51 protein-coding genes and 8 pseudogenes (1 of these 59 running past the window's edge) are annotated in these 56,282 nt (G+C 59.3%); 30 read left to right on the top strand and 29 right to left on the bottom strand.

Annotated elements, in window-relative coordinates:
* Positions 1 to 341 precede the first annotated feature (341 nt).
* The 12 genes and pseudogenes from ACFXS9_RS08570 (at position 342) to ACFXS9_RS08625 (ending at position 12,080) form a co-directional block, all read left to right on the top strand.
* Positions 342 to 2,334: pseudogene (locus ACFXS9_RS08570) on the top strand (conjugal transfer protein TraG).
* Positions 2,335 to 2,343: 9 nt separating this feature from the next.
* The gene (locus ACFXS9_RS08575; protein ID WP_392687458.1) at positions 2,344 to 2,778 is read left to right on the top strand and encodes a CopG family transcriptional regulator; all 435 of its coding nucleotides are present in this window, start codon (positions 2,344 to 2,346) and stop codon (positions 2,776 to 2,778) included.
* 178 nt (positions 2,779 to 2,956) lie between these two features.
* A complete protein-coding gene (trbB, locus tag ACFXS9_RS08580) occupies positions 2,957 to 3,877 on the top strand; it encodes a P-type conjugative transfer ATPase TrbB (RefSeq protein ID WP_392687489.1) in 921 nt (306 codons plus the stop codon).
* A 23-nt stretch (positions 3,878 to 3,900) separates the two neighbouring features.
* Positions 3,901 to 4,197, top strand: coding sequence for a TrbC/VirB2 family protein (locus ACFXS9_RS08585; RefSeq protein WP_247786674.1), 297 nt, complete (start codon positions 3,901 to 3,903; stop codon positions 4,195 to 4,197).
* Positions 4,197 to 4,460, top strand: coding sequence for a VirB3 family type IV secretion system protein (locus ACFXS9_RS08590; RefSeq protein ID WP_392687141.1), 264 nt, complete (start codon positions 4,197 to 4,199; stop codon positions 4,458 to 4,460). Before ACFXS9_RS08585 ends, ACFXS9_RS08590 begins: the two co-directional genes overlap by 1 nt.
* Before the next feature lie 7 nt (positions 4,461 to 4,467).
* Positions 4,468 to 6,910 (top strand): annotated as a pseudogene (trbE, locus tag ACFXS9_RS08595) (conjugal transfer protein TrbE).
* On the top strand, positions 6,907 to 7,644 hold the full coding sequence (trbJ, locus tag ACFXS9_RS08600; protein WP_392687466.1) for a P-type conjugative transfer protein TrbJ: 738 nt from the start codon (positions 6,907 to 6,909) through the stop codon (positions 7,642 to 7,644). Before trbE ends, trbJ begins: the two are co-directional and overlap by 4 nt.
* A gap of 26 nt (positions 7,645 to 7,670) precedes the next feature.
* Entirely contained in the window at positions 7,671 to 8,024 is a 354-nt protein-coding gene (gene trbK-alt, locus ACFXS9_RS08605; protein WP_392699681.1) for a putative entry exclusion protein TrbK-alt, read from the top strand.
* A gap of 3 nt (positions 8,025 to 8,027) precedes the next feature.
* Positions 8,028 to 9,236, top strand: a complete 1,209-nt coding sequence (gene trbL / locus ACFXS9_RS08610) for a P-type conjugative transfer protein TrbL (protein ID WP_392687492.1) — start codon at positions 8,028 to 8,030, stop codon at positions 9,234 to 9,236.
* Positions 9,236 to 9,919, top strand: coding sequence for a conjugal transfer protein TrbF (gene trbF / locus ACFXS9_RS08615; RefSeq protein WP_392687495.1), 684 nt, complete (start codon positions 9,236 to 9,238; stop codon positions 9,917 to 9,919). Before trbL ends, trbF begins: the two co-directional genes overlap by 1 nt.
* Positions 9,920 to 9,951: 32 nt before the next feature.
* Entirely contained in the window at positions 9,952 to 10,896 is a 945-nt protein-coding gene (gene trbG / locus ACFXS9_RS08620) for a P-type conjugative transfer protein TrbG (RefSeq protein ID WP_392699683.1), read from the top strand.
* Positions 10,896 to 12,080 (top strand): TrbI/VirB10 family protein, encoded by a 1,185-nt coding sequence (locus tag ACFXS9_RS08625; RefSeq protein WP_392687498.1) that lies wholly within the window; start codon positions 10,896 to 10,898, stop codon positions 12,078 to 12,080. The genes trbG and ACFXS9_RS08625 overlap by 1 nt, the downstream gene beginning before the upstream one ends.
* A gap of 254 nt (positions 12,081 to 12,334) precedes the next feature.
* Here the strand turns inward: ACFXS9_RS08625 and ACFXS9_RS08630 are convergent, their stop codons facing one another.
* Positions 12,335 to 12,472 carry a hypothetical protein gene (locus ACFXS9_RS08630; RefSeq protein WP_392687501.1) on the bottom strand — a complete coding sequence of 46 codons (138 nt, stop codon included), beginning with the start codon at positions 12,470 to 12,472 and terminating at the stop codon, positions 12,335 to 12,337.
* 1,123 nt (positions 12,473 to 13,595) lie between these two features.
* Here ACFXS9_RS08630 and ACFXS9_RS08635 point away from each other — a divergent pair.
* On the top strand, positions 13,596 to 13,799 hold the full coding sequence (locus tag ACFXS9_RS08635) for a cold-shock protein (RefSeq protein WP_392687504.1): 204 nt from the start codon (positions 13,596 to 13,598) through the stop codon (positions 13,797 to 13,799).
* A 2,164-nt stretch (positions 13,800 to 15,963) separates the two neighbouring features.
* Positions 15,964 to 16,116: a hypothetical protein gene (locus ACFXS9_RS08640; RefSeq protein ID WP_392687507.1), complete on the top strand. Its 153-nt coding sequence runs from the start codon at positions 15,964 to 15,966 to the stop codon at positions 16,114 to 16,116.
* Between the two features lie 69 nt (positions 16,117 to 16,185).
* Here the strand turns inward: ACFXS9_RS08640 and ACFXS9_RS08645 are convergent.
* A pseudogene (locus tag ACFXS9_RS08645) lies at positions 16,186 to 16,583 on the bottom strand (hypothetical protein).
* A 148-nt stretch (positions 16,584 to 16,731) separates the two neighbouring features.
* On the opposite strand from ACFXS9_RS08645, the gene ACFXS9_RS08650 reads away from it, so the two are divergent.
* On the top strand, positions 16,732 to 17,040 hold the full coding sequence (locus ACFXS9_RS08650; RefSeq protein WP_392687510.1) for a hypothetical protein: 309 nt from the start codon (positions 16,732 to 16,734) through the stop codon (positions 17,038 to 17,040).
* Positions 17,041 to 17,776: 736 nt separating this feature from the next.
* Here the strand turns inward: ACFXS9_RS08650 and ACFXS9_RS08655 are convergent.
* Entirely contained in the window at positions 17,777 to 17,998 is a 222-nt protein-coding gene (locus ACFXS9_RS08655; protein WP_392687513.1) for a hypothetical protein, read from the bottom strand.
* A gap of 1,029 nt (positions 17,999 to 19,027) precedes the next feature.
* Between ACFXS9_RS08655 and ACFXS9_RS08660 the strand changes: the two genes are divergently transcribed.
* Entirely contained in the window at positions 19,028 to 19,228 is a 201-nt protein-coding gene (locus ACFXS9_RS08660) for a hypothetical protein (protein WP_392687516.1), read from the top strand.
* Positions 19,229 to 19,652: 424 nt separating this feature from the next.
* On the opposite strand, the gene ACFXS9_RS08665 is transcribed toward ACFXS9_RS08660, so the two are convergent.
* The gene (locus tag ACFXS9_RS08665; RefSeq protein WP_392687518.1) at positions 19,653 to 19,943 is read right to left on the bottom strand and encodes a hypothetical protein; all 291 of its coding nucleotides are present in this window, start codon (positions 19,941 to 19,943) and stop codon (positions 19,653 to 19,655) included.
* Positions 19,944 to 20,352: 409 nt separating this feature from the next.
* Between ACFXS9_RS08665 and ACFXS9_RS08670 the strand changes: the two genes are divergently transcribed.
* Positions 20,353 to 21,045, top strand: a complete 693-nt coding sequence (locus ACFXS9_RS08670) for a Crp/Fnr family transcriptional regulator (protein WP_392687521.1) — start codon at positions 20,353 to 20,355, stop codon at positions 21,043 to 21,045.
* Positions 21,046 to 21,823: 778 nt separating this feature from the next.
* The gene (locus ACFXS9_RS08675) at positions 21,824 to 22,027 is read left to right on the top strand and encodes a hypothetical protein (RefSeq protein ID WP_392687524.1); all 204 of its coding nucleotides are present in this window, start codon (positions 21,824 to 21,826) and stop codon (positions 22,025 to 22,027) included.
* Positions 22,028 to 22,161: 134 nt separating this feature from the next.
* On the opposite strand, the gene ACFXS9_RS08680 is transcribed toward ACFXS9_RS08675, so the two are convergent.
* Together ACFXS9_RS08680 and ACFXS9_RS08685 are read right to left on the bottom strand one after the other, a co-directional pair.
* Positions 22,162 to 22,713 carry a hypothetical protein gene (locus ACFXS9_RS08680; protein ID WP_392687527.1) on the bottom strand — a complete coding sequence of 184 codons (552 nt, stop codon included), beginning with the start codon at positions 22,711 to 22,713 and terminating at the stop codon, positions 22,162 to 22,164.
* A gap of 198 nt (positions 22,714 to 22,911) precedes the next feature.
* A complete protein-coding gene (locus ACFXS9_RS08685) occupies positions 22,912 to 23,160 on the bottom strand; it encodes a hypothetical protein (RefSeq protein WP_392687530.1) in 249 nt (82 codons plus the stop codon).
* Here ACFXS9_RS08685 and ACFXS9_RS08690 point away from each other — a divergent pair.
* The 4 genes from ACFXS9_RS08690 to ACFXS9_RS08705 all read left to right on the top strand — a co-directional run bounded on the left by ACFXS9_RS08690 (position 23,159) and on the right by ACFXS9_RS08705 (position 25,818).
* The gene (locus ACFXS9_RS08690) at positions 23,159 to 23,797 is read left to right on the top strand and encodes a class I SAM-dependent methyltransferase (protein WP_392687533.1); all 639 of its coding nucleotides are present in this window, start codon (positions 23,159 to 23,161) and stop codon (positions 23,795 to 23,797) included. The genes ACFXS9_RS08685 and ACFXS9_RS08690 overlap by 2 nt on opposite strands.
* A 28-nt stretch (positions 23,798 to 23,825) precedes the next feature.
* Positions 23,826 to 23,990 (top strand): hypothetical protein, encoded by a 165-nt coding sequence (locus ACFXS9_RS08695; RefSeq protein ID WP_392687536.1) that lies wholly within the window; start codon positions 23,826 to 23,828, stop codon positions 23,988 to 23,990.
* Between the two features lie 399 nt (positions 23,991 to 24,389).
* A complete protein-coding gene (locus ACFXS9_RS08700) occupies positions 24,390 to 24,875 on the top strand; it encodes a recombinase family protein (protein ID WP_392687539.1) in 486 nt (161 codons plus the stop codon).
* A 715-nt stretch (positions 24,876 to 25,590) separates the two neighbouring features.
* Complete coding sequence (locus ACFXS9_RS08705) at positions 25,591 to 25,818, top strand: hypothetical protein (RefSeq protein WP_392687541.1); 228 nt, start codon at positions 25,591 to 25,593, stop codon at positions 25,816 to 25,818.
* Positions 25,819 to 26,766: 948 nt separating this feature from the next.
* Here the strand turns inward: ACFXS9_RS08705 and ACFXS9_RS08710 are convergent.
* The 4 genes and pseudogenes from ACFXS9_RS08710 to ACFXS9_RS08725 all read right to left on the bottom strand — a co-directional run bounded on the left by ACFXS9_RS08710 (position 26,767) and on the right by ACFXS9_RS08725 (position 28,850).
* The gene (locus ACFXS9_RS08710) at positions 26,767 to 27,051 is read right to left on the bottom strand and encodes a hypothetical protein (RefSeq protein WP_392687544.1); all 285 of its coding nucleotides are present in this window, start codon (positions 27,049 to 27,051) and stop codon (positions 26,767 to 26,769) included.
* Positions 27,052 to 27,456: 405 nt separating this feature from the next.
* Entirely contained in the window at positions 27,457 to 27,630 is a 174-nt protein-coding gene (locus tag ACFXS9_RS08715) for a hypothetical protein (RefSeq protein ID WP_392687547.1), read from the bottom strand.
* 240 nt (positions 27,631 to 27,870) lie between these two features.
* A pseudogene (locus ACFXS9_RS08720) lies at positions 27,871 to 28,068 on the bottom strand (SOS response-associated peptidase); the annotation flags it as partial.
* A gap of 83 nt (positions 28,069 to 28,151) precedes the next feature.
* A complete protein-coding gene (locus ACFXS9_RS08725; RefSeq protein ID WP_392687550.1) occupies positions 28,152 to 28,850 on the bottom strand; it encodes a BA14K family protein in 699 nt (232 codons plus the stop codon).
* Between the two features lie 684 nt (positions 28,851 to 29,534).
* Between ACFXS9_RS08725 and ACFXS9_RS08730 the strand changes: the two genes are divergently transcribed.
* A complete protein-coding gene (locus ACFXS9_RS08730) occupies positions 29,535 to 29,975 on the top strand; it encodes a YybH family protein (protein ID WP_392687553.1) in 441 nt (146 codons plus the stop codon).
* Between the two features lie 433 nt (positions 29,976 to 30,408).
* Positions 30,409 to 30,783, top strand: coding sequence for a hypothetical protein (locus ACFXS9_RS08735; protein ID WP_392687556.1), 375 nt, complete (start codon positions 30,409 to 30,411; stop codon positions 30,781 to 30,783).
* An 874-nt stretch (positions 30,784 to 31,657) separates the two neighbouring features.
* Here the strand turns inward: ACFXS9_RS08735 and ACFXS9_RS08740 are convergent.
* Positions 31,658 to 31,858 carry a hypothetical protein gene (locus ACFXS9_RS08740; RefSeq protein WP_392687559.1) on the bottom strand — a complete coding sequence of 67 codons (201 nt, stop codon included), beginning with the start codon at positions 31,856 to 31,858 and terminating at the stop codon, positions 31,658 to 31,660.
* Positions 31,859 to 31,899: 41 nt separating this feature from the next.
* Here ACFXS9_RS08740 and ACFXS9_RS08745 point away from each other — a divergent pair, with 41 nt between their 5' ends.
* The gene (locus ACFXS9_RS08745) at positions 31,900 to 32,457 is read left to right on the top strand and encodes a GGDEF domain-containing protein (protein ID WP_392687562.1); all 558 of its coding nucleotides are present in this window, start codon (positions 31,900 to 31,902) and stop codon (positions 32,455 to 32,457) included.
* 92 nt (positions 32,458 to 32,549) lie between these two features.
* Here ACFXS9_RS08745 and ACFXS9_RS08750 read toward each other — a convergent pair.
* The 3 genes and pseudogenes from ACFXS9_RS08750 to ACFXS9_RS08760 all read right to left on the bottom strand — a co-directional run.
* Positions 32,550 to 32,926: pseudogene (locus tag ACFXS9_RS08750) on the bottom strand (NYN domain-containing protein); the annotation flags it as partial.
* 833 nt (positions 32,927 to 33,759) lie between these two features.
* Positions 33,760 to 33,909: a hypothetical protein gene (locus ACFXS9_RS08755; RefSeq protein WP_392687566.1), complete on the bottom strand. Its 150-nt coding sequence runs from the start codon at positions 33,907 to 33,909 to the stop codon at positions 33,760 to 33,762.
* 1,235 nt (positions 33,910 to 35,144) lie between these two features.
* A pseudogene (locus tag ACFXS9_RS08760) lies at positions 35,145 to 35,570 on the bottom strand (hypothetical protein).
* A gap of 47 nt (positions 35,571 to 35,617) precedes the next feature.
* On the opposite strand from ACFXS9_RS08760, the pseudogene ACFXS9_RS08765 reads away from it, so the two are divergent.
* Positions 35,618 to 35,689: pseudogene (locus ACFXS9_RS08765) on the top strand (conjugal transfer protein TrbC); the annotation flags it as partial.
* Between the two features lie 335 nt (positions 35,690 to 36,024).
* On the opposite strand, the gene ACFXS9_RS08770 reads toward ACFXS9_RS08765, so the two are convergent.
* The 5 genes and pseudogenes from ACFXS9_RS08770 to ACFXS9_RS08790 all read right to left on the bottom strand — a co-directional run bounded on the left by ACFXS9_RS08770 (position 36,025) and on the right by ACFXS9_RS08790 (position 39,095).
* Complete coding sequence (locus ACFXS9_RS08770) at positions 36,025 to 36,369, bottom strand: hypothetical protein (protein WP_392687569.1); 345 nt, start codon at positions 36,367 to 36,369, stop codon at positions 36,025 to 36,027.
* A 59-nt stretch (positions 36,370 to 36,428) separates the two neighbouring features.
* Positions 36,429 to 36,728 (bottom strand): PilZ domain-containing protein, encoded by a 300-nt coding sequence (locus tag ACFXS9_RS08775; RefSeq protein ID WP_392687572.1) that lies wholly within the window; start codon positions 36,726 to 36,728, stop codon positions 36,429 to 36,431.
* A gap of 247 nt (positions 36,729 to 36,975) precedes the next feature.
* Positions 36,976 to 37,380, bottom strand: a pseudogene (locus tag ACFXS9_RS08780) (SOS response-associated peptidase family protein); the annotation flags it as partial.
* A gap of 770 nt (positions 37,381 to 38,150) precedes the next feature.
* Complete coding sequence (locus ACFXS9_RS08785; RefSeq protein ID WP_392687574.1) at positions 38,151 to 38,420, bottom strand: cupin domain-containing protein; 270 nt, start codon at positions 38,418 to 38,420, stop codon at positions 38,151 to 38,153.
* Positions 38,421 to 38,882: 462 nt separating this feature from the next.
* Positions 38,883 to 39,095, bottom strand: coding sequence for a hypothetical protein (locus ACFXS9_RS08790; RefSeq protein WP_392687577.1), 213 nt, complete (start codon positions 39,093 to 39,095; stop codon positions 38,883 to 38,885).
* A gap of 267 nt (positions 39,096 to 39,362) precedes the next feature.
* Between ACFXS9_RS08790 and ACFXS9_RS08795 the strand changes: the two genes are divergently transcribed.
* Positions 39,363 to 39,800: a putative zinc-binding metallopeptidase gene (locus ACFXS9_RS08795; RefSeq protein ID WP_392687580.1), complete on the top strand. Its 438-nt coding sequence runs from the start codon at positions 39,363 to 39,365 to the stop codon at positions 39,798 to 39,800.
* Positions 39,801 to 40,374: 574 nt separating this feature from the next.
* A complete protein-coding gene (gene glgX, locus ACFXS9_RS08800; protein ID WP_392687583.1) occupies positions 40,375 to 42,606 on the top strand; it encodes a glycogen debranching protein GlgX in 2,232 nt (743 codons plus the stop codon).
* Here the strand turns inward: glgX and ACFXS9_RS08805 are convergent.
* Together ACFXS9_RS08805 and ACFXS9_RS08810 are read right to left on the bottom strand one after the other, a co-directional pair.
* On the bottom strand, positions 42,603 to 44,168 hold the full coding sequence (locus tag ACFXS9_RS08805) for a putative maltokinase (protein ID WP_392687586.1): 1,566 nt from the start codon (positions 44,166 to 44,168) through the stop codon (positions 42,603 to 42,605). The two genes, glgX and ACFXS9_RS08805, sit on opposite strands and share 4 nt — an antisense overlap.
* A 5-nt stretch (positions 44,169 to 44,173) precedes the next feature.
* The gene (locus ACFXS9_RS08810) at positions 44,174 to 46,108 is read right to left on the bottom strand and encodes an alpha-1,4-glucan--maltose-1-phosphate maltosyltransferase (protein ID WP_392687589.1); all 1,935 of its coding nucleotides are present in this window, start codon (positions 46,106 to 46,108) and stop codon (positions 44,174 to 44,176) included.
* A 365-nt stretch (positions 46,109 to 46,473) separates the two neighbouring features.
* On the opposite strand from ACFXS9_RS08810, the gene ACFXS9_RS08815 reads away from it, so the two are divergent.
* Entirely contained in the window at positions 46,474 to 46,620 is a 147-nt protein-coding gene (locus ACFXS9_RS08815; protein ID WP_392699685.1) for a hypothetical protein, read from the top strand.
* Between the two features lie 16 nt (positions 46,621 to 46,636).
* On the opposite strand, the gene ACFXS9_RS08820 is transcribed toward ACFXS9_RS08815, so the two are convergent.
* Positions 46,637 to 46,993 carry a hypothetical protein gene (locus tag ACFXS9_RS08820; RefSeq protein WP_392687592.1) on the bottom strand — a complete coding sequence of 119 codons (357 nt, stop codon included), beginning with the start codon at positions 46,991 to 46,993 and terminating at the stop codon, positions 46,637 to 46,639.
* A gap of 298 nt (positions 46,994 to 47,291) precedes the next feature.
* On the opposite strand from ACFXS9_RS08820, the gene ACFXS9_RS08825 reads away from it, so the two are divergent.
* On the top strand, positions 47,292 to 48,956 hold the full coding sequence (locus ACFXS9_RS08825; RefSeq protein ID WP_392687595.1) for a recombinase family protein: 1,665 nt from the start codon (positions 47,292 to 47,294) through the stop codon (positions 48,954 to 48,956).
* A gap of 391 nt (positions 48,957 to 49,347) precedes the next feature.
* Here ACFXS9_RS08825 and ACFXS9_RS08830 read toward each other — a convergent pair whose 3' ends face one another.
* The 7 genes in view from ACFXS9_RS08830 to ACFXS9_RS08860 are tightly spaced (at most 28 nt apart) and all read right to left on the bottom strand, a layout consistent with a single transcriptional unit that may run on beyond the window.
* Complete coding sequence (locus ACFXS9_RS08830) at positions 49,348 to 50,310, bottom strand: formylglycine-generating enzyme family protein (RefSeq protein WP_392687598.1); 963 nt, start codon at positions 50,308 to 50,310, stop codon at positions 49,348 to 49,350.
* Positions 50,311 to 50,332: 22 nt separating this feature from the next.
* Complete coding sequence (locus tag ACFXS9_RS08835) at positions 50,333 to 51,976, bottom strand: arylsulfatase (RefSeq protein ID WP_392687601.1); 1,644 nt, start codon at positions 51,974 to 51,976, stop codon at positions 50,333 to 50,335.
* A gap of 28 nt (positions 51,977 to 52,004) precedes the next feature.
* The gene (locus ACFXS9_RS08840) at positions 52,005 to 52,784 is read right to left on the bottom strand and encodes a GntR family transcriptional regulator (protein ID WP_392687604.1); all 780 of its coding nucleotides are present in this window, start codon (positions 52,782 to 52,784) and stop codon (positions 52,005 to 52,007) included.
* Between the two features lie 4 nt (positions 52,785 to 52,788).
* Positions 52,789 to 53,841 carry an ABC transporter ATP-binding protein gene (locus tag ACFXS9_RS08845; protein WP_392687607.1) on the bottom strand — a complete coding sequence of 351 codons (1,053 nt, stop codon included), beginning with the start codon at positions 53,839 to 53,841 and terminating at the stop codon, positions 52,789 to 52,791.
* Positions 53,838 to 54,677 carry a carbohydrate ABC transporter permease gene (locus ACFXS9_RS08850; protein ID WP_392687611.1) on the bottom strand — a complete coding sequence of 280 codons (840 nt, stop codon included), beginning with the start codon at positions 54,675 to 54,677 and terminating at the stop codon, positions 53,838 to 53,840. Before ACFXS9_RS08850 ends, ACFXS9_RS08845 begins: the two co-directional genes overlap by 4 nt.
* Positions 54,674 to 55,609, bottom strand: coding sequence for a carbohydrate ABC transporter permease (locus tag ACFXS9_RS08855; protein ID WP_392687614.1), 936 nt, complete (start codon positions 55,607 to 55,609; stop codon positions 54,674 to 54,676). The genes ACFXS9_RS08850 and ACFXS9_RS08855 overlap by 4 nt, the downstream gene beginning before the upstream one ends.
* 3 nt (positions 55,610 to 55,612) lie before the next feature.
* Positions 55,613 to 56,282 carry the final stretch of an ABC transporter substrate-binding protein gene (locus ACFXS9_RS08860; RefSeq protein WP_392687617.1) on the bottom strand. It continues 725 nt past the right edge of the window, so only the last 670 of its 1,395 coding nucleotides appear in the window; its start codon lies beyond the right edge, outside the window — the gene reads right to left on this strand; the stop codon is at positions 55,613 to 55,615.

Here is a 56,282-nt window from a genome sequence, read left to right on the forward strand (position 1 = left end):
GATTGTCCGCTACTGGAAGTGAAGCCGACATCAGCTCTTCGATTATCGGCGAGCTTTTCTTCAGGCCGCCAGTCTGTTGGAGTTGCCCGATCAACCTGCCGACCGCAAGGAAGCTAAGCGCTGCGTCCCAGGCCACCGGCAGGCGATAGGGGGACAACTATCTCGTCCGATGCCAGGGCTAAGTCCGCTTCCACACTTTTCGCGATACGTGCGGGCAGCGATTTAATTTCTACGACGCTCGGCGACTGACGCACCAATCTGCTCGCCTGGATATCCGAAAATACTCGCAACCAGCAGGATGGCTTGTCTGAGGATTACGGACTCATTTGATATTCCATCCCATGTCCGCAACCAGAATACTTTGGGGCCAGGTCGCCCTGCTCTTGACTATCGTGCTGATCACGATGTGGGCCGCGACGCAGTGGACAGCATGGCGGCTCGGCTTTCAACTCCAACTCGGACAGCCCTGGTTTGAGCTCGCGCCGGGCGTTCCCATCTATCTGCCTCCGGCCTTCTTCTGGTGGTGGTACGCCTATGATGCCTATGCACCTGGAGTGTTCGTCGAAGGGGCGTGTGTCGCTGCGTCCGGCGGGATCATCTCGATCATAGTCGCGTTCGCGATGTCGGTGTGGCGGGCGCGGGAGGCGGAGACGGCGGCGACATACGGTTCCGCGCGCTGGGCCAGCCAACTTGAGATTCGAAGTGCCGGCCTTGCCGGGGCAGACGGCGTGATCCTCGGGCGGTTCGAGGGACTTTATCTGCGGCACGATGGACCTGAGCATGTGCTGTGCTTCGCCCCCACCAGATCCGGAAAGGGCGTCGGACTTGTTGTCCCGACCCTTCTAACCTGGCCGGGAAGTTGCATCGTCCATGACATCAAGGGTGAAAACTGGACCCTGACGTCCAGCTTTCGTGCCCAACACGGCCGGGTGCTGTTGTTTGATCCAACCAACTCAAGGAGTGCAGCCTACAACCCTCTGTTGGAAGTGAGGCGAGGGAGTGGGAAGTTCGTGACGTGCAAAATGTGGCCGACGTGTTGGTCGATCCCGAGGGCTCGCTGGAACGGCGCAATCACTGGGAGAAGACCAGCCACGCGCTACTGGTCGGAGCCATCCTTCACGTCCTCTATGCGGAGCAGGACAAGACGCTCGCCGGTGTTGCGAGTTTCCTGTCCGATCCGAAACGGCCAATCGAAACCACGCTCCGCGCCATGATGACCACGCCGCACCTCGGCGAAGCCGGGACCCATCCAGTGATCGCGTCCGCAGCGAGAGAGTTATTGAACAAGAGCGAGAACGAACGGTCCGGCGTGCTTTCGACCGCGATGTCTTTCCTCGGCCTCTACCGCGACCCTGTTGTTGCCGAGGTGACGCGCCGCTGCGACTGGCGCATCCGGGATCTTATTGAGGACGAACGGCCAACGACGCTCTATCTCGTCGTACCTCCATCGGACATCAGCCGTACCAAGCCGCTGGTGCGGTTGATCCTCAACCAGATCGGTCGCCGCCTCACCGAGGAACTCCAGGCCAAGGGCCGCCGGCATCGATTGCTGCTCATGCTCGACGAGTTTCCGGCGCTGGGAAGGCTTGATTTCTTCGAGTCGGCGCTCGCCTTCATGGCGGGCTATGGGCTTAAGAGTTTCCTTATTGCGCAGTCGCTCAATCAGATCGAAAGAGCATACGGGCCGAATAACGCGATCCTCGATAATTGTCATGTGCGCGTTTCCTTTGCGACCAACGACGAGCGTACCGCCAGGCGGGTTTCGGATGCGCTTGGGACTGCCACGGAATTAAGGGCGATGAAGAACTATGCCGGTCACAGGCTTAGCCCGTGGCTCGGCCATCTCATGGTTTCGCGACAGGAGACCGCGCGGCCATTGCTAACGCCCGGCGAGGTGATGCAGCTTCCGCCCGAGGACGAGCTGGTGCTGGTTTCCGGCGTGCCACCGATCCGCGCCAAGAAGGCGAGGTATTTTGAGGATCCACGTTTGACCGAGCGCGTGCTACCACCGCCAAACTCAAGCTCCCTCGACCGCGACGGTAGGGCAGCGACAGACGATTGAGCCGGCAGCCAGCTCCGCCAAATTCAAATGTTGCCGAGCCGGTAAGCTTGTCGGGTGCTCGGCAATCTACCGCAAATTCCGGCATTCGCCGCGAGCCGGAGTTTCCCGAGCATGAAAATATCGCGCCAGAGGCCTTGAAGCCTCCACCGGAGTTCGACTTCACGGAAGACGAGGGCGACGGTGACGCCGTACGGGCGCGTGTGCTGCGCATGAACGTTCCCGGTCTGGCGCGTCAGGCCGCGATGGATCCAGACGACGGCCTCGACCTCTAGGATGAGATAATGCGAACCAAGCACACGTTTCGTCTGCCTCCTGACCTAGCGGGCAAGCTCGCTGACCACGCCAGCCGCAAGCGGGTGCCGCAGGCGCTCATTGTCGAAACTGCGCTGGCCTCATTCCTGTCGCCGGATAATTCGGAGCGGATGGAAGCGGCGCTCGGCCGTCGCCTTGACCGGCTGACCCGGCACGTCGAGCGGCTGGAGCGTCACATCACCATTTCAAATGAGGCACTGGCCTTGTTCGTGCGGTTCTGGCTGACGGCAACGCCGCCGCTGCCTGATACGGCGCAGCCCGCTGCGCAGGCCAAGGGCCGGGAGCGGTATGAGGGGTTTGTCGAGGCCCTCGGGCGCCGGCTGGCCAGGGGCCAGACCCTGGCCCAGGAGATCTCGCTCGACATCGATCCGGCACAACCGTCGCCAACCGTTCCTCGTGAGTGATCCCGCCATCTTTTCTTTTGCTACGCCACGGCACGCCGCCTGATTTGAGCTTGTTGCACGAGCGCGTAACCTGCCTTTTCTACTGATCCCCACCGCCGAGCTCATATCTCTCGGCGACCTTGGGGACAAGCGTGGCAGTTCATTCCTTTCAGTCGAGGCGGCCTCGCGTGGTGCACGCATGTTGCGCACCGCGCTCGGACCGACGATAGCGGCCTGGCTCGAAGACGCTGGGATCGTCGAGGTCATGCTCAATCCCGATGGCCGGCTCTGGGTCGATCGGTTGTCGGGGGGCATGACAGATACCGGCGAGCGTCTCGCCGCAGCCGACGGCGAGCGCATCGTGCGGCTCGTTGCCCATCACGTCGGCGCGGAGGTTCATCCGGCAAGTCCCCGCGTCTCGGCCGAGTTGCCCGAGACGGGAGAGCGTTTTGAGGGGTTGCTGCCGCCCGTGGTGACCGCTCCGGCCTTTGCCATTCGCAAGCCGGCGGTGGCCGTCTTCACGCTCGACGACTATGTCGCCGCCGGCATCCTGACAGTCGCTCAGGCTGAAGGGCTGCGGAACGCTGTCCGGGACCGTCAAAACATCCTCGTGGCCGGCGGTACCTCGACCGGCAAGACCACGCTGACCAATGCCCTGCTGGCCGAGATTGCAAGAACAGCTGATCGCGTCGTGCTGATCGAGGATACGCGCGAACTCCAATGCAAGTCGGCTAATCTCGTGGCGCTGCGCACCAAGGACGGTGTCGCCTCGCTGTCCGACCTCGTGCGCTCCTCGCTCCGGCTACGCCCGGACCGAATCCCAATCGGTGAGGTGCGAGGGGCCGAGGCGCTCGACCTACTCAAGGCCTGGGGCACTGGCCACCCCGGGGGCGTCGGTACCATTCATGCCGGTACGGCGTTAGGTGCGCTTCGCCGCCTCGAACAGCTTATCCAGGAAGCCGTCATCACTGTGCCGCGGGCGCTGATCGCGGAGACCATCGACGTGATTGCCGTTCTCTCCGGCCGCGGCGCAGACCGTCGGCTGACAGAACTCGCGCGTGTCGATGGCCTGACGACCGAGGGCGACTACCTCATTTCACCCGCAGGAGACCAATCATGAACGGCGTCACATTGAGAAGCGGGATGATAGCTGTTGCGGTAGCTCTCAGCTCCGTGGCGATCTCGCCTACTGCAGAGGCCGCTGGCTCCAACATGCCGTGGGAGCAGCCGCTTAACCAGATCCTACAGTCGGTCGAGGGGCCCGTCGCCAAGATTCTGGCCGTCATCATCATCATCGTCACGGGCCTTACGCTCGCCTTCGGCGACACTTCGGGCGGTTTTCGGCGCCTGATCCAGATCGTTTTCGGTCTGTCGATTGCGTTCGCAGCCTCGAGCTTCTTCCTGGCATTTTTCTCATTCGGCGGCGGAGTGCTGATCTGATGGACGGGCCGGTCGAGGGTTTTGCAATTCCGGTGCACCGCGCGCTGACCGAACCGATCCTGCTCGGCGGCGCGCCGCGTGCGATCGCCATCGTCAACGGCACCGTCGCCGCTGCGCTCGGCCTCGGCCTGCGGTTGTGGATCGCGGGCCTCCTGATGTGGGCAATCGGTCATGCCGCTGCCGTCTGGGCCGCGAAGCGCGATCCGCTCTTTGTCGAAACTGCAAGACGCCATCTGCGCATCCCAACCCATCTGAATGTGTGAGCAACCAATGATGAACCTTGCCGAATACCGCCGCTCCACTACATGTCTTGCGGATTTCCTGCCATGGGCCGCACTGGTCGACGAAGGCGTCGTCCTCAACAAGGACGGATCGTTTCAGAGGACCGCGCGTTTTCGCGGCCCCGATCTTGATTCTTCCGTTCCGGCGGAGCTCGTTGCGGTTGCCGGCCGCCTCAGTAACGCCTTAAGGCGCCTCGGATCCGGCTGGGCGGTGTTTATGGAGGCGCAGAGGTATTCATCGAACGCCTATCCGCCGAGCAGTTGCCCGGATGTGGCATCGGCCCTGGTCGATGCCGAGCGCCGGGCGCAATTCGAGGAAGAGGGAGCTCACTACGAGTCAGCCTATTTCCTCACCTTCCTGTATCTGCCGCCGGCTGAGGATGAGGCGCGCGCCGAGCGTCTCCTTTATGAGGGACCTGAGCGCGGGGAGGCTGCCGGCGCCCACCAGGTATTGCGCGGCTTTGTCGATCGGACCGACCGCGTGCTGCAACTGGTCGAAGGGTTTATGCCGGAGTGCCGATGGCTCGATGACGGCGAGACCCTGACGTACCTGCATGCTTGCGTCTCGACCAAGATACATCGCGTCCGCGTTCCCGAGATTCCCATGTATCTCGATGCGCTGTTGGCGGACGAGCCCCTGACGGGTGGGCTCGAGCCGATGCTGGGCGACCAACACCTGCGGGTGCTCACGATTGTCGGGTTTCCGACGGCAACCACGCCGGGGATCCTGGACGATCTCAATCGGCTTGCCTTCCCTTATCGTTGGTCGACCCGGGCGATCATGCTCGACAAGGCAGACGCAACGAAGCTCCTGACCAGGATCCGGCGGCAATGGTTCGCCAAACGGAAATCGGTTGCCGCGATCCTGAAGGAGGTGATGACGAACGAGACTTCGTTGCTGATCGACACTGACGCAGCCAACAAGGCCATCGACGCCGACGCCGCGTTGCAGGAGCTCGGCTCCGATCTGATCGGAGAGGCGTTTGTTACCGCCACGATCTCGGTCTGGGACGAGAATCCGCGCATCGCGGACGAACGGTTGCGCTTGGTCGAGAAGGTCATTCAGGGACGCGACTTCACGTGCATGGTGGAGTCCATCAATGCCGTCGATGCCTGGCTGGGCTCGTTGCCCGGCCACGTTTATGCCAACGTCCGCCAGCCCCCCGGTTTCGACCCTGAACATCGCCCATATGATCCCGTTGTCCGCGGTTTGGGCAGGGCCGGCGAGGGACGCGCATCTCGGTGCGCCGCCGCTGTTCTTTGCACGCACGGAAGGATCCAGCCCGTTTCGTTTTTCCCTCCACGTCGGCGACGTCGGGCACACGCTGGTGGTCGGTCCGACCGGTGCCGGCAAGTCCGTGCTGCTTGCGCTGATGGCGCTGCAGTTCCGCCGCTATCCAAGCTCCCAGATCTTTGCCTTCGATTTCGGCGGGTCGATCAGGGCCGCGGCGCTCGCCATGAAGGGCGATTGGCACGATCTTGGCGGTGCGCTGTCCGATAGCGCCTCCGAACCGGTCGCCCTGCAGCCGCTAGCCATGATTGACGATGCGGCCGAGCGCGGCTGGGCGGCGGAATGGATCGCAGCCATTCTCGCCCGCGAAAAGATCGACATGACGCCCGAAGCCAAGGAGCATCTTTGGTCGGCGCTGTCTTCGCTGGCTTCGGCGCCTATTGGCGAACGGACGTTGACCGGTTTGTCCGTGCTGCTGCAGTCCCAGGGCCTGAAAAGGGCGCTTCAACCCTATTGCCTCGGTGGCCCTTTTGGACGGTTGCTCGATGCTGAAGCCGAGCGGTTAGGCTCCGCTCCGGTCCAGGTGTTCGAAACCGAGGGGCTGATCGGCACCGGTGCCGCACCTGCGGTCCTGTCCTATCTCTATCACCGAATTGAGGGGCAGCTCGACGGAAGGCCCACGCTACTCATTGTCGACGAAGGTTGGCTCGCACTCGATGATGAAGGGTTTGCCGGCCAGGTCCGCGAATGGCTGAAGACGCTGCGGAAGAAGAATGCCTCCGTCATCTTTGCCACCCAGTCGCTCTCGGATATCGACGGCTCCGCGATTGCGCCTGCCATCATCGAGAGTTGCCCAACGCGGCTGTTCCTTCCGAACGAACGGGCGATCGAGCCGCAGATCTCGGCCATCTATCGACGCTTCGGCCTCAACGACCGGCAGATCGAGATCCTCGCGCGCGCCACGCCAAAGCGCGACTACTACTGCCAGTCCCGGCGCGGCAATCGCCTGTTCGAACTCGGTCTTGAAGAATTCGCACTCGCCTTTACGGCCGCTTCATCAAAGTCCGATCAGGCAATGATCGAGCGCGTGCTGGCCGAACATGGCCGTGAGGAGTTTGTCACCGGCTGGCTCGCCGCACGTGGGCTGGGTTGGGCCGCCGATCTCATACCCCGTCTCATCAAGCAGGAAGGCTTGTCATGAAGCGCCGCCGTCACCTCTCAGCGGTGGGTGCGCTCGCAATTGCGATTGTATGTACCGCTTCGCCAACATCCGGCCAGTTGATCGTGTTCGATCCTAATAACTATGCGCAGAACGTGCTCACGGCTGCACGTGAGCTGCAGCAGATCAATAACCAGATCACCTCGCTGCAGAACCAGGCGCAGATGCTGATCAATCAGGCCAAAAATCTCGCCAGCCTGCCGTATTCCTCCTTGCAGCAGCTCGAGCAGTCAATCCAGCGAACCCAACAGCTTCTCGCTCAGGCGCAGCGCATTGCCTACGACATCAATCAGATCGATCGGGCGTTCTCGACGACCTATGCGCCCGTTTCGGCGAACAGATCAGATCAAGCGCTGATCGCGAATGCGCAAACACGCTGGCAGAATTCTGTGGCGGGATTGCAGGATGCCCTGCGGGTTCAGGCGACCGTGGTCGGCAATCTCGACACCCACCGCAAGGAGATGTCGGCCCTCGTTGGCGCAAGCCAGGGCGCGACCGGCGCGCTGCAGGCCAGTCAGGCCGGCAATCAGCTCCTTGGTCTGCAGGCGCAGCAGCTCGCCGACCTTACGGCCGCCGTTGCCGCGCAGGGGCGGGCGCAAAATCTCGAAATGGCTCAGCGTACCACCGCGCAGGATCAGGGCAGGGAGCAGCTTCGTCGCTTTCTCGCACCCGGTCGAGGCTATCAGCCTTCGATAGTTCGGATGTTTCACCAATGAGCGGACGTGGTGGACTTAAGCGGGTGATGCTTGTGACGACAGCGGCTGCCGTCCCCATCCTTGTCGCAGCGTGCACAATCCAGCTCCGCGGCGACAGCGAAGGTCCACCGGCTAGATCGTCGGCATCCCGGGCAACCAGTCCGCTTGGCGGCGAACTCGAACGCTGCTGGAAGGTCACCTCCGAGCAGGTTGCAGAACTCCAGGATTGCCGTCCGATTTGGGCGGAGAACCGCCGTCGCTTCCTTGGATCAAAGAAAACTCCGGGCGTTACTTCCCCCGATGCTCAACCAGGCAGCCCGACACCCTCGTTGGCGCAGCCCAAGCATCCCGATCGTCTTCCCCAGGGCTGGCCGCCCGTTGCAACACCCGAACGCGAGTGATCCATGGGTGGCACCGGCGTCATCGACCGATTCCTGGAAACGTTTACCCGCTATATCGACTCTGGCTTTGGGCTGCTTGGCAACGAAGTCGCCTTCCTCGCAACCACGCTTGCCGCGATCGATGTCACGCTGGCCGCTCTGTTCTGGGCCTGGGGTACCGACGAGGACATCATCGCTCGCCTCGTGAGAAAGACGCTGTTCGTCGGCGTCTTCGCTTACCTGATCGGCAACTGGAACAACCTCGCCCGCATCGTTTTCGAGAGCTTTGCCGGTCTCGGCCTGGAAGCCTCAGGAACTGGACTATCATCGGCTGATTTCCTGCGCCCGGGGCGGATCGCACAGGTCGGTATCGATGCGGGGAGGCCAATCCTGGACTCAATCTCGGGCTTGATGGGCTATGTCAGCTTCTTCGAAAATTTCATCCAGATCGTGGTGTTGCTGTTCGCCTGGGTGACCGTGCTGCTCGCCTTCTTCATCCTGGCAATCCAGCTCTTTGTCACTCTGATTGAATTTAAGCTGACGACGCTCGCCGGCTTCATCCTGATCCCCTTTGGTTTGTTCGGCAAGACGGCTTTTGCCGCCGAACGCGTGCTCGGCAACGTCATCTCATCGGGCGTCAAGGTCATGGTGCTCGCGGTCATCGTCGGCATCGGCTCGTCGTTGTTCTCACAGTTTACCGTTAGCTCGGCCGGCGCACAGGTCGGCATTGAAGATGCCATGGCCCTGGTGCTCGCGGCATTAGCGCTGCTGGGCTTAGGGATCTTTGGGCCCGGCATCGCCAATGGCATCGTGTCCGGCGGTCCGCAACTTGGCGCCGGAGCCGCCGCGGGCACGGGGTTAGCTGCCGGCGGGGTCGTGGTGGCCGGAGCGGGCCTCGCTGCCGGAAGCGCGGGTGCACTCGCCGGCGCGGCTCGCGGGACTGCGGCGCTAGCGGGTAGCGCGAGCGGTGCGTTCCGCGCGGCTGGTTTGTCCGGCGTCGCGGGTGCCGCCGCGTCCGCGATGACGAGCCCGCTTCGCACTGCAGCCGGTGAAACCGGCGCAGCTCAGCCGCCGGCAAGTTCCTCACCTCCGGACAGTCAGTCCAGCTCGGCCAGACGCATGAAGCGGATGCAGACCATGAGTCAGGGGGCGTCGGCCGCTACCAACGTCGTTCGCACTGCCGACCATGGTGGTGGAGGCGCCTCCGTCGATCTCTCCGAAGGAGGGAAGTGATGTTCAAACGACCATCCGTTCATTATGGCCGCACGCCCGCGCCCGTAACGCCCTATCAGAAAGCGGCGCAACTGTGGGACGAGCGCATCGGCTCGGCGCGGGTGCAGGCCAAAAACTGGCGACTTATAGCCTTCGGTTCTCTGATCCTGTCGGCAGGACTCGCTTCAGGTCTCGTCTGGCAATCCACACAGGGAAGCGTCACGCCCTGGGTCATTGAGGTCGATCGTCTCGGCCAGGTACAGGCGGTCGGCCCAGCCAATCCCTTCTATCAGCCGACCGATCCGCAGATCGCGTTCCATCTGGCACGCTTTATCGAAGACGTACGCGGGCTTCCGGCCGACGCCGTCGTACTGCGTCAGGACTGGCTGCGTGCCTATGATTTTACCACGGACCGCGGCGCCGCGGCCCTCAATAACCATGCCCGGGTCAACGATCCCTTTGCCAATCTCGGCAAGGTGCAGATTGCGGTGGAAATATCCAGTGTGATCCGCGCCTCGCCAGAGAGTTTTCGCGTCGCCTGGATTGAGCGACGTTATGATAACGGTCAGCTTGCCGCCACCGAGCGTTGGACCGCCATCCTCACCATCGTGATCGAAACCCCGCGCGATGCCGATCGTCTGCGCAAGAATCCGCTGGGGGTCTATGTCAATGCCATCAACTGGTCGAAGGAGGTCGGGCAGTGAACGAGCCGATCAGCAAAATTGCCGGCCCGCGTATGAGCAAGATCGCGCGACCTGTGCTGTTTGCTTGCATGGCTGTGCTCGGCGGTTGCAACACTTTCAAAGCTCCGCAGATCAGCTACGACGCCGATATCCCGCCGCTTCCCAATCCACCATCATTGCCGGAGGATCGTCCGCGGTCACTGCACGTTCCGCCGTCCTGGACGCCAGCCAAGGGAGGCAGGAAGGGAGTGAAGGAGGCCGAAGAGCCGGTTGCCCGGATTGAGACCGCGAATGATGCGGCGCGCGTCGAACCTCGGAAGGAAGGTTACTTCAACGCCGTGCAGGTGTTTCCGTTCAGTCCCGGTGCCCTCTATCAGATTTACGCTGCCCCCGGACAGATTACCGATATCGCGCTCGAACCCGGTGAGCAGCTTACGGGTTCAGGTCCGGTATCAGCCGGCGACACCGTACGCTGGATTGTCGGCGATACCGAAAGTGGAAGTGGCGACACCAGACGCGTCCATATCATGGTCAAGCCGACGCGGCCTTCGATCGAGACCAATCTCGTGGTCAATACTGACCGGCGCACCTATCTGATCGAGCTGCGATCGCGTGAGAAGCCCTATATGCCCTCGGTGGCCTGGTTCTATCCGGAGGACCGGACGACGCGTGCTCAGGCCGTTCCGCCAACGCCAGTTGTTCCAGAGCTTTCTCAGCGAAGCTATCGCTACGCCATCGAGGGTGATGATCCACCCTGGCGGCCGGTCGGCGCCTATGATGACGGTCGCAAGGTCTATGTGGAATTCTCTCCCGGCATTGTTCAGGGCGAGATGCCGCCGCTGTTTGTCATCGGCCCAGATGGCAAGCCTGAAATCGTCAACTACCGAACTTTTCGAAATGTGCTGATTGTCGATCGGCTATTTGCCGCGGCTGAGCTGCGGCTTGGTGGCGATGCCCAGCAAAAGGTTCGGATCATTAGAAGCGACCGGAGGTCTTGATGACCGGCAACGAAACGAATGATGCCGGCAGCCCTCATTCGAACACGCCAAAGACATCTGAGGAAATTGCTCGCTCTTTGCGGCTCCGCCCGGAACGGCCGCCTGTTACGCGCCTGTCGCGTAAGGTCTTGGCTAGCGGGACGGCATTGGCGCTCCTACTGGTCTCCGCAGCGCTCCTCTGGGCCCTGCAGAGCAATCGCACGCGGGTGTCTGCATCAGAAGAACTCTACAGTACAGATCATCACAACGTAGCTGATGGCTTGGCCGGGCTGCCGCGCGACTATACGGGTACTCCGCGCGACGTGCCTCGCCTCGGACCGCCATTGCCCGGCGATCTCGGTCGTCCCATCGTTGCGGCTCAAGCTCAGTCAGGACCGCTAGCGGTCGATGCCGAGCAACAGCGAATGAACCAGGAAAATGAGGCCGCTCGCATCAGCAAGGTCTTTGCGTCAACGAATGTTCGACCATCCGCGGCTGCTACTCCCGCCGAGACCACCACGACTGCTGTGTCATCGTCCGATGAGGCCTATGCCCAGAACGGACAAGATCGCAAGCTCGCCTTCGTTAATGCCTCCATAGATCGCCGGACCACGAGCTCCGATCGCGTGACAAAGCCGGCCTCGCCTTATGTCGTGCAATCCGGTTCTGTGATTGCGGCAGCTCTCATCACGGGCATCCGGTCCGATCTGCCGGGGCAGGTCACCGCGCAGGTGACCGAGAACATCTTTGATTCGCCGACGGGTCGGGCGCTGTTAATCCCGCAGGGAACGCGGTTGATAGGAATCTACGATAGCCAGGTCGCATTTGGGCAGTCCCGCGTTCTCCTGGTCTGGACGCGGCTCATTCTACCGAACGGGCGCTCCATCGTGCTCGAACGCCAGCCAGGCGCCGATACCGCCGGCAATGCTGGTCTTGAAGACGAGATCGATAATCACTGGCGTGAACTCTTCAAAGCTGCGGCGCTTTCGACATTGCTTGGCGCAGCCACGGAGATCGGCTCAGGCGGAAATGACAATGACATCATTCGTGCATTGCGTCGCGGCGTAGGGGATACCCTCAATCAAACTGGTCAGCAGGTCGTGCGTCGCAATCTGAACATTCAGCCAACGCTAACGATAAGGCCGGGATTTCCAGTCAGGGTGATCGTGAATCGTGATCTTATACTCGAACCATACCGAAGATGAGAGATTGCCACGCTCAACCTCGTTGGTCCCAGCGGTGGCTGGCAAGCCTTGTTTGCGCACGAACCACCGGTAATCGCTTCTTCGTTACTCTGCCCGGTTATTAGTGTTGTCAATCTACTAGTTAGTGACATTGCGAATGAAGCCCGCAGACGGGCGTTGGCCGCGGCTGGTGGCCTGACTGCTCTCGCGCTGGCGACGCCCCCTGTTCGCGTAGGGCCGCCCGCAAGTAAGGGGGCCGCGCAGCAGGCGGCCGGTCAGATAAACAGGTTGGCAAAAGCCAAAGCAACAAACCCGGCGAGCCCGACGTAGACAAAGCGGAGAACCCGCTTGTCCTCCGCTGCGTGGCGTTCCGAGAGTTGCCCGGTCATGAACTCGGTGAAAGGGTCTGACACGGCTATTCTCCGTGCGAAAAGCGGCATCGAATCTGAGTTGCGATTCCCGGTCAAGCAAGTACTGGTGTGATATCAGTGTCGTAGTAACGAGAGGTAGAGCCTAGCCAAAACTGAGAGTTCCTTGAGGACGCGGGCAGAATGTTTCGCTGTGAGAAGCAATCGGCTAAGGAAACCGACTGGGAGCATGGTGCTTACGCTGACGGACTTCCGCGCTAATTCAGTCTTAGATCGTCTGGATTGACTGGCGTTAATTTGGTTCGCTTTGGCTTTGATATCGCGCAGCGTCCAGCGGAGGCGGATCGCCGTGTCTAGATCTATACCGGCCAGTGGAGACAGCGGTTGATTTGTAGCCGCTTCGTGTTCGCGCTTAGCCTCAGTAGTGGGTGAGCCACGGCAGATTCAAGCTTTACCGCGGGATCATCGGCGGTAGTGTCCTCCGTGGCAATTGGATTGGTCTGTGAAGGTTCGGCCACGGTGGAATCAGCCTGCGAGCGGGTTCGAGACGAGGCCACGGCTAACATTTCTGCGAATTGGTGAAGTTCGTCCGCTGCGCTCATTTCCCTATGCCTCAACCCAGCCTTACTAGCCGGCAGATGGCGTCGCCGTGGCCTGCCAGTCCGTGCTTAACGTTCCGAACCGTCGTTGCTATAGCTAACGAACTGCAGGTCGTTTGGCGTGCTCGTGACATGAGAGAGTCGGCCATTGTCTTCATATCTCGCTGCGAGATCAAGGAGCCGCCTTTTGATGAATGGGTCGGCTTTCTCTGCAAGACACGCACAGTTTGAGCGCGCTGTTTCTTAAATTTGTCGTCCAACATGATGGACCCCCAACAAACAAAGTGCAATGGAAGTAGTATACTGTTTAGGCTAGTGGCGATAAGCCTCGTTTCGCGATAGGCCGTAACCTGCAAGCTTACCGCGGCTGCAGTCGCACCTTGTTGGGCTCAACGGCACGATCAATTGCCGCCTTCGCGGCGGTGATAGCATCATCCCGGACGCGCGCCTCGCCGTGCCAGCGCCCTTCCTGAAGCCGGAAAGCCCGCCGGTTCACGCCGGCGGTTTCTCTTGCGGTGTACTGCCCAGGAGACCTAAGCTGTCGCCCATTGTTCAAAAGGGAGCGGACAGTGGCGACAGGTATCGTAAAGTGGTTCAACGCAACTAAGGGATATGGATTTATCCAGCCCGACGGCGGCGGCAAGGATGTTTTCGTGCACATTTCAGCTGTTGAGAAAGCCGGCCTGAGCAGCCTCAATGAAGGTGCCAAGGTGAGCTATGAAGAAATGAGCAACCGGGGCAAAACGTCCGCGGAAAATCTAAGAGTCGGGTGAATTCAAGCCAGCTGGCTCACGCCGGTATGGCTTATCCCTACGGACCCACGACGTCGGCTAAACAGGATCACCAGCGAGCTTCAACGTGGGTTTGGAGCAGGGACCACAAATGCAAACCCCTGCCGGTGAAGTCGGCAGGGGTAAGCAAACGAGGTGGATGACAAGCGCGCGAGCCTAAAGGCCCGGTGGCCCGTCAAGGACCCTTGCGGCACCATAAAACCGATCACGCCCGGCCCTTCAATGATACTGATGTATAAGTGACCGCTTTTGACTCGCTTATCCAGCAACCCGCGGTCTGCAGGCTCCTGTTGACATAATCGAGGTGAGGGCGGCGGTGCTCATGCGACTGCTTGGATGACGCCCACATGGTGGTGTCGCATTCTCGAAATGAGCCGCGCGCATGATCTGGGAAATGGTCTATTTCCGGGCTCGATAGAAATACGGGATGGCTAAATTCACGGAGGAACGGAACGCGCTCGCTGCGTGAACCTTTGTCGTCCACCTTACCGGGTGCAATTGACCGAACTTGTACATCAGGCCGCCAACCACCAAGCAGGCTGGCACGGTTCGGTCCCAGGCCTTACGGCCCTCGAGGGCCAAGGGCGGTTGGAAGATGGCCCAGCCTGGGCCAGGCAAGCTCGACTGGAGCCGTCCGCGTGCGTGCCGCTACTTCCACGGACACGCGATCGGGCCAATGCGCCGCGCCCGCGATGGTCCCCGGTAAATTATTCTGCTCGTCCGTAGTCATACAGGGAGTGGCGAAGCGAAATTTGAAACAGAGTTGAGGTAGGTTACCCGCAGCACCGGGGGCGACGATTTCAGCACGGCAGAATTATTTTAGTCGGTGGGCCGCAGAGCAATCTGCACCGGGGTGCGAAAGCCGTTGCTATCGGGTCAGGTGCTCCAACATGGCCTCGCAGGCCTTCTCAGCTTCCGCGAACGTCTTGAAGGGTGAACCGCCCACCCTGATAGCAGGCTGGTTGATATTGATGGGGCGCCAAGAAGCTACAAAGCCAGGCTTCCCATGAAGTCCAGGACCACTGCTACTCTCGTTACTGATTACAAATGAGAAGCCGCGCTCGCTCGCGCTCCATATCTCTAGCTCTTTTGTCGCGGGAGCAACGCGGCTGAAGTGCATGGCCATTCAACCCTCAAGCGAGCCAAAACGGCGCCAGAGAATTCCGGCTAATAGGCCGGCAATCCCGCTGTTATGTCGGAGTAAGCAGACGGCCATTCGGCGGCAATTTACCAAGTTTTCCTGAGAGTGCAGGTTCCCAAAGAGACACGCCGCCGGGATCAAAATGGCATGCCCGGCGGCGCTTATTCCTAAACTGGGACACTGAAATCCCCAGCGCTTCATACAGGGCAGGTCCCGTGCCACAGGGCTATGACACCGGCGACCAGCTGCACGGCCTGTGAAACTGCAATCCTAATAAGTTGTTAATCACGGATTGCTACGCACGGCTTAATCGCGGAAAGCGCCCAAGCCCCCGCGAGAGTACGGAAACCCGCCGATCTCAACCCGGCGGGTTTCAGCATGGCGCCCAATTTTGCCAAGAATCACACACACGCTGAAACAAGCCATTCCGGTGGGTGACCGTGGTGGTTGGCTCGGCGCATGTCGTCCGGAAACCTGTCGTGCGCCGGGCCGCTTTTAAGGCTTACTGTTTAGGCTGCGTGTGGGTTCTTGGATGGGGTTGCCGGCATCGCCGCAGAGAGCGTTTCGAAGCTGACTGTTCTTCCGCAAGGCGCTTGGCAATAAAGTCTCGTTCGAGGTCCGTCAGGCTGGATTCTAGCAGTTGGCGATAGCGCTGAATGTTGCCGTGATGTGTTCGAAGCCGAGCAAGGTTCTCGTCAATCATTTTGTACTCCTAACAACCGCTCAAAATTGATTGTGAAAAGTGAAATCTCCCGCGCTCACCCTCCCGGGTCAAGCATTAATCGGGCCACTGGTTTATCTAAGGCACAAGGGTGCCTCTTCGCGACAGGCATCGCCATCTCGGTCAGCGTGGCGCGAACCACAACGGCAAGCCGGCCGCGCTCGATCCCGGCCGCTGGCGATCGCGCCTGGTCTTTTCCGCATATTCCCGGATAGACCCGGTTGCAAGGTCACGCTTCAGATGCAGGTCATCTTGTGTCCAAGTGTACTGCGAGTGCCTAATCCATGGGCGAGAGCATCGAGCGCCAAGCTGCCGAGATCAGGAAGCGGCTCGCATTCCTCAAAATGATCGAGCGGATGCTCGCTACCACCGCACCGGCTGCCGCCAAGAAGCGAACCCTCGGATTGGGAATGTGGCGGGTTCCCGAAATTGCCTGAAATTTCGCAATGATCCATATGGCGCGGTGCCGCGTATCCGCGGTAACGCGTCGGCCACAACCTGATCAATCAGCGGGAGCGTTTCGGCAGCTTCGCGAGTTTCGCAGGGTCGAATTGTGGTATCTCGCCCCTGGCGCGGGCGGCTGCTCTTCGCTGAGAATGAGCGTTCCCTCAAGGAGCACGCCCGGGACCTGTTCTGCCGTGCCGACCTATTTGGCTATCTTGCCGGGGCACGTTCCCTCAAGCTTCAGCGTCAGATCGTCGGCGCCAAAGAGAGCCGCATGTCCTGCGGTGTGCCGTTTGAGCGTCACGACGGCCGTGAACCGAACGCCGTCGACTTCGCAAGTGCCGCTGTAGGTCATGATGCTATCACGCCCCCAGATTTTCCCCTCCGCGACGTGGGCTATACCGGTGCCTTGGCCCAGCGTGGTCTTGAACCAAGCAGCGTAGGTGCCGTCCTTAAGCATGGAGGAATCCTATCACCCAGCGCCCGCATGATCGGTGCATGGCTTCCAGTTGACCAGAAGCCCGATCTGCACACAGACTTACATCAATTTAAGACGAAAACGCCTGCCGTTTCGGCAGCCGATCATTACGCAGTGGATCATTTTCAAAATGGATATGATGAAATTCACTTCCGCAATGCTTGATGTAATTGAGCACTGCGCGAGGGAAGCCCAGATCGACCAAGAATGGCGAGCGGTTTCGGTCACCGACATGCGAGACGCTTATGACCTGTTAACGCGCAAGCTCGCGCGTGACGGCACTGATCCTAAGCTTCAAGGAAAGGGCCTCATGATCGTCATGGGTCTCGACGGCGAGATCAGCGATCTGCAAATGTTGATGGCAGAGAATGCGCCCGAAGACCTGATCACCGAGAGGCTAGGAGCCATAGTGGCGATGATCGGCCACCTGCGAAAATGAAAGCACCGAGAGTGATCGCTTCACGTGGATGAGCACTGCCAACTTAGCAGCTAGGCGGCCTTATGGTTCCATAGCCGGCAGGTTGAAATTGCCCGACGAAGACGAATCCGTCTCAGATCAGGCCTATGAGGATAAACGCACCGATCTCGATCAGCGCTGCGGCTCCCAGGGCGGCGACGGCAAGAAAAACGTCGGCTGGCGATAAAGAACGCATTGTAGCCTCGCAATTTCGCGAAGCCCCGAGACCCGAGGGTAAATTCGCTTGCGTAAGAAATGTTTCGGTCTGAATGCGCGACGCGCGGGGCGGGTCGGCGCTGGGCTGCCGTCATCGTATCGGGAACCGATGCTAGCGACGTGCCGGGAACGCCCTTTGCAAAGGGCGTCCGGCCGCTTCAAACCCCAAACGAGTGCCTGATTTGTCGCAGCATCGACAAGGCCGCGTCGGTATACCGACCATGTGTGAGATACTGATCCACCTGCGATGCACAAGCAGCACAAAGGCTGCAATCGCGAAGCCCCTCAGCAACATGGCCTCCTGTTGAGAGACCGCCAACCGGGCTGGTCGGATTAAAGCATTTCGGAATTCGCTGCCGCTCGTCGCGACCTATCTGCAATGGCGAGGCTAACAGCAACCCGTAACAAATCCCTTAAATCGCGGTGCGTGAAACAGGGCCAGAGGCTTCAACGAAGGCCGCCCGTACGAGCTAATTGACAGGCCGCCAACTGAGGTGGCCTTTTACCGATTTTCCAGTTCTTTGATCGCCTGGGCCGAAATCTGTGCGGGGTCTTTGATACCGGTCTGCGCGACCTTGATGATTTTCTTCGCGACCATTTCCGTCAAGGGATCGTCTCGATCCTTGACGCAGAGGACCCGTAACGCGCGCTCGTAAGCTTCTATGATGCGGCTAACCTCTTTCGGCCCCATCGTGTGGGTTTGTAGATGTAGATAGATAGCCATTTCTCACCCTCCCAAGCCCGTGCAGGTGACATAGGAAATCAATAGCACCCGGGGGTCTCGTCCATCCCGCTTTTATGCGCCCCTGGGCCACTCCTTCCCGTAGTCATACGGGGGTAGGGACGAAACGAACTGAAACAGAGCTCAGGTACGGTATCCACAGCACCGAGGGTGGCGATTTCAACACGGCAGAGTTATTTAGTCGGTGGGCCGCAGAGCAATCTGCGGCCATTTTGCTTTTAGTGCAGCGCCAGTGCAGCGGCACACGACGCGAGTAGCAGGGCGAATCCGGTGGCGGTGAGGGCGAGGGGGTGCATCTCCAATGAACTTCCCCTGGCAATCTTTCCGCGTGACACGGCTTAGACCGGTGGCTTGAGTTCGCTTGAGAGCCAGCCCTTGCACGCTTCCATAGGGTCAGCAACAACGTGCTCGGTGTGGATGTTCTCACAGTTCGGGCACGTAAATATCCGGCTTTCCAGCCCTGCGCCCTCTGGTTCGATGCGTACGAGCGTGGTTCGAGTTTCGCACCTCTTGCAAGAGGGACGTTCTATCGCTTCCGGAAACATACGCATATCCAACCCCCAGGGGGCTGGGAGCGACTCCGGTGAAAGCCCCCTTTCCCGCCAAAACAGTTAATCTGGTTTGGTTGTCGGGTCTGCAACATACCCGACATAGTCGTTTCGGCATGGGCAGCAAACCGACGCGCCGCGGCGCTGGCGGTCAGGTCGCTCGGTTGACAAACGCGAAATCCGAGTCAGGCTTGGCCTCTTTTTGATTGGCCATTTGCATGACGTACCGGCGCCGAGGCCCTGGTTGGGTTGTCGCCATTTTCATAACCGCGGTGATGTGGCTGGCCGTCGTTTCAGCGTTCATGACCTTGCGGTCCTGTGACGCCGCCGCTCGCGTCATTCGTCCTGCATTCGATAGTACAGCCGCACGTCACCGCCCATCGGCATACAGCGCGACAGTCGGCAGATGTGACCTGCGTCCGCCATCCAACTCAGCTGATGTTGGACCGTAGAGCGCGCGTACATGTCGAGACGTTTCCAAATTGTGCTTGCCCGCGCTGCATTGGCTTCTCCAACGGGAACGAGGTTCCACAATTTGCTTAAGTCAGCCTCGGTCATCCGCAAAAGACTTTCAGATGGCGACAAGGCAGGCCTTCAGCTGAACGCCAAGGCAAGCAAGCCAGAGCAGAGCAGGAAAAAGACCGGCGACGGCCGCGAGAAATGAATTGGAGGTAAAATTCGTCACGCGTAACATGTTATCGTAGCGAGCGCGCTGGTAACGCCTCAGGCGGTCTTCGCGAAATCGTATCTGCGGATCTCAGCCACCCTTGCCCTGCAATACTCGCGGTAAAACAAGCTGATTGGCTTCCACATGATCGCACCCCGTTGTTGATCGAGGCCTTGATATCAGGCCTTCGTTGCGGGACGTCTTCGCCGCCTCCAAAAACGGTTTCGTGTGCATTGCAGCAGTGTTTCGTGGCCGGGCCGGGACGATCCACGCAATTGAGAGCCCGGCGGTTTGAGGAAATAGATTGCTCTGCGAGCTTAGCAGGATCCGCAGGTGGATGCGGATAAGCGGCTATCTCAGGCCAGCGTAAGCGGGCGCTGCCGCCGCTTTTGACTAGCGGACGAGCCTTGGTCGCCCTCTACTACGTGGATTGTGTCGCCAATTTATTTAGTGGAGTAAGAAAACGTTTAGCTGGAGACCTCTTTTTCCTGACGGATTGGCCGGAAGCATTCAATTGCATCGCGGCGGCGTATCCGGCCTCAGTAAGCCTGCTCAGGGTGGTCTCACCACGAGCCGCACATTCAATTATTTTGCCGGCGATGATCCGACGCGCCCGGTGTGCCCCGCCGCCAGTTGGAAGAAGTAAACACGCGCGCTCAAGGGCGACTTCCATATTAGCAATAGTTCGGGAATCGAAGGTATCAGTGATCATGTTATCCTCCCTTGCGCCCCGTTTTTACTTAAGCGATCTAAGGCCGGGAGCTTTCAGCCACGCATTCAGGTGCGCAGCCGCGTCCATTTGGCGGACCTTCCGCAACAATTCGTCGCGTTGTTTCCCGGCCGTAACTTGCTGGCCTGCCGTTTAATTTGGCTGCTGCTTCCGCAAGCTGATCTTCAAATGAGTGTGGCTTTGAACGATTTCGATTCATGATGCAGCACATCAGCTACGGTTCGCTGGGAGGTTACAGTCACGAATGCTGTCTGTCTGATATCTTGCATAGCGAAATTAAAAATTCGGCTATGTCAGGTAAATGACGTACCATGCAGACATTATCGGATATCCATTAAGGCACCGATAGCTGAGAGTTCTTTGCGCTCCCGCCTGTCCTCAGGAGCGCGTTATGAAGAATCTTTTACTCAGCCAACTCAGCCCAGACGATTTCAAACGACTTGAGCCCTATCTCAAGATCACACCTTTCAAGCAGCATTCGGTCTTGTTCGAGGCAGAACAGGAGATCAAGCACGTCTACTTTCCGGCGGGTGGAGTGGTGTCTTTGGTCGTGACGCTCGAGTCAGGGGAGATGGTCGAGGCGGCGATGGTCGGCGCGGACGGCATCGTCGGGGCTTCGGCAGCGCTTGACGGACGCATTTCTCTTAGCCGTGGAATTGTCCAGTTGCCCGGCGACATCATCGTTTGCAGCATCGAGGGATTGAAGTCGGCTGCATCACAGAGTCCCAAACTGCTGTCGCTGCTTATTCGCCATGAGCAGACCGTGTATTCTCAGGCGCAGCAGTCGGCGGCTTGTTTTGCTATACACCATATTCAGGCGCGTCTTTGCCGTTGGCTGCTGCGGGCGAGGGATTTGTCGGGCAGCGACACTCTAATTTTCACGCAAGAATATTTAGCGGAAATGCTCGGCGTCAGGCGTACAAGTGTCACGGTCGTCGCGCACACCCTACAATCGGCCGGTCTAATCAAATACGCGCGGGGGAGAATCCAGATCCTGGACGCGGAAGCACTCCAAGACGGCGCGTGTGAGTGCTACGGGACGGTGAAACGCCATTACGATAGGTTATTGGGTCCTGCCAAGTAGTAACTCCCCATTCCGCTTGTGGTGGCGAGCGCTTCGCGTCTGATAGACGCTCCAGTCCGCGCCGGCCGCCCAGCGCGAGCGACCGGCGACGGAAGGAGGATGACCTGACTTGGGGCTTTTGGGGGCATAGAGGCCAGGCCGCCTCGCATTCAGTCCAGCATGCCTGGGTCAATGTCGTCTACCCGCAAACGTTCGCGTGTCGACGGTCTGACGAGGAACGTTCGGCGAGCGCTGCATCATGACGCGCTGCCGCGCGTGACGGGAGGTATTGCAGGATGGAAGGCAAAGAAGAGATGAACCCGCGGGCGCGAACAGGATAGGGCGCGGGTGGCCGGAAGGCAGGATTAGGTGCACTACACACGGCCAAGAAGACCAAGAGGTCAGCAGGTGTGAAAAAAGCGGTTAAGAGGTTGGGCACAAGCCGCAAGCGAGTTTGAACGTGGTTTGGTTGAAGCTATGTCTCGTCCCCAGTGCGACACCTCAGCCTAAGAAGGGCCTCAGCGGTGCCCGGTAGGACCCTTTAAAAACGAAACCGCCACCGAGCCGAATAATGCTCTGGCGGTGCGTTAGAACTGGAACTTGCAATCCTCCAGCAACCTTATGTCGGTACTAAGTGCGGTTAGGTTCACTTCTTCTGAGTGCTGATGCATTGCAGAGATCGGTTCAAGTCAGGCGCGCTGCTCTTGCCAGAGAATCTTCCGATAGTGGCTCGGTGTTGCATTTTGGTAACCCGCGCTTCTGCTCCGAAGCGATAAGCTTATAGCCTTTGGGGGCGCACATGGTCGAGATTTATTTGAGCGACAAACGTGATCTGCTCGTGGTGAAGAAGGGATTTCCGATGCCGGTTCTGGGCGGCGCGCCGGGGAAATGGCGCAAGAGCAAGAAGAGGGTTGTCAAACTCAGTGACGAGATTAGGTCAGCGCTTCAGCGGGAGGGCTACTACATGCGCAAGCTAAGGGACTTGCACAGTAACAGAGGCTAGCTAAGGAGCGAGCCCGTCGTGGTAGCTTTATGTGCAACCTCTATACAGCATCACCAAGCAGCCATTCGCGCCCTGTCCTGCGTTTATGAACCGATACGTCGGCAAGCTGCCGCCGATGCCGGCGTCTTCCCCGATTAACCGGCTCCGGTAGTGCGCAACAACGCATTACGATTTTGCCTCAAGGCAACTTGCGGCCCTCGCCGACGCACCGAAGCGCGAGCATTATTCCAACTCGATTTGCGTTTGAACAGACCGGACGATGCTATCAAACGCCGCTCTGGCCGACTGATCGTCGGTAGTCCATTCCATTGTCCAGTTCGGCCGCCCCTCCAGTCGCTTGAATGTAGCGATTTGGTATGCACCCCCTTCGCGCGATAAAGACGGCCCGAGCGTCGGGTGGTCATGGACCAAGGACCAAACCTTGCCTCGATATCGCGCCGATCAGCCTTGACGGGATGCAGTTGATATTTTTGTTGAAGTTCGCTGGCGAGTCGGTCGAGGCGCGCGTAGCAGGCCACGGAAACCTTGTTCTCCTTGCCCGCGATCCCAAAGCCCCAATTGGCGTCTCGGCGTGGCGTGGGGCCGAATATGAAAAGATCTTCCAGCTCGCTGCACTCTTCGTGCTCGCGAGCGGCGGCCAACATCATCTGGCGCAGTTCCTTTTCGGTCTTTCGTTCCTTCACCACCTACCATCTCCCTGCAGGCAAGTAGCTCCCAGGCGCCGGTCTCGATGATCCGCTTCGGACGGTGCCCGTGGAATTCGGTGTGCTCAAAAAATAGGGTCGGTGCGTCAGGTAGCAAGCGGACCGACCTGCAATGGAGGAGAACGGGCTGGCTGAACGCCCTGAATCGGAATGCTGCTCGGAAGAGCGGGGTTTTTCGGATCAGCCCTGGCAGAAAATCGCGGTGACATTGAACCTTGCGGCGCTCAGTTTGGACACATCCGACGTTTTTGGCAGGGTACAGGTCAGCAGGAAGGAACATTCGATGAGCCACATCTCGGTCGGGCGCACGAAGGGTGGCCGCGACGCCGAACGACACCTCTTTATACGCTCTGCCAGGGTGATTATACGCTCTGCCAGGGTGAGGCTCTGAAGATCGAGGCTGGCGAGATTCCAGACGGAGGTCATCATGGGTGATATAACGACCCGGCAATACGTCCTCGGCCACTCAGACATGGAGCTCCGCCGATTGGCGACGCAGTCGGCTTTCTGGGGCGAATTGACCGAAGAGGTCTTCCGACGAGCCGGCATCAGCGCCGGCATGCACGTCCTCGACATCGGCTCCGGTACGGGTGATGTCGCGTTTCTCGCGGCCAGGCTGGTCGGGCCATCGGGAAGCGTGCTCGGCATTGACCGTTCCGAAGAGGCGGTGAAGCAGGCCTCTGCGCGGGCTGCTGCGGAGGGCGTCGGCTGGTGCCGCTTTTCCGTTGCGGATGCGGGCGCGTTTGAGACGGACCAGCGCTTCGACGCGATCGTTGGCCGTCTTGTGCTGATGTACTTCCCCGATCCGGCGTCGACGCTCCGCTCGCTCGTCCGCCATCTCAACCCTGGCGGGTTGGTGGCATTTCAGGAAATCGTGATGAACTCGATACGATTGTCCGTGCCACCTGTGCCGCTGACGGGGTCGCGTCGGGGAATGGGTGATCGCGGCATTCAAGCGGGCCGGTGCGCAAGTGGACATGGGGCTCAAACTGGATGCCACGTTCTGAGCGGCCGGGTTGCCGCGGCCCGAGACCTACGCGGCGGCCCGCCCGGTCGCCGGCCCTGATTCAGCCGGCTACACGGTGCTCGCGGGCGTGGCCCGATCGCTGCTGCCCGCGTTTGAGCGGTTCGGGATCGCGACGGCGGCCGAAGTCGATATCGACACACTCGCGGACCGCCTCAGGGATGCTACCGTCGCGGCCGATGCATGCTGGCTATCGCCGGTGCTGGTGGGCGCCTGGGCGCGGATCGGGACCTGAGTCACTGTGTCCCTCTGCGTGCGATCGCGCCGTCGACGTCATGCGGCCGAGCGGGGCGAATGCGGGCCGCGGCCCTTCTGGAACCCCAGGCGGAAAGGCGGCTGGGACATCACATGCGCTGCCGAGGCTTCCCATCGACGACAATGGCATGGTCCTGAGGGGGCGGCCCGCACAGCGCACACACACAGTGGTCGGTGCGAACTCCGGTTCCAGTTTCACGGAGTCCCAATCCCGCTTTCACCGGGCTGTAGTGTCGCCACACCGGGCAGGCGCATTTCAAGGCAATCGATATTTCGGGTGGGCCGCAGGCCGATTGGCCGCGGCCATTCTTCTCGTCATTCGCCGCAATACGCAGCTGGCGAAGGCCCAGATGGCTCTTCGCGCGGCGCATATGTTCGAATGTCGATCGAACTTCAGCGATATTCGATACAGAACCAGGCGGCCGCTATCGCGGCATACGCTCAGCAACGCAATCTCACTATCGTTCGGACTTATGTCGACGAAGGATGCAGCGGAGTGAGGATCAACGGGCGGGCGGGCCTGATCGAATTGATCGAGGATGTTTATTCAGGAAACGCAGACTTCGATCACATCCTGCTCTACGATGTCAGTCGGTGGGGACGCTTCCAGGACGTCGACGAGAGTGCGCATTACGAGTTTATCTGCAAGCGAAACGGCATCAAGGTTGCCTATTGCGCTGAACAGTTCGACAACGATGGACGCTTGCTGTCGAGCATCGTCAAGAACATCAAGCGTGTGATGGCGGCTGAGTATAGCCGGGAGCCTGGCGTGAAGGTGCACGCCGGGCACTGCCGGATTGCTGGCCTCGGCTATCGTGTTGGTGGCCCGCTCACGTTCGGACTCTACCAGGGAGATGGTCGATGAGAAGCAACATTCGAAAGGCAAGCTGGCGAAGGGGGAAAGCAAGGCCTTGAAAACGGACCGTGTGCGGCTCCGGCCAGGGCAGGGAAGAGGCCGAGCTTGCGTTGGCCGAGCTTGCGTTGGGCCGTTAAATCGAAGCTCGGAAAAAATATGTATCCCGATTACAACATCGCGCCGGTTCCGCAGGTGTTTTGTTCGGTTCGTTACAGACTCTGCTGCGGGAATTCGTAAGGATCTTCTGCTTCTGCGCGGTATCAAGCGGCGGCGGTTGCGGACTCGTTGAGGAACCTCCAGCCTTGAACGAGTCCGCTCGCGCGGCGTCCAACACCATGGACGCGGAAGCGCCGGATAGCTTGTTGTGCCGCACACGAAGCGAACAACCAAGCCTTCATTGATCAACGTCGATCTTACATCGGCGCCTAGGCAGCGGCTGGTTAAAAGGAGATGCTGACCGATCGCCGCGTCAACCATATCAAAGTATTCGTGGTGATACGCGAAGAAATGGTTCGAGGAGAACGATCCCGAGGGCGTCGCGTTCGAATGGAACAAGCGCATTAGCGGCCTCTGTCGTGGACCCGACAGAACGATCGGCTTTTTGTGGTTACGAACGAGGGGCGTTCATCGAGGGTTCAGGGGCACTGATGTATTGGTAGTTGGTAACGGTTTCAAAAGCCCCCTCTTAGTTTGTAAGTAGGCCATGCAGGCAAGGAGATGGCGCGTGTTGCTCGATAGTGAGAAAGCGAACGAAATGCAGGCTGCAGTTGATGCAGTTTTCGTCCGGCTGCCAAAGATTTTCAGAACTAAAGAAACTAGGATTGAGATCGCCAAGGGCGTTGTATGCAGCGAGGGCGAGTACCACGAGGCCGCCCGAAGATGTGTATTGAGAATGTTCGCGAGCGTCGACCGGGCAATTGAGAACAGAGAGAAGCTGGCTAACTTAAAATAGCCGACCTATTCGGTTCTCCCCGTTTCCTACTCGCGAGTTGACGGCTTCATTAGCCAACACCGCACTTTGGCTGTAACTCAACAATTGAGCGCGACAATGTGCTAGCCCTCAGGGGCATGTCTGACCGCGTCTCGTCGAAAATACAAAGCGCACGTCTCTTACTATTCCGAAGGGCCGGGGGCGTCCAAGTTCTATTGGGCCACCCGGATGGCTCGTTTTGGAGTCGTAGGGAGTGGCTCGTTTTGGAGTCGTAGGGATGAGGGTGCCTGGACTATTCCGAAAGGTCTGATTGGGCCTAGCGAATCCCCGCTTTCGGCCGCATAGCGTGAGTTCGCCGAAGAGACCGGCTACCGTCCGGGCGGCGAAGCCATTCCGCTTGGCAGTGCCAAGCACCCGGGCGGCAAGGTCGTCCACGTGTGGGCCATTGAAGAGGACTGGGATCCAGCCGATCTTCAGAGCAACACGTCGAGATGGAATGGCCTCCGCGGTCTGGGCGACTGCAATCATTTCCTGAGATCGATCGCGCGTCCTGGTTTGGCATTGCCGAGGCGCGACTTAAGATGCTGAAAGGCCAAGCAGCATTCTTGGACCGTCTGCTGGAAACACTGGGTCGGGCAAGGCGGCAAATAGGCTTCGGCCACTGGCCGACCTCTTCCATAACCTGTGATCTGCGAATGATCGCAAATGGCGGTGCAAAGCGGCCGTCCGCGAAATGGGGATTATAAAGGCCTGCTTGGAAATCCGAGCCTGTGGTTGCAGCGGGAGTAAATTGCCATCCGCCTTGCTCCGTTCAATCGCCGCGGAATTGCGGCCGGCGCTTGGCGACGAAGGCCGGTGTACGCATCATGCACATCTTAAGGTCTCGGGTCTGCCAGTCGGTCACTTTTCATTTCCTTCATTGCAAGACCGGGCGCAGTCTTCGCGCCAACTTACGTTCGCTTCCAATAATCAAGGCCACCTGATCGGCGGGTGATTTTGACTGAAGCCGTCCCATACCAGTATGTCGAGAAAATCGTTCACAGGCACGCAGGACAACTGGCAGACTTCACCTTCCGGCGTGCCCTCATCGAATCGTTTTTCCAACTCAAAGCCACAAACTATGGCGTAACGATCCAGCAGAAAATACTGGGCGACTAACTGCGCGGCCGTCTCAATGGGCAACAGGTCTCCCGGCAGGTTGATGTCGGCATTGCTGCTCTTGCCCTGCATCAGGTAGTCGAGGATCATGTCCACCGGCAGATAGCTGTTGCCGCTACCTGCATTTTCTTCGGGGATTCCGGCCCAAGGAAATCGAACGCGTCGGCGCGCTGCGCGAGCGGCATGACGTAGGCGTTAATGTCGAATCCCTTGCCTTCGCGGTATTGGGACTACAGCAATTCAGTCCATTCGTTGTTGTCGGCGCTGTGATAGCCATCCAGCAACGAATACATGACATCAAGCGCCATTAAGGCACGGTGCTCGGCGACCACCCGCGTTGTGGACATGGCAACCTCCAAATCAATCAATGATCCAGTACTCGATGACCTTCGCTGGAGACAACATGCGCGTCGTCTCGCATTTCGACCAGTCCCATTTCAATCAAAATTCTCAAATCATCCGGATTGACCGGCGTTAATATGCACGCAGTTTCCAAGCGTCTCAGCGTTTTGTCTTTCTTTCGGATTTGAATGAGACGCCCAACCGCATTGCAACTTTGCGAATGCGCTCAGGGGTGCGCTTCATGGTACCAGCGGCTTCCTCTAAAGACTTCGACGCTTTGGCAAGTTCGATAACGCGACGATCATCTGCAACAGACCATGACTTGCCAGCCATCGGTGAAGCGCCCTTATAAGAGACAAAGCCGCCGAGCGGAGTATGTTCGCTGACGGCTTTGCTTGGGGACCGGACGAGGGCAATTGCCCGGCGGTTCTATCGATAGCTCAACTTCTCGATAGAGCAACGCATGTTGCGCGTTAAGCTAACTGCTCAACCTTATCCAATGCGAGTTTTCCAAGGGCGACTGCATGGCTTCCGTATTTTTACGGTAGATTGGTTTGCCCTTGGAGGATGCCGTTATGCTGCAGCCCGATCTTCCTTGTACGCTCCTCGCATGACAATCTTCAGCGCATCATCCGGCAATGGCCTTTGCAGCGCCTTGGCCTCATCCCACGGCGCGCGCATCCAGAGGTCGCGCTCTTCATCGGTCAACAGGATCACCAGCATCGCCTTGATCGGTTCGACGACCGCATTCGGCGAAGTCATAAGGAAGCCGCAGCAGCCGAGGTGAGGGCGGGTGCATTTTATTGCCCATAGCGGCAGGTCAGCTAGGCTTGTCTCCAAAACACCGCCCGAACTTATGGGCAGGAATGCTGTCGTCCGTCATAGCCCCTGTAGGTTCCGGATGTCGGATCGTAGGTCCGAAAGCGCTGGCAGCCGTAACCCCCGCGCGGTTTGTACTTAACGCGAGTTGGTTCGACCGGTTTAATTGCCGATTTGCTGTTCTCCGTGGCCACGTCCGGTAGCACTGCGATCTGGGCGGGCTTTACGAAGGCATAGCTGTTTGCCCAGGCGGGCAAGGAAACACCGGGTCTCTCTTCCACAGCGGCAGGTGTTTGTTCCACGACCAGTCGCACCTTCGCCAGTTCGGTTGCCAGCGCTTCGGCCCTGTCGTGCTCCTGCTGCAGAGACTGCCGCAGTATCGCCGTCGCGCTGTCGACCGCCCGGCTGAACTGGTCCGCCTCGCCGTCGCGCATCGACAACAGCTTCCCGACATACCGCCACGCCTTCACAAGTTCGGTTTCGAGCGCCTCCGCCCGATCGTGCTCCTGCTGCAGAGACTGTCGCAGTTCCGCTGTCGCGCTATCGACCGCCTGCTTGAGCTGCGCCGCCTCCTCGTCTTTCGGCGATGGCGTCTCTTGTGCCATGACCGGCGGGACGAACGTGATGAGCTTAGATATCTCCTGCTGACTGGCGTATCGCGCCACATAGGCGACGACTTCGGCGTTGAAATACACGCCGATGAGCGCCGCCGCGACGAGGGTTTGGGCGATCAAGGAAATTGTAAATCCCCGCCGCGCGTGTGACGGCTCGAGGATGACGACGTTCGGTGCGGTCTGAATCGTATGGCGCATGTAAACCACCGCCTATTCTGACGGGTTATCGGGCCATTTCTTCTTCACTTCGCCAATGCAGGAAACCTATTCCCACCCGTAGCGGGCCTCAAGATACTCTTTTTGGTGATGGTTCCGGCTGCACGCAGCTCGCTAGGGGGGCGAGACGTTCCTGATGTTAGTGACCGGCGGTCCACGGATCTTTCGGCGGCGGCATACACCATCGCATCGACGTTATCTCGCGGCCGTCGCTGGTGCACATGATCAAACTGACCGAGACAGGGGAGATCACGCGATACAAGTGGGTGCATACTGATGAGGAGCGATAGCCCTAGGTTGCACCTATTGCATTACGCGACACGCGCCGCAAATCTAGATCATCCCTGAGTTTAACTTGCCGCAGAGCCGGTGTTCCCTGCGTATGATGGTCCCGCAGCATTCTCGTCGAGAACGCCAATGAAAAAACCACTCGATGCACATATTGCTGACGTGGTCCCACCCGGCAGCTTTGGCAGAGTTGCTGACGGTATTCTTCCGGGGCAAGCTGGCCTTTACGGTGCAACATCGTGGCGATAGCGTTCACGCGCCTGAGGTGGCAATTCAAATAAATTTTCATAGGAGGATTTCATGCGCTTGTTTCACGCATCGGCCTTCGCTGTTTTTCTGCTCACAGTTGCTCCGGTCGGGTCCTTTGGAGCTGACGCCAAGAGCGATGTCACGGCGGCCTACGCCGCATGGGATGCGGCCTTTAACAAGGGCGACGCGAAGGGCATAGCCGCCGCATACCTGCCGAACGCGAAACTGCTCCCGCCAACCCACGAGGTGGCTTCGGGCCCCGCGGCGATCGAGAAGTTTTTCGCTGGGCTACACGCGAACGGAGTAACGAACCACAAACTTGAAGTGATCGACGCCGGGGGCGACGACAAGGTCGTGTACGGCACGGCAAATTGGAGCGCCAAAGGCAAGGACAAGGATGGCAAGCCAGCCGACTTCTCTGGCATCGCCACGCACGTGTTCGAGCGCCAGGCGGATAACTCGCTGAAGCTTAGATTGCACACCTTCAATTGAGACGGGGCGCGGGGGTTCTCTAAGGGGTTCGCCCATCGCGCATTCCCGCAATAGCTTCTCATCGTGGCCGCATCGTCAAGACCACCCGGTCATGGCCTGCTGGTCGAGTTTGCCAGCGCTTTCGATGCGGGCGCGTTGCGGTGTTGAGGTCCACCGCGCGATGGCGGCGCAAAGGCCGGCGTCCTTGTTCAGTCATAGCCCGCCTTTCCCGGCAGCCATCGGCATCGACGGCTGCGTGGCTCCGGCCAGCGCGAGTATGCATGTGCTCGGAACATTATCGCGACGACATCTTTGACTCCTTGGACCATCGCCCGCCGTTTGAGTACGGTGCCTGTAGCGGATAGCCAAAGGCTCACACGCCCGCTGTTCAAAGACATGCGCTCGCACGGATAGCCAAAGGCGGTGGTCCCGTTCCCGCGCTGAAAGAATCAGCTTGAAGAAGCCGGCGAAAACCCGCGAAGAACTGGAGTCCGCCATCAGGCTGGAGATGGAGGATATCAGCGACTGGCCGACGGACCTGGCCATCTCGGTCGTGCCGCACGAAGATTCCTGGAAGGTCGAGATCATGAAGGATGGGCCGCAGCAGGACGCGGATCGTTCTGGAGATGATCGAAGCCATTGCCGACCGGTTGCGCAGCCAGTTCGACCTGAAGAGGTGACCGCCGAACTGGCGCTTCATCCGGCCGCTCGACAATCCGCAACTTTCGCTCGGGCAGGGGCCTTGCGCGCCCATGTGAAAATTCGGCAAGCTTGGGCAGCAGGGGCAGTTCGGCCCCGCGCAGCTGCGTGGGCTGGCAGTGAACTTTGAGGCGACCATCCTCAAGGTGCTGGCGAGCTACCCCGACGGCTTCGCGGCTCTCGCGGACGTCAAGCGCGACGTGGCCACTTTGGCGACTAGCGGACGGGGTGGTCGGAGTGCACCACGCGATTGGCGGCCCGCGTGCTCGATCTGGAAATCTTCGCCCAAAGTTTGGTCGAGCGGCTAGACGGCGGCTGGCGCATAACCGCTGCCGGACGATCCGCCCTCGATCTGATGGAAAGGAAGCCCGCTGCGCCCGAGATCCCGCCGGCCCAGATGGCCACGCCACCGTCGCCGGAGATCCCGCCTCCGGCAAGCCTTGTCGTTGCCGGACCAGACCGCCGCCTCGATCGGCGACGGCGTCGCCGGAGGGTGACCAGACAACGGCAGAAGGCAAACGCCTCCTAGGGTGGATGTGGTCGCGTTCGATGGGAACGATTATGGGGAAGCGATGTTGGCAACTTGGCATCGTCTGATGCCCTGTCCGGAACCCCAGCTCACTTGCAGCCCCAGTGAGCTGGGGCGTTCGTTTTGAGGATCGGATCGTTCTACCTTGCTCTGAGGGCGTGTTCCGGGCGCCGACGGCAGCGGCTGGCTGCTGTAGGGCGGTGTACTGGTGGATGCGCTGCGACTTGAGCCGTCCATGTCCTGGCGGGCTGCATGCCCGACAACAGCGGCATCGTTGCTGGCGCGCTCACTGAGCTCTCATGTGCTTGAGGGCGGCGGCGCCAAAGTGCGGTGAGAGCGAGGAGTCCGGGCCGCTCCCCTTCTCATGGCTGACTACCGCAATTTGAGCTTGTTCCTTAGGCTGGCATTAACGGCATCTCCGGACCAAAGCCCGCCCTTAACCTGCCGTGAAGTGAACAGGCTCACGCTGGTCGTTTTACGGCGGCGGAGCCATGACCAACGAGATCATCACGCATTCGGACGCGCTGCGCCACACCGCGGCCCGCTCCGCCGTGAGCGTGGGCCTGACGGTTGTCTTGACGCTGGCCTTTTGCCTCCTGCAGTTCGGACCCGATCCGGAGGCGTTCGTGCGCGCCGGCTTCGTGACCAAATCGTCGATCATGATCAGTATGATCATTTCGGGTCTGCTGACGCCTGAGCTATCGGTCCGCGTTGGTGATGCGAGAATTGACGCGGGCCCGCGCCGAGCTGCAGCGAATTTCCGGCACCGATCAGTTGACCGGGCTGCTCAACCGGCGGGGCTTTGACCAGGCCGCCGAATCGGCCTTGACCAAGGTCCGCGATGCGAACCTGCCCACCACCGTGCTGATGTGCGACATCGACCGCTTCAAGGCGATCAACGATCAGTTCGGGCATGAATTCGGAGACAAGGTGCTCATGGCGATCGCGGAGGTTTTGCGCTCCTTCGCGGAGCGAAGGCAGATGCTGGTGGCAAGGCATGGTGGCGAGGAATTTGCCGTCCTGATGACTGGGATATCCAGGGAACGCGCCGCTCTATACGCGGAGGAGCTTCGGCAGGCCTGTGCCGCCAAGGAAATCTCAAGCGAAGAGATTTCGGCTTGCGTGACGATCAGCATCGGGCTGGCCGAATGCCACGGTGAAACGGACCAGGCAAAGGTCATGCGCATGGCCGATCAGGCCCTCTATGCGGCCAAACGTCGAGGGCGCAATCGCGTCGTCCGGGCTGACGTCCTGGCGGACTCGATCGCGGCGTAATCCTGGGCGGTGCCGACCGATGGCGGCCCGGCGGCATCGGGTTGTGCGGACGGCGCTCGCAGCGCATCACCGATTGAATTCATCGACGTCCCGCGCGGACTTGGGACGGTCGCTCGCTGCACGAACTGCGGCGCGCGTATCTCGCTGCGCTCGCGGGGCGGGCGCCCGGACGACCTTGGCTCACAGCTCCGTCAAGTAGGTGAAGATATCTGCCTGCCGGCGGAGTTCGTCGGCGGCCATCGGCGGCCGGCTGGGCGATACTGGAGACCACCGTGACGCGGACGCCGCGGCGCTGCACCGCCTCGACAAGCGAGCGGAAATCGCCGTCGCCCGAAAACAGGAATATCTCGTCGATCCGGTCGGCGAGCTCCATGGCGTCGACCGCGAGTTCGACGCGCATGTCGCCCTTTACCTTGCGGCGTCCGGAGGCGTCGACGTATTCCTTGGTGACGACGGTGTAGCCGTTGTAGGCGCTCTATCCCGCAATTTCGGCGGCTGAGCGGATCTCATTTCGGCAGTTATCCGCCATTCGTTTTCGTCGTATCGCGCATCCTCCAACTGCAACGCCCTCTTGGCGAACCCTCGGGAGGATGATTAAGCTGATCTATCGCGAAGTGCACCGGTCAGCGTGGCGGCCAGCTAAAGTAGATCATACTCATCGGACTGGCTCGATGGTGAGGCGTCGCCTGACCGCGAGAGCGATGAGTAACCGCGCGGCCCGCGGTGCAACGTCAGATGGCTTTGATGGTCGGCGACGCGCGCTGCTGGCGTCTAGGAACAATCGCGTCCACGAACCCGTTTCGTTTGTGGGCCACGCGATACGGACATCGATGGTCCGGCACGGTCCCCGCCTCAACCACATGCCCCCGAGAAGGCGCGGGGCCGTGTCCGCCAATACCGTGCAGTGGCGGTGACGACTCGGATGAGCCGGGCGGCTGTAATGCCGCCGCCCTCTGCCGATTGCCGAAATGGGATTTGCATGCGGCGTGCCTCAAGCATTTACCAACGCCGATCCTGCGGTATGTAAGGTTGTGTACAGACTGTCGCGACAAGAAGGAATAGACTAGTCGGTCCGGTGTTATGTAGGCGTGAGAGGTTAACATGGAACAGTCTGTGCAAGTGCGGGAGCGTCGACTTTTGCAGATCTCGATCGATCTTCACAACTTAATGGCCGAAGTTCAGGCACTCAGAGAGGCGATACGATCCGCAGAGGCCGCACAGCGCTGTCGCGGCCAAGAGCCCGTCCATCCGGCGGTCGTGGCTCCGCCCGCAGGTAATGAGCTGCGCGTCTGATTTGCCGCATTAAGGACGGCGAGACTTGGTCGGCCGGCCATCGCTCGGTGGATTGAGTTCCTGCAAGCCACGCTCGAGCTCGATCTTCTTGGCCTTCAGCCTTTCGCTAAGGACATCGTGCATCAGTTCGCGGAGCGCAAGCAGCTCATCGATCGTCATCGACTCCCACTGAGACTTCCAGTCGCTCTTCATGATGCGCTGCCACGATGAGTCTTATCGGATCAATAATGTACCGAATAATCCTAATTCAAAGACGTGGCTTACGAATCCGGCCGAGAAATTTTGAAATGTACTGCCGAGATTTTGAACTGGACCTAGCCCAAGGCGCAGCATGGCCGTGGGACTAGATTTTGTCATCAAACATATCGGAGCAATGTCCGGACGAAACCAATTTCCTGGGACGACGAAACCGTCCTGAAACACGTAGCTAGGTATTCTCATTCCATTAAAGAGGGGATGGCTACATGCAGTTTATTTTCGATCTCATTTGGAACGGGGCACGCAGCAAATATCTCGCGGCAATGGGTCAGCCGGTGGCTGAGCAATGATCGAGGTCTCAACAGCTATTCTGGCGCTGGTTAGCGTCGCAATTTTTGCAGCTCACGCCCTGGACGCCTATCGCTGCGGCTAACCGACGCCGCAGGGCTTCTTGAGAAGGTAATCTCGATTGCCTAGACCGCATACGCGATGCTTGTGATCCTGGTGCTGGCAATTGTTTGGCAGGCGCTGGCGTCGGTGTAGGACCGCCAACTAAGGTCAGCCTTACTTCTCCTGATCCGGCAGCAAGTTTCCCAACGAGGTAGGGGGTTGCAATCCGGGCGAAGAGCGGCCGTCGCAGCCTGGCGAACCCGCCGTAGAGGTAGTTCCGGGGCCGTGCTGTGAGGGAGCTTATCTGCTGCCTCTTTAAAACGCCGGGCCTCTTCCGCCAGTCGCTCCCGCGTCCCCGTTTTCCCATGGCGCTGCCTCCCTATGAGGCCTTTAAAATTCTGCAAAATTCCGCGCCCTTCATCCGTCTATCCGGTACCAGACTCTAATTCTTTCAGTTCGGCATGAGCCGGAACACGCCAGTATTGCGCCAGCGTAGGGATCTCGATCTTCCGATTGCGTATAGGCCGACGAACAGCGCTTTGCCTGATCCGTGTCGAATAAATGACCTCACGTGTCTTGCAGACATCATAGCGTTCTCGACTTTCTCGCCGTGCGTTTGTTGGTAGACGTCAAATAAGTCTGGCCGGTTGCTGCCAGCAGCGGAAACAATCTATTCAGTTCTGGCTCATTGGGACGATGGCGAAAAACGATAACCCCATGCGGATCGAAAGTAACTCATTCAGTTCCATGTGCCCGATCCCTACTAGACCAACGGCGGCGGTGAAATGACCAGTCGAAGTACGGTCTTATCGCTCCCCTGGCCACCATGTCGAGGGCGGGTCGCTAGCAGAAATCTTGCTGGTTCGGAGCGCTATAAGATGGATCCATTTGTAAGGATGATAACCGCGAACCTCGGAGCAGTCCTTGCACCGCATCCGTCGCTCCAATCATCGCCTTCGGTCGCCGGATGGTGTCAAGCGCGACCGCCGGACGTGTATTGCAGCTTAGGAAGTTCACTTCGAGATACAGAAAGCCGGCGTTGAGCGCATCGCCCAGCGCAGGCGAGGGCTGCGCAGGCCCTTGGAACCGAGCATGCGCTTATTCAGGGCTTCGCAGGCGAGGTTGTCCGCTTGCTTTTGTGCCTCCGCCGCCTACTCGGCTGCGGCCTGGACCGAGGCGCCGTAGATGTATTCACGTGATTTGTAACCATGGCCCGCATCAAAGCGCAGCATGATGCGTTGCCTGAAGAGGCAGACGACCAGGTCAACGAGGCGTCACGGCATCCGTTCCCGCCTGGGCGGCTGGATCGAACATGCCGTGGGAGCAACCGCTCAATCAGATACTGCAATCCGGCGTGGCAACGCGTCGTCGAGCGAGCAGCGGCGTTTGAGCGTGAGCAGGTGATCATGAGGACGAAGTAGCTCAATGCTTCGCAGTCAATACCGGCGGAATGAGATCACGCGAGTGAAGCACCGCTGCCACAAATTGATCACGATTGCGGAGCGAGATGCATACAGTAACATCGTTGGATCGGCGGATGTACCCGATCACGACGATCCAAGAGGCCCCCGGAGAGATCATCTCCGGGGGCTTTGTCTTTTGGCCGCCGCTTCGCTGTGAAAGTTATCTAGCCGTCTAACCTCGGGAATTTGGCTACTCAACGATTGCGACTGGCACTGTCTGCGTTCATCTGTTCGCTTCGTGTTGCTTGGCTGAAGCCTTGATGTTCGCAATCTCCGCAAGTGCCATCACCGATGCAAACTCGGCGATCGAATAGATCCTAGTGCCATCGCTGATCGAGATGCCTGTTAGCCTCCCGACGACATGCCATTCGACCGCTTTTGCAAAAGCGTCCCTAGCCGTTTTCGCGGTGGCTTTGAACATGTGATCGTCAACGTGGGCATGCACGTGGAAAATCATAGTTGATGCTTGCCCAACGCCACGGGGCTGGACTAGACGGAGAATCTCGCACGGCGCTGCTTGGCGCTCAAATTGCACCGAGGAACGGTCTTTTTGCTCAAAGCGTGCCATCTTGAGCCTATAATGCGGTCCGTCCACAAAGCCCGGCCGACTGCTTGCTGTGCCGGAGTTCAAGGCACCGGCTGCTGAGACTTCTTCTTTATGTCGGCCGCTTTAATGAAGCGGACGCCAACCTGATCGCCGTTGACCCAAGCTAGTTGGCAACGCCGGTATGCTTTTCCCACTGTCGAGAGCACAAGAAAAAATTCTTTCAGCGGAAGACCTTCAATCGAACCGCCGACGGAAAGTCTAGCGCCCGTCTCCGATACATCCTGCATTATACACGGACGCTGCCACGTACCATCGATCGCCATCATGTTTGCGGCGAACCCGCGCTCGAATACGACCCGATGGGCCTTACGTTGTTCCATCTAACCAAAATCGTCGAACTAAAATGAATGACGATGGGACCGCCGAGGAGACGGATCAACATGCAATGCTCCCGCGGTGCCGCTTTTCGGATCGGACCACGATGAACAAAGAATATAGGTGAGCGGTTAATATTTGTTCAAAAGCGATGGGTGACTGGGGTCAGTCACGCGAGCTTTCCTCCGTAAAACTACGGTGCACGCGTCGCAAGTCTTCATCGCGCATCAGTTTGCTGGCATTGCGCTCACAATCGCCCTTGAACTCGGTCCGGATGCCCGCGAAGCAGGTTAGCGGGCGATCATCATTGTTAGCGACCCAAACGACATCCTTTTTCTTGGTCTCAGGATTCGGCTCCGGCGCATACTCAGCGAAGCTGTTGAACGGCACGAGGCAACGGTTTTCCGGCTTCAGCCAACCCCGCCAACGCGGCGAGGACGTATTGCTAACCGGCGGCTTGCCAGTGCGCCGGCGGTGGCGGCATGCCCAGCGCATCATGACTAGCTCGCGTTCGGTGCCCGCATTGCGGACCACGGACGCCGGATAGTCGGGGAAGACGCCGGGCATAGGAGGCAGGTTGCCGACATAGCGGTTCATCACGCGGAAGAGCGCGCGGATGGCTTCTTGGTTTGTGGTGATGCTGTAGAGATTGCACAGGTGGAGAACAGCCGCGATAGATGCTTCTCGCTAGTCTCGATCAGTATGCGCGTCTCTCAGCCTTCGCATGTAGTAGCCCTGCCTTTGAAGCGCTGACTTAATCGCATCGCTGACCTTGACAACCCTCTTCTTGCTCTTGCGCCACTTTCCCAGCGTCGCAACAGCCGGTATCGGGCATCCCTTCTTCACAACGAGCAGACCACGTCTGGTGTTCAAATACACATCCATATGCCTGTCTCCCAAAAACGACTGAACTTATCGTTTGTGAGCAGAGCGTAGGTTACCGAAACGCAACACCAAGCCATTGTTGTGTGCCTTCCTAGTTTACCGCTGGCGGGCGCGCAGCGAAGCGCTTGACCAAGCTAAAGCGGCACAGGCCCGACAAGCAGCTAGGTCTCGTGAATTGCTCTGGGGCTCTGGTGACGCTGTAATTGCCAGCCATGAGCACGAAGAAGCGTGAAGTTATCCGGGGCGGCCGGATCATGGGCGCGGATATGCGCGCCCAGACAGCGCCCGCCAAAACGCGAAGCAAGACAAGGGCGAGCCTGCCGCTTGATGCTATCCGCAGGGCGCGTGATACGCCGATCTGGAAGCTAGAACCGTCCTTCCGATCCGGTCCTGCGGCACGCGCCAATACAAGCCGCCCGTCCGCATGATCAAGTTGACCGAGCAGCGGGAGATTACTCCCTACAAATGGGTGCATCCTGATGAGGAGCGGTGAGGTGGGTGCCGTTGCTACGTTGCGGGGCTTTAGCCGCCCACCGTTTTTGTCATTTCACAAGTTCTGTGACGGGCTTCCCTTTATCCACGATGTGCACGGTCAACATCTTCAACGCCTTGTCGCCTGCAAACCTTGAACCCAGCGTGGGGTACGTTACGGATGTTGCTTGTCGCCGCCAGTGGGGAATTGCCTCTGGTTTCCATTCCGGTAGCTCAAGCGTAGCGCCGTCGAGCACGTAAACGACTTCTTCGCCTCGGTGGACGTGCCTTGGAAGATTTTCTTCGAGCGGGACAGTGACGATGGCGACCATGATGTCCATGTCCTTTCCGGTTAGGTCTGCTCTCTTAAGTTCATCACGCGTGATCCTCTGCGCATGCGCGTGCCGCCCCGAAAGTCATCTATGTGATGCAGGTTCGGGCCGTATGCGGCCTCCTCGTCAGAAGGTGATGAACCTTCCTACCACGATCTGGAGATGCCTCATCCGTTCGACGGGCATTGCCCGAGCCTTGCAAGGGGCTCTGACAGCATGGGCCCGGAAACAGTGAACAGCGTCCGACATGGTCGAATAGATCAGGAATCGTCCCGTTGTGCCGACACGCTGCGCAAAGAACTTCTGCCGACGGGGCCGAGATCAGTAGCGAACCTAAGAGCCCAGGCGATTCGAGAAAAAGAAGAACATGTTCGCAGTGCGGCTGCTTTAGATCTAATTTGAACCGCTATCGAAACCGGCCAATTCCGAAGCTGTTCCAGAGCGATGCCAGTCGAGCCTACCTGACGCTCGTCAGTCGTTGACCAGAGTGCCGATCAACTGGAGTAGAGCCTGGTGTTCGGGACCGTTGGCGCCAGCTCGAAGGAATTTTCCGATTTCGATCAGGGACGTACGTCCCCCGGAGCTGGGGTTCGGCTTGTGCTCCACCATCGCGACGCCCGATTGCGGATCGCGGACCAGCCGCCAGACGTCACCGTTGGCGCTTTCGTAGAGAACTCTTGTCATGCTTTTCAACCACTTGATTTCCGTGGGGTTCCTGGAGGGGGCCGAAAGTACCAAAGTCCCGGAATGTTGGATCCGGGGCGCGACAATGGCGTCATCACCATTGCCTGTCGGAATCGGGCGACATTGAGCGCGGCGCCGGCTGCAGATGGGAGAACCTTACCGGACCCTTCTCGGCCAATTCAGACATGAAGTGGGCCACCATTGGGACCTGCTGGTGCGCGATCGAGGGCAGCCGGATGCTTCTCGGGAAATTTTGGCGACGATTCGATGGATTACAGCGCGGCTTTACGCCGCCACTACAGGAAAGGGCCGCCCGCAACCTGGCAGGAGCAGGAGAGCCACGTCCCCGCCCATGCGACGGCTCACCCCTGGAGGATTTTGCCGGACCTGTGCGCACTATCTCCATATCGCGACACGCTGGAGATGGCGGGCAATTTTGGCATGCCCATCGCCTCGGCCGCCGACCGCATCGGCGGTCTGCGCGCGAGGGTCGAATTTGGCCCCTTATGCGATCGAGGACTTCGACGCCGTGACCCGGGCGTGGTTTCCATTTGTACTCGCGATGAACAGCCTGAGCCGCACCATCGACACCCGGGAACGGGCCCCGTCATCGGCAAGCTGCGTTTATTCATGAGCTGGTTCAACGCGAGCGGTCGGTGTTACCGCCGGCTCCGGCGGCGGGGAGGGGGACAGTCGCCCAGGTGACGTTCCCTTGAAACAAAGCCGGTTCTGATCGCGTTGTAGTACATCGCCAGCAATGGTCAGCCAAAACGCGAGTGGAGATAGTGTGTGCTCCCGATATGATACAGGAGGTACGCATGTGCGATTTGTGCCGCGAGCTGGACTATAAGATCGAAGCGTGTCGCAGATTAGAAAACTCGACCAATGACGCGCTAACGCGCGAAGCTGTCGCTGACCTCATCAGGGAATACGAGGAAGACAAAGCCAAGCTCCATCCAAACCAGTCCGGCGAAGCATCGCGAAGTTAAGTTGCTTCGCACTGTCAAATCTTGCGCAAGCCTTTGCTCGACCGATTGAGGGGCGAATTGCAAACGCTCATTCCGCCTAACTCATTGGTCCGTAACGTCAGCTATTAGACGTAGCTAGCATCGAGCGGCATACAAAGACTTTGGATCGCTAAATCTGCGGGAGTTTCAAGGAACCGCTCCGAAGATGGGGTGCTTTTTACGCCTGGTAGGTGGCGGGAACCAAAACATGGATAGTGCTTTTACTGGCTAGCGCAGCCCTCGCGCGTTGCGGGGATGCGTCGGGACTGTTCATGAACAAGGTCAAGGATAAGAGACTGGCCCTGGCAGCGGCAAGCCTTCGGCATGCTCCGGTACTGGAAGGTAAGCCCTTTCCGCTTGGAGCCACCTGGGATGGCCTTGGCGTTAATTTCGCGCTGTTTTCGGCTCATGCCACTAAGGTCGAGCTCTGCCTCTTCGATGACGGCGGAAAGAAAGAGATCGAACGCATCGAGCTGCCCGAATACACCGATGAAGTCTGGCACGGTTATATGCCGACCGCACGTCCGGGCACAGTCTACGCCTACAGGATCCACGGCCCTTACGATCCAGATGCCGGACATCGTTTCAATCCCAACAAGCTCGTGATTGATCCTTATGCTAAGCAGCTTGTGGGCGCGCTGCGTTGGGGACCAGAATTATTCGGCTATGAACTCGGTCACCCAGACAAGGACAAGTCGTTCGATTCACGCGACAGCGCACATCTTATGCAAAAGTGCCGCGTGATAGACCCCGCCTTCACCTGGGGCTATGCGGCAAAGCTCGAGGTGTCCTGGGACCGCACCATCTTTTACGAGATGCACGTCAAAGGTTTTACCCGAAGCCATCCGCTTATACCGGAAGGCGACCGCGGTACCTTCGCCGGACTTTGCCATCCGCATATCCCTGCCTATCTTCGCGCGCTTGGGATCACGAGCGCTGAATTCTTGCCCATCCATGCATTTGTGGACGATAGTCACCTTGTGGAGAAGGGTCTTCGCAACTATTGGGGCTATAACTCGCTTGCGTTTTTCGCGCCCGAGCCGCGCTATCTCAAGACGCTTTTTGCGAATGAGTTCAAGGAGGCCGTCAACCAGTTCCACGCCCATGGCATCGAGGTGATCCTTGACGTCGTCTATAATCATACTGCCGAAGGGAACGAACTCGGGCCAACGCTTTCCTTCAAGGGCATCGATAACGCGAGCTATTATCGCCTGCTTCCGGACCAGAAGCGCTACTACATCAATGATACCGGTACCGGCAATACGGTAAACCTTTCTCACCCGCGCGTGCTCCAGATGGTCGCGGACAGCCTGCGCTACTGGGCGACCGAAATGCGCGTGGATGGCTTCCGCTTCGACCTTGCGACCATTCTTGCGAGGGAGCCCTACGGTTTCGATGAAGGCGGCGGCTTTCTGGATGCCTGCCGGCAGGATCCGATCCTTTCGTCTGTCAAGCTGATCGCCGAGCCTTGGGATGTCGGCCCGGGCGGCTATCAGGTCGGCCGATTTCCCCCGGGATGGGCGGAATGGAATGATAAATTCAGGGACGACGTGCGGCGCTTCTGGAAAGGGGATGAGGGCATGACACCCGAATTTGCGCGGCGCATCACCGCATCGGGCGACCTCTTCAACAAGCGTGGCCGCAGGCCATGGTCGTCCGTCAATTTCGTTACGGCGCATGATGGCTTCACACTGAACGACGTCGTTTCCTACAATGATAAACACAACGAGGCCAATGGCGAAGACAACCGTGACGGACACTCGGACAATCATTCGTGGAATCACGGCGCTGAAGGGCCGACTGATGATCCAGAGATCATCGAGCTTCGCGAGCAGCAAAAGCGCAATCTCCTAGCGACGACGCTGCTGTCGCACGGGACGCCTATGATCCTCGCTGGTGACGAGTTTGGCCATACCCAGGGTGGCAACAACAATGCCTATGCCCAAGACAACAACACGACATGGCTCAACTGGCTCGGTATCTCGGCCGAAGGCCGGGCCTTGCGGGAATTCGTCCGTAAGCTAATCGCGACCCGGCAGGCCTTTCCCATCTTGCATCGCTCAAGGTTTGTCATCGGCAACGTCAATGAAGTGCTAGACGTGAAGGACGTAAGCTGGCTCGCTCCGAATGGCCGGGAGATGAGAACAGCGGATTGGGACAATCCGGCCACGCGATGTTTCGGTATGCTGCTTGACGGGAGGGCACAGGAAACTGGTGCCAAACGGCAAGGCTCGGATGCCACGCTGCTCCTAATCTACAACGCGCATCATGATTTGGTCGAATTCGTCTTGCCCGAAGTGCCGCAGGGTCGGGCCTGGGCCGGCCTCATTGATACGCATGCACCGGATGTGACGTTGACGGTTTATCCGTTTGGCCACCGCCTAAAGGCGGCTGGTCGATCAATGCTGGTGCTCGGCCTCGCGACGGAAGAGGCCATGACGCGGCGGCTTCGCCAGGGTCTTGGTGCCATCATGGACATTGCCGAATTTCCACTTCAGGTCTAGGCCACGCCTCCTTCCTCGAGAACGCGCAGGACCCCTTGCAATGGCACGGAAATCCAAGCCGGCCGGTAGGAAAGCTCGTACTCGACCTCATAAAGCGCCTTTTCGAGCAGAAAGAAATTCAACATCGACTTCATGTCCTCGGTGTGGTCTGGCCACAGAACGGAGGCGCCTATCGCCTCCTGATAGGCGCTCAGAAAGCCATCTGTCGTCTGTTCGCGCCACGCGAATAAGGCTCGCGACTCCGGAGTGTTGAGCTTCTCCGACATCCGCCTCTGCTGTCTCGAGGCCATGGCGGCGTAGTCCAGGGAGCGCAACACACCTGCCACATCGCGCGCAGCGGGAGCCTTGCGCCTCCGATCTGCCAACGGTCGGCTGGGCTCGCCCTCGAAGTCAATAATGACTGCGTCCTCATTGGCTACAAGCACCTGGCCCAAATGCAAATCACCGTGATGGCGTATCTTGCAGCGGCCCAGCGAAGGCCGGATGAGGTTAGCTGCATAGTCATAAAGTCCGGGTCTGACCCGCAGTAGGCGCTCTCCAAAGGGCCAGTCATTCACATTCAGCGAAGAGTCCTCCAACCTATTGAAGATGCGAGCGGCGCGCTCCATAACATCGCTAATCCAGAAATCGAGATCGCCTTCGTCGATCGGCTCAGGCTTGAACGCTTCTACGTCGTCGCGGCTTGCCAGGGCGCGATGCATCTCGGCAACACGGCATCCCAGACGCCGCACCCACTGGAGATAATCCCGTCGTGCGGTGATCGCCTTATCGCGTTCTTCGGAGCCTTTCGCCATTGACTCGAGATAAATGCTGAGGCGCTCGGCCGACCAGGTCCAGGCGTCACTGTGGTTTGGCACAAATGCATGGACGATACCAAGGGCATAACTCGCTGAAGCATGAGCAGCCTCGAGGTGGCCTATCAGCGCGGGCGTATGCGCAAAATTTGCGGCCTCAGTCAGAAAGTGTCCCATCTCCACTTCGGGGTTTCGGCCGGGCTCAATGTGGCGGTACAGCTTGACGACGTAGTCCTGGTCAACCAGGGCCGTACTGTTGGATTGCTCGCCTTGAATCGCGCGGATTCGGGATGGAGTACTCGGAGGCTGGCTCCCAAGTTTGCTCGTGGGCTTGAAGTCCAGCCTCCAGCCCGAGCCCGCAATGGAAGCCTCCCGCCGGAGGTGATCAAGGAGCTGCCGGATGAAATCGGGATCAGCGGCGACATCGCGCAGCAATCCTTCGCGCTCGCCCTGGTGCAAACAGGCCACGATGGATTTATCCAATTCGGGCCCCGCATCAACGGACCAGTCGACCCGTAAAGGCAGGAGATAACGCGCGTGATGGGTGGTTTCGATAATGACGAAATTGGTTGAGTCCCCGGTGAAAGGGAGACGTGCAATGATCTTCGGCTTAATCCGCGTTTCAGAGTTACCAGGGAACCACCTCGCCTTTGAAAGATAGGCAGGAAGAAAATGTGTTTCGAGAGCTGCAGTTACCTTGCTATTTGCGACCCATGAAGAACCCTCCGGTATGTCCAAGAATGCAAGGGTTTCACCGGCGGCGCCCATGTCCGTTAACCCAAGCACCGGAAAAGCAGCACAGGATCGTGCACAGGATCGATCCAAAGCCCCATGCCGCCATAGGTAACAGGCGAGGTCGGACCGGATTTGAGGTTTTCGAGCGCGGTCACCGGCTTCAAGTCGCCGTGGCCTAGCCGCACCTGCACATCACCGAGCGGAAGCCAGAATTCCCGGAAACCACCCGTTAATGCGATGACAGTCACAACTACGTTGGTCTGATCGGCGGAATGTTTGACGTAGGCTATGACCGAGTTGCCCTCCACGGGCAGAAACCGGATCGCGGAGGTCTGTTGCAGTGCCGGGTTTTCACGCCGGATACGATTGATCTGGGCGACATAAGGCTTGATGTTTCCGGGCTTGTCCCAATCGCGGGATTTCAATTCGTATTTTTCGGAATTAAGATACTCCTCGCGGCCCGGTATCGGCTCATGCTCGAGAAGTTCGAAACCGTTATAGATGCCGTAGTTGCTCGATAATGTCGCAGCCAGCGCAAGCCGCGTCTTGAACATCCATGGCTCGCCGCGCTGAAGGTGGAACGGGAGGATGTCGGGCGTGCTAACAAAGAAATTAGGACGATAAAATTCTCGCTCGGGGTAGCCCGCGAGTTCGTTCACATATTGCTCGATCTCCCATCTTTCCGTGCGCCACGTGAAGTACGTGTAGGATTGCGTGAATCCGAGCTTGGCAAGCCCCTTCATGACTTTGGGCCTGGTGAATGCCTCCGAGAGGAAAAGCACGTCAGGATTGCGCGCCTGTACCTCTTTGATCAGCCATTCCCAAAAGCGAAACGGCTTGGTGTGTGGGTTGTCGACACGAAAGATTTTGACGCCTTGCGAGACCCAGAACAGGACGACATCTCGCAACGCTCGGTATAATCCTTCAGCATCGTCCGACTCGAAATCAACATTCACGATGTCTTCGTATTTCTTTGGGGGGTTCTCCGCGTATTTCATCGAGCCGTCTGGACGGCGCTTGAACCATTCCGGATGCTGCTTGAGCCAGGGGTGATCCGGTGAACATTGAATAGCGAAGTCGAGCGCGACCTCCATGCCGGCGGCGGCGCATGCCGCAACAAACCGCCGAAATTCATTCAGGCTTCCGAGCTGCGGATGGATGGCATCGTGTCCCCCCTCATGTGAGCCAATTGCGTAAAAGCTGCCCGGGTCACCATCGCCAGCTTTGAGAGAATTGTTGCGTCCCTTGCGATTCGTGCGTCCAATCGGGTGGATGGGCGTCAAATAGATAACATCGAAGCCCATGGCCTGGATGTCGGGAAGACGATTGATGCAATCGTTCCACGTGCCATGTTGTCCTGGTTGAGGACTTTGGCTGCGAGGCACCATTTCGTACCAGGAGCTGCAGCGAGCCTTGGGCCTGTCCACGACGAGTGTCAGTGGCTTAGATCGGGTGAGATCCGTCCGATCTTGCCCTTCGGCCATCGCCTTTTTAAGGTCATCGGCGAGCAGGGTCTCGCACTTGCCCGACTGTAAGAAGGTTTCGCATGCACGCGCGATCGTTACTGTGGCTTCCTCGCCGCCGCTAAGGGCGCGGGTAAGCAGGGAAGCTCCCTCCATAGCGTCAAGCTCGGTCGCCACGTTGGCTTTGCGCTTCTGCTCAAAGCCATGTCGCCACGTCGCGAATTCGTCAGTCCACGCCTCAATCGCGTAGCTGTAGAGGCCGGTCTTCTCGGGCACGAAGGATCCCACCCAGCGGTCATTGCCATGGTGGATCATGGCGGTCCGCTGCCAATTGGATTCGGGCTCGCGGCGCCATATCAAGTCGGCGGCAACGACATCGTGGCCGTGGCGATAGACATCTGCCCAGACCTCGAAGGTCTCGCCCACGATCCGTTTGACCGCAAAGCGGCCACAGTCAATTGAGGGGAAGATCTCTTCGATGTGAAAAGCCTGCTTTACAGGAGCGCTCATGGCATGATCGGGACGCGGGATTACAGAGACTTACGTACGAATGCTGGATGTGCCGGATTGGTTCCCGAGTGCTGGCCGGGGCCTCGGAAGGAACTATTTGGCGATCACGCGGTTAGACGTTCCTGATCATTTATCCTGGTCTTCGGCGACGCATTGAGCGACCAAGAGGGCAATCGAATATTCGAGTTGCCGTTACAAGCCAGTCGTTATCATCTAGCCACCACTAGTCCGAACGGACTCGTCCCTAAACACGCCGCGGCCAAGATTGCGCGGCCGCGCGCATTAACGAGGAATGTCATCATGAGTAGTCCGAAAACGGAGCCAATCGGCAACATGAAATAGGACTCGGATAGCGCAGGCACAGTATCTCAAGACAAGCCGGCATGCCGGACGTCTCCACTCAAAACCTAACGAAAGCCGAAGCTTCAAAGCTCATCGATGAAATGCGCGAGAGGCTCGAACAGGCACCGTCTGAGACCTCCAGAGCTCCAAGCTCTCTAGACCGGGGGTAATACAATCGCGCCAGCCTCAGAGTGAGCGATGGGATCGGAAGTTCAGCCGCTGGTGTCCATAAGGAACCTTCGGCATGAGGCACGCGGTATGCTCGCGATCTCTGGACATGACGACGATGTTTATTTGCGGATAGCGTTGCCTCGCATATAGCGGGCCTGGAGTGACCAACTGGGCTGCCAATGTGGGGCGGGGATGCCCTGCGAATGTGTTCGTGCCGACGGCCTCGAAGAACCTGACGTAAGCCGGGTTCTCGACGAGCGGCCGCCAGTCATGAATTAGTGGTGTCTTCTTGGAGATTTGCGATATCGGCATCACCGCTGGCTTCGCCACAGGATCAGATTTGAAATGTTTCTGCTTGATGACCGGGGTCACGCAGTCATCATTGCCAGCCTTGATTTGCGGCGGTAAGCCATGAAGCGAACTCCGGCAATCCCGGTGATTATCCTTGACCAGATCGGCTTAAATGGCTCGCTGCGTGAGTAACCGACATGACGAGCTCTTGCTGATCGCGGTTGACCAATAACTTTCGATTTGATCAAAGGTTGTGTCAATAGTATCTCGATTGAATATGCTCCTTCAGCAATTTAGAATAGAGCCAACGTTCAATCAGGAGTGGGCCGCGCCAGGCAGAGCCCGTCCTTCGCTGCCACGTGCAGCCGGAGGGTTGTCCATGGTCAATGCACTCGTCATTCGCCGCAGTACGCAACTGGCAAAGGCCCAGAAGGCTCTTCGCGCGGCGCAGTATGTTCGAATGTCGACCGAACTTCAGCGGTATTCGATACAGAACCAGGCGGCCGCTATCGCGGCATACGCTCAGCAACGCAACCTCACTATCGTTCGGACTTATGTCGACGAGGGACGCAGCGGAGTGAGAATCAACGGGCGGGCAGGTCTGATCGAATTGATCGAGGATGTTCAATCAGGAAACGCGGATTTCGACCACATCTTGGTCTACGACGTCAGCCGATGGGGGCGCTTCCAGGATGTCGACGAGAGTGCGCATTACGAGTTTGTCTGCAAGCGAAGCGGCATCAAGGTTGCCTACTGCGCGGAACAATTCGACAACGACGGAAGCCTCCTGTCGAGCATCGTCAAGAACATCAAGCGTGTGATGGCGGCTGAGTATAGCCGGGAGCTTGGCGTGAAGGTACACGCTGGGCACTGCCGGATAGCTGGCCTCGGCTTTCGCGTTGGTGGACCGCTCACGTTCGGTCTCTATCGGGAGATGGTCGATGAGAAGCAACGTTCGAAAGGCAAGCTGGCGAAAGGGGAATGTAAGGCCCTGAAAACGGACCGTGTCCGACTCCGGCCAGGGTCTGAGGAAGAGATCGTGGTCGTCAGATGGATATTTCAGCAATTCGTGGTCGAGCGAAGAAGGTACGTTGACATTGCACGACAGCTCAATCGAGTGAACATGGCCAATCACCATGGGCGTCCTTGGACCGACATCATGATCGAGGCTATTCTCAAGAACGAGAACTATGTCGGGAATCTAGTCTACAACCGGACGTCCCGCCGTCTTGGACAGAGGCTGGTAAACAATCCTCATCACCTGTGGATTCGAAGCGCGGCGGCGGTGGACCCGATAGTCGACCAAGACCTCTTCGCACGTGCCCAAAAAATCATGGCCGAGCGGTATATCTCCATCCCAGAAGACGAGATGTTGCGCCGGCTGCGATTAGCGCTCGCTCGCAAGGGAAAGCTTAGCGATGGCATCATCCGCAATACGGCCGGACTTCCTTCCACCCAATGTTACGTCAAGCATTTTGGCTCGATAAGAAAAGCCTATGCACTCATTGGCTATAAAGCCTCACGGGACTGCGCTTGGTATGATGCGCGACAGCATTGGTCGGATGTATTGTCAAAACTGGCGGCGCAGGTTGCGGAGGCGCTAAGGACCGACCTTGGACTTCAAGTGCACCTCAGAGAAGGCGGTCCAAGCCTGACACTGGACGGCACGCGCAACATCATCTCATTTCGCGTCGCGCGGCAACCGCCAAGAAAGAGCGCAAGCCGCACGTCACAATGGCGAGCCCACCTGAGGAAGATGCGATCCGAACTGTTTGTCGTCCCACGACTGAACGATGCCAACAAGCTAATCGAAGACTATGTGATCGTGCCCAAGTCGGACAGTGCCAAGCCATATCTGACGCTTTCGGATGCCTCGTTGGCCCGTCACAGGGCGGTGCGCGTTGAGACGGTGGACGAGGTGATTGCAGAGATCAAAGCGAGATTCACATCGACCAGCCATGCCGCGCCAGCCAAGCCAACGCGACGGAACAAGCGAAGGAAACCAGGCCGGCCCAAAACCAAGAACGTCGGCGCGCGGCACTGACGGAGCGCAGATAGAGAATTGCGCCCAAGACCTTGCCGTAGTTTTCCTGAAATCGCCATTGAGCTTCGAAATCTCGACGAGCTCGGAACACTGTTCGGACATTACGTTCTCCTGGAAACATCCCAGGTGCCCCATAGAATACTGATTTGCCTGACCCGTCAATTGAAAGTTCGGATTTTCAGAAATTGAGCCCGCTGCGATCAGTTCAATGCGGACGGCCTCGATTGGTTGGCCTAGCGAGATGCCCTCACGTTGTGCCTTGCTGGCTATCGACGGTGGCGGCCGTTCCATCTTGAGGCTGATGACGCCGGTCGACTTCGTTAGTATTTCGGGCCAACGGTTCGCTGAACTCTCTCGAAGGATGCTGGTACCTTCCAGTTTTCGAAATCATTCACGTTGAACTGCAGCGCGCGACCCGAAATCCTATGTTGCTCGCAGAGCTGTCTGGCGTGTTCGAGCTACGCGCGGCCACGCGGTAGCGATTGCAGTAGGAGTCGTGGCAGAGGAATGAGCCGCCGCGCAGCGACCGGTTGGGGGCCGGCGCCCCATGGAAGGGATTTTCAGTAACCGTGACCTGATGGTAGCGCGGCGAGAAAGTGTCGTCGCACCATTCCCAGACGTTGCCTGCAACGTTGAACAGGCCATAGCCGTTTGCTGCGAAGGCATGAACCGGAGCGGTGCCGAGATAGCCGTCTTCCCTTGTGTTGAGGTCAGGGAAGTGTCCCTGCCAGATATTGCAACGGTGCTCGCCCGCGGGCGTCAGCTCATCGCCCCACGGGTAGGCGGCCTGTTCCAGCCCGCCGCGTGCGGCCATTTCCCACTCGGCTTCCGTCGGCAGCCGCGTTCGCGACCACTGGCAATAGGCCTTGGCGTCATTCCAGGAGATGTGCACGACGGGATGATCTGATCGCTCGAAGATTGTTGAGCGCGGTCCCTCGGGTTGGGCCCAATAGGCATGCGGCACCGCCACCCACCACGGCGTTTCGGCCGCGCGATTTGTCGGCGCCCGTTTCGTCTCCTCCGGCAACAGCCCTTCGAATACAAAACTCCAGCCATGACGTTCGGCGTCCGTCGTGTAGCCGGTCCTTCGAATGAACTCGGCGAACTGCAGATTGCTGACGGCATAGCAGGCGATCGCGAATGCAGCGACGGAGACCTTGCGCACCGGCCCTTCGCCGTCATCGGGAAAACGCTGGTCGTCCGAGCCCATCAGAAACGAGCCGCCGATGGGCGGGCTCCAGCGGCGCACGATCGGCGTTGGACTGGGGGTGATCGCCATTGCCGACGCGGTAGCCGTCGCCGTCGGCTCGCCGGCTTGACGCTGCACGCAGCAACGGGGACTTCCGTCAGTCATGGGCTGTCATCGATGTGTTGCGTCAGTTCTGCTTTTCCTCTTCCCAGAACGCGGTCTCGCCCTGTGCTTCCATTAGCGCTAGGATTTTCTCGCGCGGGATCACCCCGCAGCGATCGGCCCAGCGCTGGTACTGCTCGGCCATGTCGCGGACGCGCTCCGGGTGTTGCGCGGCAAGATCATGCATCTCGGTGCGGTCGAACTCCATGTCATAGAGTTCCCATGCATCCGGATATTTCCGCACCAGCTTCCATTTTCCCACGCGAACGGCGGCATTGCCCTCATGTTCCCAGAACAGCGGCCCGCGGCCGCCATAGGCCGCGGAGAACGACGGCACCAAGCTCTCGCCCTCGCAAGGCAGGATGACATTACCGTTGTATTCCCTCGGATAGGTGGCGCCGGTCACGTCGAGGATGGTCGCCATCACGTCCGGGAGCTGGCTCGGATTGTGTCGAAGGCCGCCGCGTTCCTTGATCCCGTTCGGCCAATGCACGATGAACGGCGTCGCGATGCCGCCTTCATGGATCCAGTGCTTGTAAAGCCGGAACGGCGTATTCGACAGGTTGGCCCACGCCGTGCCATAGCTCTGATAGGTGTGTTCGCCGCCCGGCATCAGCTTAGGATCGTTGCCGAACTGCACGGGCTCGCCCCGGCGCGTTCTAGCCTTGGCGATCATCAGCTGATCGACCAGCTCGCGCGCGGTCACGCCTTGCGGGATATCCTCGGCGCAGGCGCCGTTGTCGGAAAGAAAGATGATCAGCGTGTTGTCGATCTGTCCGGTCTCTTCTAGGGCCGCGAGGATGCGGCCGATGCCCTGGTCCATGCGGTCGATCTGCGCCGCATAGACCTCCATGCAGCGCAGCATCCATTCGCGGTGCTGCGCTTCGGTCCACGGCGGCTGGGTCGGGTCGCGATCGGTGAGCTGCCAGTTCGGGTGGATGATACCGTCATCGACCAGCCGCTGCAGCCGCTGTTCGCGCAGGCGATCCCAGCCGGCGTCGAAGCGTCCCTTGTACTTGGCGATATCCTCGTCATGGGCGTGCAGCGGCCAGTGTGGCGCCGTGTAGGCGACGTACTGGAAGAACGGCTTATCCGGATTTTCCACCTTGTGCTGGCGGATATAGGAAGCGGCCTGGTCGCTGATCGCGTCGGTATAGAAGAACGACGGATCGTTCTCGGCTTCGTGCTCGATATTATCGTTGCCGCGCGTCAGGGTGTTGGGATTGTAGAAACTGCCGGCGCCGATGATGGTGCCGTAGAAATGGTCGAATCCGCGTTGCAGCGGCCACGCATCAGTCGGCTCGGTCAAATTGCTGGCGATGTGCCACTTGCCGCTGAGATAGGTCTTGTACTTCTTCTGCTTCAGTACCTCGGCAATCGTCACGCAGCTCCGGTTCAGATTGCCGGCATAGCCCTCCGGTCCGTTGCTGTAGGTGAGAATGCCGATGCCGGTTTGATGCGGATGCAGCCCGGTCAACAGCGACGCACGGGACGGGCTGCAGCGGGCGGTGTTGTAGAATTGCGAGTAGCGCAGCCCGTTGGCCGCGAGACGATCCAGGTTCGGCGTTTCGATCTCGCCGCCGTAACAGCCGATATCGGAGAACCCCATGTCGTCGTTGAGGATGAGGAGGATGTTGGGGCTGTCGGAAGCCTTGCCGCCATTTGCCATGGTTTTCGGTCCTTCTGGATAGGGATAGTCACGGGTGCCGCCGCGTCAGGCTGATGCTGAGGCGGAAATAGTCCGGCAGATACACCGAGCGCAGCAATTCAAGCGGGCGCCCCTCGGTACCAAGTGTCAGGCGTTCGATCGCGAGTAGGGGACTACCGGCTTTGACGCCGAGCAGTTTGGCGCTGGTTGAGTCGGCAAGCGACGCGCTGATGGTCTGTTTTGCTTCCTTGATGGGATGGCCGAGTTCTTCTTCGAACACGCTGTACATGATGATGGAGGTGAGGTCGCGCGTTTCGAGTTCCAGGCCGATGTCGGGCGGATAGAAGGCGTGTTCGATTGCGATTGGCGTGTCGTCGGCGAAACGAAGCCGCTTGAGTTGCCACACCGCGCGTTCGCGCAGCTGTTCGCGCACATCGGCATCGTGCCGGTTGGTCATGCCCTGCTGCAGTACCTTTGCGCCGGCCTGGTAGCCGGCGTCGCGGATGGTTTCCGAGAAACCCATCAGCCGGCCGACCCAGTTTTCAGGCTGATTGGAGCGCAGGAACGTGCCGCGGCCGCGCGTGCGCGCGAACATGCCCTCATGGACCAGCGGCGAGATGGCGTTGCGGATGGTGACGCGGCTGACGCCGAAATGCCGGCCAAGCTCGGCTTCCGTCATCAGGCGTCCGGTCTTGTCGATCAATTCGCCTTCCCGAACCTGGCGGCGGATCGACTCGCGGATCTGGATGTGCAGGGGCACCGATCCCGCCGCGGCACCCGGCGCGGCGGCGGAGAGCGGCACAGGCTTCTTGCGGGTACGGCCGGTCATGGTCTCAAAGCCGCTTTCGTGTCTCGGGGTCGAATAAGTGAATGTCCTGCGGGCGGGCGGTGACCGAAATCATGTCGCCTTCGCGCGGCACATCCTCATGGCTGATGCGCACGCGCATTGCGGTGCCTGCGCAGTCGAGATCGAGCACGGCGGTGTCGCCGAGATCCTCGACGAGATCGATTTTTGCCTTTAGTCCGTCCGGCGCCATGCGCAGTGCGCCGGGCCGGATACCGGCAATAACGTCGCGCTCGCCTTGGTTCTGCATATTCGTCTTCAACGCATGGCCGGCAAATATGACGCTGCCGTTCACATAACGGGCCGCTATCAGATTCATCGGCGGATTGCCGATGAAGCCGGCGATGTCGATCGAGTTCGGCCGCGCGAAAACTTCCGCCGGTGTGCCGACCTGCTGGATTTCGCCGGCCATGAACACCGCCATGCGGTCGGCCAGCGTCATCGCTTCTTCCTGATCGTGGGTGACGTAAACCGCGGTGACGCCCAGCGAACGCTGCAGCTTCTTCAGTTCGGCGCGCGTCTCCAGCCGCAGCTTTGCGTCGAGATTGGAGAGCGGCTCGTCGAGCAGGAACAGCCGCGCCTTGCGTACGATGGCGCGCGCCAGAGCGCAGCGCTGCTGCTGGCCACCCGACAATTGACCGGGCTTGCGGTCGAGCAAATGGTCAATCTTTACTTTGCGCGCGGCTTCCCGCACCGCGGGCTTGATTTCCTTCTTCGGCAGGTCGCTCATCTCGAGCGGGAAGGCGATGTTTTCGGCGACCGTCATATGCGGATAGAGCGCGTAGCTCTGGAACACCATGGCGATGTCGCGGTCTCGCGCATCTACCGAGGTCACGTCCTTGCCGTCGATGAGAACCCGGCCGGCCGTCGGCGCGTCCAGTCCGGCGAGAATCCGCAAAGTGGTGCTCTTGCCGGAGCCGGAAGGGCCAAGCAAGGCGAAGAACTCACCGGGCTTGATTTCGAAATTGACGTCCTTCAGCGCGGCGAACTCGCCGTGCATCTTGACGATGTCCTGGAAACGCACTGCTCCGCGGCCGCTCATCGGCGTCCTCCGCCCTTGACGGCGCCGACCGTCAGTCCTTTGACGATATGTTTCTGTGCCACCACGCCGAGCACGACGACGGGGAGCATTGCCAATACAGAGACGGCAGCAAGCTTCGCCCACAGCGTCTGCTCCACGGAGACGAAGTTGAACATCGCGACCGTCACCGGCCGCACGGTGTTGCCGCTCAGGACGACGGCGAACAGAAACTCGTTCCACGCATTGAGAAACACGAATACCACGGTCACGGCGATGCCGCCTCTCACCTGTGGGATGATGATACGCCACAGCGTGCGCAGCCGGCTCGCGCCGTCGAGATAGGCGGCTTCCTCCATCTCGAACGGAATGTCCTCAAAGTAAGAGACCAGCAGCCAGATCGCGAAGGGCAGCGAGAACGACAGATAGATCAGGATGATTCCCTGGTAGGTGTCGATCCAGCCGATGTTCCGCAGCACCAGGAAGTAAGGAATGATGATGCCGACCGGCGGCAGCATCTGCGTCGCCAGCACATAGAAGCCGGCGAACTTCTTCCCGCGGAAGCGCAGGCGCGCCAGAGCATATGCCGCGGGCACCGCCATCAGCATGGTGACAATCGTGGTTCCGACCGAAATCACCATGCTGGAGATCAGGTTCGGCAGGATCGATCCGGAACCGAACAGCACGTCGCGGTAGGCTTCCAGCGTTGGCGAAAAGATCAGCTTGGGCGGATAAGCTAGCGCATCGCGATCGGTTTTCAGCGAATTCAGCACGCTCCAGACCACCGGGAACGCCCAGGCGAGCAGGAACACCAGCGAGATCGCCAGCAGCGCAAGGAAGCGGATGCGGTTGGCGCTCATTTCGCCCTCCGCATCGCGAACAGAACTGCCGAAATGAGGATGGTGACGATCAACAGCGCCACCGCCAGTGCCGAGCCGTAGCCGATCGACAGCTCCGTGAAAGATTTGCGATAGGCGTAGAGATTGAGAATTTCCGTCGCCGTGCCGGGTCCGCCACCGGTCACTGTGAAGATCGCGGCGAACGCCGTCAGTGCCACCATCGTGCGCATGATGATAACCATGACGATGGCGGGACGAAGCAGGGGCAGCGTAATGCGCCGGAAGCGCTGCCAGGCGGTAGCTCGGTCGAGCCGCGCCGCCTCGTAGATATCCTCTGGCAGGGCTGCGAGGGAAGCCAGCAACACCATGAACGCAAACGGCGTCCACTGCCAGGTGTGGATCACGATCACCGAGATCATGGCGAGGAAGGGATCGCCGAGCCATTTCTTGCTGCCGAGGCCGGCATTGATCGCCAAGTAATCGACGATGCCGAATTCCGGCGCCAGCATGAAGGTGCGCCAGATCATGCCGACCACCGCCGGCGACAGCACCACAGGCAGGATCGCGATGACGCGAAACCAGCCCTGGCCGCGCTTCATGTCCATCACTAGCAGCGCCAACGCGAGGCCGATGACGACCTGCAGGATGACGGTCGACCCGGTGTAGACGAGGCTGATCAACAGCGACGACCAGAACCGCTCGTCGGTGAGCAATACCTTGTAATTCTCCAGGCCGACGTAGCCGTTGGTGAACGGCATCGCCAGATCCATGCGGAAGGCGCTTGTCCCGACCAGGAACAGCAGCGGGAAGGTGGTCGTCGCCAGCAGCGCGAGAAATGCCGGCGCCAGCAGCGCAGCGGCAAACCGGCGCTCACGCTGCGCCAGAACGCGGCCGAAATCGCTTGTCGCGATTGCGGTCGCGTTGCCCTTCGTTGCGGTTGCCGCCGACGCCATCGATCAGCCGCGCATCATCGGCTCGATGCGGCGCTGCGCGTCGTCGAGTGCCGCCTTCACGGTCGCCTGGCCGGAGAGGGCGGACTGGATAGCGGTTGCCATAGTGTCGCCGATCGCCGGCCATTGCGGCACGCGCGGCCGCCAATCGACGTCGGTATCGTGCTCCAGCGCCTGCATGGTGGCTTCGACGAAGTTATCGCCAAAACCGTTCATCAGCTTCACGTACTCAGGATCCTTCCAGATCGAGGTGCGGTTGACGCCGGAACGTTTGGTCGGACCCGCAAAGCGATGCGCGGTGCGGGCCTGCGTCTCGGCGCTCGCCGCCCACTGGATGAACAGCCAAGTGGCCTTCTTCTTCTTGTCGGACAGCGCGGCGTTGATCGGGAAACTCCAGTTCCAGATCGAGGTGACGCGTTTGCCGGACGGGCCCCTGGGCCAGCGCGCATAGGCGACCTTACCGATCACTTTGGATTTTTCCGGATTGTTGATGACCGAGGCCGAGGAATGTGCGTCGATGTAATTCGCGACCGTCCCTTGCGAGAAGGCGTCCGCAATATCAGGCCAGTTCCAGTTCGCTGCCGCCGCCGGCGCATATTTGCGCATCACGTCGACGTACCAGGCCAGCGCCGCTTCAGCCTCGGGGCCGTTGACGGTGAGCTTGCCATCCTTCATC

Source organism: Bradyrhizobium sp. RDI18 (assembly GCF_043203335.1).
Taxonomy (GTDB): domain Bacteria; phylum Pseudomonadota; class Alphaproteobacteria; order Rhizobiales; family Xanthobacteraceae; genus Bradyrhizobium; species Bradyrhizobium retamae.

Excerpts from the sequence above, each read along its gene's own strand:
- ACFXS9_RS08640 (WP_392687507.1), top strand. The coding sequence starts at position 15,964 with ATGGGCGAGAGCATCGAGCGCCAAGCTGCCGAGATCAGGAAGCGGCTC.
- ACFXS9_RS08675 (WP_392687524.1), top strand. The coding sequence starts at position 21,824 with ATGGTCGAGATTTATTTGAGCGACAAACGTGATCTGCTCGTGGTGAAG.
- ACFXS9_RS08810 (WP_392687589.1), bottom strand. The coding sequence starts at position 46,108 with ATGAGCGCTCCTGTAAAGCAGGCTTTTCACATCGAAGAGATCTTCCCC.
- ACFXS9_RS08790 (WP_392687577.1), bottom strand. The coding sequence starts at position 39,095 with ATGACAAGAGTTCTCTACGAAAGCGCCAACGGTGACGTCTGGCGGCTG.
- ACFXS9_RS08665 (WP_392687518.1), bottom strand. The coding sequence starts at position 19,943 with ATGATCACTGATACCTTCGATTCCCGAACTATTGCTAATATGGAAGTC.
- ACFXS9_RS08650 (WP_392687510.1), top strand. The coding sequence starts at position 16,732 with ATGGATATGATGAAATTCACTTCCGCAATGCTTGATGTAATTGAGCAC.
- ACFXS9_RS08805 (WP_392687586.1), bottom strand. The coding sequence starts at position 44,168 with ATGGGCGCCGCCGGTGAAACCCTTGCATTCTTGGACATACCGGAGGGT.
- trbF (WP_392687495.1), top strand. The coding sequence starts at position 9,236 with ATGTTCAAACGACCATCCGTTCATTATGGCCGCACGCCCGCGCCCGTA.
- ACFXS9_RS08715 (WP_392687547.1), bottom strand. The coding sequence starts at position 27,630 with ATGGCTGGCAAGTCATGGTCTGTTGCAGATGATCGTCGCGTTATCGAA.
- ACFXS9_RS08840 (WP_392687604.1), bottom strand. The coding sequence starts at position 52,784 with ATGACCGGCCGTACCCGCAAGAAGCCTGTGCCGCTCTCCGCCGCCGCG.
- ACFXS9_RS08770 (WP_392687569.1), bottom strand. The coding sequence starts at position 36,369 with ATGGCACGCTTTGAGCAAAAAGACCGTTCCTCGGTGCAATTTGAGCGC.
- ACFXS9_RS08845 (WP_392687607.1), bottom strand. The coding sequence starts at position 53,841 with ATGAGCGGCCGCGGAGCAGTGCGTTTCCAGGACATCGTCAAGATGCAC.
- ACFXS9_RS08835 (WP_392687601.1), bottom strand. The coding sequence starts at position 51,976 with ATGGCAAATGGCGGCAAGGCTTCCGACAGCCCCAACATCCTCCTCATC.
- ACFXS9_RS08690 (WP_392687533.1), top strand. The coding sequence starts at position 23,159 with ATGGGTGATATAACGACCCGGCAATACGTCCTCGGCCACTCAGACATG.
- ACFXS9_RS08590 (WP_392687141.1), top strand. The coding sequence starts at position 4,197 with ATGGACGGGCCGGTCGAGGGTTTTGCAATTCCGGTGCACCGCGCGCTG.
- trbG (WP_392699683.1), top strand. The coding sequence starts at position 9,952 with ATGAGCAAGATCGCGCGACCTGTGCTGTTTGCTTGCATGGCTGTGCTC.
- ACFXS9_RS08585 (WP_247786674.1), top strand. The coding sequence starts at position 3,901 with ATGATAGCTGTTGCGGTAGCTCTCAGCTCCGTGGCGATCTCGCCTACT.
- ACFXS9_RS08755 (WP_392687566.1), bottom strand. The coding sequence starts at position 33,909 with ATGACGATCGATGAGCTGCTTGCGCTCCGCGAACTGATGCACGATGTC.
- ACFXS9_RS08740 (WP_392687559.1), bottom strand. The coding sequence starts at position 31,858 with ATGATCATACTGATCATGATCGACGATTTGGTCACGAAGCCGGCGCGC.
- trbJ (WP_392687466.1), top strand. The coding sequence starts at position 6,907 with ATGAAGCGCCGCCGTCACCTCTCAGCGGTGGGTGCGCTCGCAATTGCG.
- trbB (WP_392687489.1), top strand. The coding sequence starts at position 2,957 with ATGTTGCGCACCGCGCTCGGACCGACGATAGCGGCCTGGCTCGAAGAC.
- ACFXS9_RS08700 (WP_392687539.1), top strand. The coding sequence starts at position 24,390 with ATGTCGATCGAACTTCAGCGATATTCGATACAGAACCAGGCGGCCGCT.
- ACFXS9_RS08745 (WP_392687562.1), top strand. The coding sequence starts at position 31,900 with ATGCGAGAATTGACGCGGGCCCGCGCCGAGCTGCAGCGAATTTCCGGC.
- ACFXS9_RS08670 (WP_392687521.1), top strand. The coding sequence starts at position 20,353 with ATGAAGAATCTTTTACTCAGCCAACTCAGCCCAGACGATTTCAAACGA.
- ACFXS9_RS08795 (WP_392687580.1), top strand. The coding sequence starts at position 39,363 with ATGGATTACAGCGCGGCTTTACGCCGCCACTACAGGAAAGGGCCGCCC.
- ACFXS9_RS08775 (WP_392687572.1), bottom strand. The coding sequence starts at position 36,728 with ATGGAACAACGTAAGGCCCATCGGGTCGTATTCGAGCGCGGGTTCGCC.
- ACFXS9_RS08855 (WP_392687614.1), bottom strand. The coding sequence starts at position 55,609 with ATGGCGTCGGCGGCAACCGCAACGAAGGGCAACGCGACCGCAATCGCG.
- ACFXS9_RS08830 (WP_392687598.1), bottom strand. The coding sequence starts at position 50,310 with ATGACTGACGGAAGTCCCCGTTGCTGCGTGCAGCGTCAAGCCGGCGAG.
- trbK-alt (WP_392699681.1), top strand. The coding sequence starts at position 7,671 with ATGCTTGTGACGACAGCGGCTGCCGTCCCCATCCTTGTCGCAGCGTGC.
- ACFXS9_RS08730 (WP_392687553.1), top strand. The coding sequence starts at position 29,535 with ATGCGCTTGTTTCACGCATCGGCCTTCGCTGTTTTTCTGCTCACAGTT.
- trbL (WP_392687492.1), top strand. The coding sequence starts at position 8,028 with ATGGGTGGCACCGGCGTCATCGACCGATTCCTGGAAACGTTTACCCGC.
- ACFXS9_RS08685 (WP_392687530.1), bottom strand. The coding sequence starts at position 23,160 with ATGATGACCTCCGTCTGGAATCTCGCCAGCCTCGATCTTCAGAGCCTC.
- ACFXS9_RS08785 (WP_392687574.1), bottom strand. The coding sequence starts at position 38,420 with ATGGACATCATGGTCGCCATCGTCACTGTCCCGCTCGAAGAAAATCTT.
- ACFXS9_RS08575 (WP_392687458.1), top strand. The coding sequence starts at position 2,344 with ATGCGAACCAAGCACACGTTTCGTCTGCCTCCTGACCTAGCGGGCAAG.
- ACFXS9_RS08655 (WP_392687513.1), bottom strand. The coding sequence starts at position 17,998 with ATGGCTATCTATCTACATCTACAAACCCACACGATGGGGCCGAAAGAG.
- ACFXS9_RS08625 (WP_392687498.1), top strand. The coding sequence starts at position 10,896 with ATGACCGGCAACGAAACGAATGATGCCGGCAGCCCTCATTCGAACACG.
- ACFXS9_RS08825 (WP_392687595.1), top strand. The coding sequence starts at position 47,292 with ATGGTCAATGCACTCGTCATTCGCCGCAGTACGCAACTGGCAAAGGCC.
- ACFXS9_RS08850 (WP_392687611.1), bottom strand. The coding sequence starts at position 54,677 with ATGAGCGCCAACCGCATCCGCTTCCTTGCGCTGCTGGCGATCTCGCTG.
- ACFXS9_RS08660 (WP_392687516.1), top strand. The coding sequence starts at position 19,028 with ATGTCGAGACGTTTCCAAATTGTGCTTGCCCGCGCTGCATTGGCTTCT.
- glgX (WP_392687583.1), top strand. The coding sequence starts at position 40,375 with ATGAACAAGGTCAAGGATAAGAGACTGGCCCTGGCAGCGGCAAGCCTT.